This window comes from Nocardia sp. NPDC057272 (assembly GCF_042668615.1).
Lineage (GTDB): Bacteria > Actinomycetota > Actinomycetes > Mycobacteriales > Mycobacteriaceae > Nocardia.
Genome location: NZ_JBHUYK010000039.1, coordinates 1 through 54,125, shown reverse-complemented (window position 1 = coordinate 54,125; position 54,125 = coordinate 1). Strand labels below are relative to the sequence as shown.

Annotated in this window: 61 protein-coding genes; 35 read left to right on the top strand and 26 right to left on the bottom strand. The window is 68.4% G+C overall.

The window, feature by feature from the left end; translation table 11 throughout:
* Positions 1-265: 265 nt before the first annotated feature.
* The 4 genes from ACFULV_RS32455 to ACFULV_RS32440 all read left to right on the top strand — a co-directional run bounded on the left by ACFULV_RS32455 (position 266) and on the right by ACFULV_RS32440 (position 5,394).
* A complete protein-coding gene (locus ACFULV_RS32455) occupies positions 266-877 on the top strand; it encodes an FHA domain-containing protein (RefSeq protein WP_101464728.1) in 612 nt (203 codons plus the stop codon).
* Positions 878-1,001: 124 nt separating this feature from the next.
* Complete coding sequence (locus ACFULV_RS32450; RefSeq protein WP_378631529.1) at positions 1,002-1,559, top strand: DUF1772 domain-containing protein; 558 nt, start codon at positions 1,002-1,004, stop codon at positions 1,557-1,559.
* Positions 1,560-1,622: 63 nt separating this feature from the next.
* Positions 1,623-2,552 (top strand): esterase/lipase family protein, encoded by a 930-nt coding sequence (locus tag ACFULV_RS32445; protein WP_378663404.1) that lies wholly within the window; start codon positions 1,623-1,625, stop codon positions 2,550-2,552.
* A 274-nt stretch (positions 2,553-2,826) separates the two neighbouring features.
* The gene (locus tag ACFULV_RS32440) at positions 2,827-5,394 is read left to right on the top strand and encodes an ATP-dependent Clp protease ATP-binding subunit (protein ID WP_378631531.1); all 2,568 of its coding nucleotides are present in this window, start codon (positions 2,827-2,829) and stop codon (positions 5,392-5,394) included.
* A gap of 67 nt (positions 5,395-5,461) precedes the next feature.
* On the opposite strand, the gene ACFULV_RS32435 is transcribed toward ACFULV_RS32440, so the two are convergent.
* Positions 5,462-6,253: an LLM class flavin-dependent oxidoreductase gene (locus ACFULV_RS32435; protein ID WP_378663401.1), complete on the bottom strand. Its 792-nt coding sequence runs from the start codon at positions 6,251-6,253 to the stop codon at positions 5,462-5,464.
* A gap of 2 nt (positions 6,254-6,255) precedes the next feature.
* Positions 6,256-6,519 (bottom strand): SHOCT domain-containing protein, encoded by a 264-nt coding sequence (locus tag ACFULV_RS32430; protein ID WP_378663398.1) that lies wholly within the window; start codon positions 6,517-6,519, stop codon positions 6,256-6,258.
* A gap of 130 nt (positions 6,520-6,649) precedes the next feature.
* Here ACFULV_RS32430 and ACFULV_RS32425 point away from each other — a divergent pair, with 130 nt between their 5' ends.
* Complete coding sequence (locus ACFULV_RS32425; RefSeq protein ID WP_378631535.1) at positions 6,650-7,498, top strand: helix-turn-helix domain-containing protein; 849 nt, start codon at positions 6,650-6,652, stop codon at positions 7,496-7,498.
* Here the strand turns inward: ACFULV_RS32425 and ACFULV_RS32420 are convergent.
* A complete protein-coding gene (locus ACFULV_RS32420; protein ID WP_378663396.1) occupies positions 7,479-8,669 on the bottom strand; it encodes an MFS transporter in 1,191 nt (396 codons plus the stop codon). The genes ACFULV_RS32425 and ACFULV_RS32420 overlap by 20 nt on opposite strands.
* Positions 8,670-8,948: 279 nt before the next feature.
* On the opposite strand from ACFULV_RS32420, the gene ACFULV_RS32415 reads away from it, so the two are divergent.
* Positions 8,949-9,596: a VWA domain-containing protein gene (locus ACFULV_RS32415; protein WP_378663393.1), complete on the top strand. Its 648-nt coding sequence runs from the start codon at positions 8,949-8,951 to the stop codon at positions 9,594-9,596.
* Between the two features lie 3 nt (positions 9,597-9,599).
* Here the strand turns inward: ACFULV_RS32415 and ACFULV_RS32410 are convergent, their stop codons facing one another.
* The 4 genes from ACFULV_RS32410 to ACFULV_RS32395 are packed head-to-tail and all read right to left on the bottom strand — an operon-like array spanning position 9,600 to position 12,254.
* Positions 9,600-9,911 (bottom strand): helix-turn-helix domain-containing protein, encoded by a 312-nt coding sequence (locus tag ACFULV_RS32410; RefSeq protein WP_378631540.1) that lies wholly within the window; start codon positions 9,909-9,911, stop codon positions 9,600-9,602.
* Positions 9,912-9,917: 6 nt separating this feature from the next.
* Positions 9,918-10,259: a type II toxin-antitoxin system RelE/ParE family toxin gene (locus ACFULV_RS32405; RefSeq protein WP_378663391.1), complete on the bottom strand. Its 342-nt coding sequence runs from the start codon at positions 10,257-10,259 to the stop codon at positions 9,918-9,920.
* A 22-nt stretch (positions 10,260-10,281) separates the two neighbouring features.
* A complete protein-coding gene (locus ACFULV_RS32400; RefSeq protein WP_378631543.1) occupies positions 10,282-10,977 on the bottom strand; it encodes a response regulator in 696 nt (231 codons plus the stop codon).
* Positions 10,974-12,254: a sensor histidine kinase gene (locus tag ACFULV_RS32395; protein ID WP_378631545.1), complete on the bottom strand. Its 1,281-nt coding sequence runs from the start codon at positions 12,252-12,254 to the stop codon at positions 10,974-10,976. Before ACFULV_RS32395 ends, ACFULV_RS32400 begins: the two co-directional genes overlap by 4 nt.
* A gap of 146 nt (positions 12,255-12,400) precedes the next feature.
* Between ACFULV_RS32395 and ACFULV_RS32390 the strand changes: the two genes are divergently transcribed.
* Together ACFULV_RS32390 and ACFULV_RS32385 are read left to right on the top strand one after the other, a co-directional pair.
* Positions 12,401-13,300, top strand: a complete 900-nt coding sequence (locus tag ACFULV_RS32390) for an ABC transporter ATP-binding protein (RefSeq protein ID WP_378663389.1) — start codon at positions 12,401-12,403, stop codon at positions 13,298-13,300.
* Positions 13,297-14,157, top strand: a complete 861-nt coding sequence (locus ACFULV_RS32385) for an ABC transporter permease (RefSeq protein ID WP_378663386.1) — start codon at positions 13,297-13,299, stop codon at positions 14,155-14,157. The genes ACFULV_RS32390 and ACFULV_RS32385 overlap by 4 nt, the downstream gene beginning before the upstream one ends.
* A gap of 73 nt (positions 14,158-14,230) precedes the next feature.
* Here ACFULV_RS32385 and ACFULV_RS32380 read toward each other — a convergent pair whose 3' ends face one another.
* Positions 14,231-14,707: a DUF4240 domain-containing protein gene (locus ACFULV_RS32380; RefSeq protein ID WP_378663383.1), complete on the bottom strand. Its 477-nt coding sequence runs from the start codon at positions 14,705-14,707 to the stop codon at positions 14,231-14,233.
* A gap of 53 nt (positions 14,708-14,760) precedes the next feature.
* Positions 14,761-15,366: a TetR/AcrR family transcriptional regulator gene (locus tag ACFULV_RS32375; RefSeq protein ID WP_378663380.1), complete on the bottom strand. Its 606-nt coding sequence runs from the start codon at positions 15,364-15,366 to the stop codon at positions 14,761-14,763.
* Positions 15,367-15,468: 102 nt separating this feature from the next.
* On the opposite strand from ACFULV_RS32375, the gene ACFULV_RS32370 reads away from it, so the two are divergent.
* The 4 genes from ACFULV_RS32370 to ACFULV_RS32355 are packed head-to-tail and all read left to right on the top strand — an operon-like array spanning position 15,469 to position 17,435.
* On the top strand, positions 15,469-16,122 hold the full coding sequence (locus tag ACFULV_RS32370; protein WP_378663377.1) for an FMN-dependent NADH-azoreductase: 654 nt from the start codon (positions 15,469-15,471) through the stop codon (positions 16,120-16,122).
* Positions 16,119-16,439, top strand: a complete 321-nt coding sequence (locus ACFULV_RS32365; RefSeq protein WP_378631554.1) for a DMT family transporter — start codon at positions 16,119-16,121, stop codon at positions 16,437-16,439. The genes ACFULV_RS32370 and ACFULV_RS32365 overlap by 4 nt, the downstream gene beginning before the upstream one ends.
* Positions 16,440-16,494: 55 nt before the next feature.
* Positions 16,495-16,941, top strand: coding sequence for an SRPBCC domain-containing protein (locus ACFULV_RS32360; protein ID WP_378631556.1), 447 nt, complete (start codon positions 16,495-16,497; stop codon positions 16,939-16,941).
* Between the two features lie 56 nt (positions 16,942-16,997).
* Positions 16,998-17,435 (top strand): OsmC family peroxiredoxin, encoded by a 438-nt coding sequence (locus tag ACFULV_RS32355; protein WP_378631557.1) that lies wholly within the window; start codon positions 16,998-17,000, stop codon positions 17,433-17,435.
* A gap of 13 nt (positions 17,436-17,448) precedes the next feature.
* Here the strand turns inward: ACFULV_RS32355 and ACFULV_RS32350 are convergent, their stop codons facing one another.
* The 4 genes from ACFULV_RS32350 to ACFULV_RS32335 form a co-directional block, all read right to left on the bottom strand.
* Complete coding sequence (locus ACFULV_RS32350; RefSeq protein ID WP_378663375.1) at positions 17,449-17,901, bottom strand: hypothetical protein; 453 nt, start codon at positions 17,899-17,901, stop codon at positions 17,449-17,451.
* Positions 17,902-17,937: 36 nt separating this feature from the next.
* Positions 17,938-18,723 carry a CbtA family protein gene (locus tag ACFULV_RS32345; RefSeq protein ID WP_378663373.1) on the bottom strand — a complete coding sequence of 262 codons (786 nt, stop codon included), beginning with the start codon at positions 18,721-18,723 and terminating at the stop codon, positions 17,938-17,940.
* Positions 18,714-18,914, bottom strand: a complete 201-nt coding sequence (locus ACFULV_RS32340) for a CbtB-domain containing protein (RefSeq protein ID WP_019044677.1) — start codon at positions 18,912-18,914, stop codon at positions 18,714-18,716. Before ACFULV_RS32340 ends, ACFULV_RS32345 begins: the two co-directional genes overlap by 10 nt.
* A gap of 224 nt (positions 18,915-19,138) precedes the next feature.
* Positions 19,139-19,462 (bottom strand): antibiotic biosynthesis monooxygenase family protein, encoded by a 324-nt coding sequence (locus tag ACFULV_RS32335; RefSeq protein ID WP_378631562.1) that lies wholly within the window; start codon positions 19,460-19,462, stop codon positions 19,139-19,141.
* Between the two features lie 91 nt (positions 19,463-19,553).
* On the opposite strand from ACFULV_RS32335, the gene ACFULV_RS32330 reads away from it, so the two are divergent.
* A complete protein-coding gene (locus ACFULV_RS32330; RefSeq protein ID WP_378663371.1) occupies positions 19,554-20,297 on the top strand; it encodes an alpha/beta fold hydrolase in 744 nt (247 codons plus the stop codon).
* Between the two features lie 46 nt (positions 20,298-20,343).
* Here the strand turns inward: ACFULV_RS32330 and ACFULV_RS32325 are convergent, their stop codons facing one another.
* Positions 20,344-21,222, bottom strand: coding sequence for an A/G-specific adenine glycosylase (locus tag ACFULV_RS32325; RefSeq protein ID WP_378631565.1), 879 nt, complete (start codon positions 21,220-21,222; stop codon positions 20,344-20,346).
* A gap of 90 nt (positions 21,223-21,312) precedes the next feature.
* Here ACFULV_RS32325 and ACFULV_RS32320 point away from each other — a divergent pair, with 90 nt between their 5' ends.
* The gene (locus ACFULV_RS32320; protein ID WP_056819369.1) at positions 21,313-21,936 is read left to right on the top strand and encodes a carbonic anhydrase; all 624 of its coding nucleotides are present in this window, start codon (positions 21,313-21,315) and stop codon (positions 21,934-21,936) included.
* A gap of 82 nt (positions 21,937-22,018) precedes the next feature.
* The gene (locus ACFULV_RS32315; RefSeq protein ID WP_378663370.1) at positions 22,019-22,696 is read left to right on the top strand and encodes a hypothetical protein; all 678 of its coding nucleotides are present in this window, start codon (positions 22,019-22,021) and stop codon (positions 22,694-22,696) included.
* Between the two features lie 155 nt (positions 22,697-22,851).
* Here the strand turns inward: ACFULV_RS32315 and radA are convergent, their stop codons facing one another.
* Both radA and ACFULV_RS32305 read right to left on the bottom strand, forming a co-directional pair.
* The gene (radA, locus tag ACFULV_RS32310) at positions 22,852-24,252 is read right to left on the bottom strand and encodes a DNA repair protein RadA (RefSeq protein WP_378631567.1); all 1,401 of its coding nucleotides are present in this window, start codon (positions 24,250-24,252) and stop codon (positions 22,852-22,854) included.
* An 80-nt stretch (positions 24,253-24,332) separates the two neighbouring features.
* Complete coding sequence (locus ACFULV_RS32305; protein ID WP_378663368.1) at positions 24,333-25,034, bottom strand: hypothetical protein; 702 nt, start codon at positions 25,032-25,034, stop codon at positions 24,333-24,335.
* Between the two features lie 351 nt (positions 25,035-25,385).
* On the opposite strand from ACFULV_RS32305, the gene carD reads away from it, so the two are divergent.
* From carD to ACFULV_RS32275, 6 genes are all read left to right on the top strand, one after another.
* A complete protein-coding gene (carD, locus tag ACFULV_RS32300; protein ID WP_019044685.1) occupies positions 25,386-25,874 on the top strand; it encodes an RNA polymerase-binding transcription factor CarD in 489 nt (162 codons plus the stop codon).
* 14 nt (positions 25,875-25,888) lie between these two features.
* On the top strand, positions 25,889-26,635 hold the full coding sequence (gene ispD / locus ACFULV_RS32295) for a 2-C-methyl-D-erythritol 4-phosphate cytidylyltransferase (protein WP_378663365.1): 747 nt from the start codon (positions 25,889-25,891) through the stop codon (positions 26,633-26,635).
* Positions 26,632-27,099, top strand: coding sequence for a 2-C-methyl-D-erythritol 2,4-cyclodiphosphate synthase (ispF, locus tag ACFULV_RS32290; protein WP_378663362.1), 468 nt, complete (start codon positions 26,632-26,634; stop codon positions 27,097-27,099). The genes ispD and ispF overlap by 4 nt, the downstream gene beginning before the upstream one ends.
* Positions 27,100-27,230: 131 nt before the next feature.
* Positions 27,231-28,634, top strand: a complete 1,404-nt coding sequence (gene cysS / locus ACFULV_RS32285) for a cysteine--tRNA ligase (RefSeq protein WP_378663359.1) — start codon at positions 27,231-27,233, stop codon at positions 28,632-28,634.
* The gene (gene rlmB / locus ACFULV_RS32280; RefSeq protein ID WP_378631574.1) at positions 28,634-29,617 is read left to right on the top strand and encodes a 23S rRNA (guanosine(2251)-2'-O)-methyltransferase RlmB; all 984 of its coding nucleotides are present in this window, start codon (positions 28,634-28,636) and stop codon (positions 29,615-29,617) included. The genes cysS and rlmB overlap by 1 nt, the downstream gene beginning before the upstream one ends.
* Positions 29,618-29,667: 50 nt before the next feature.
* Positions 29,668-29,946 carry a DUF4190 domain-containing protein gene (locus ACFULV_RS32275; protein WP_378631576.1) on the top strand — a complete coding sequence of 93 codons (279 nt, stop codon included), beginning with the start codon at positions 29,668-29,670 and terminating at the stop codon, positions 29,944-29,946.
* 3 nt (positions 29,947-29,949) lie between these two features.
* On the opposite strand, the gene ACFULV_RS32270 is transcribed toward ACFULV_RS32275, so the two are convergent.
* The 7 genes from ACFULV_RS32270 to kstR form a co-directional block, all read right to left on the bottom strand.
* Positions 29,950-30,753 (bottom strand): enoyl-CoA hydratase/isomerase family protein, encoded by an 804-nt coding sequence (locus ACFULV_RS32270; RefSeq protein WP_378663356.1) that lies wholly within the window; start codon positions 30,751-30,753, stop codon positions 29,950-29,952.
* A 14-nt stretch (positions 30,754-30,767) separates the two neighbouring features.
* A complete protein-coding gene (locus ACFULV_RS32265) occupies positions 30,768-31,943 on the bottom strand; it encodes an acyl-CoA dehydrogenase family protein (protein ID WP_378663353.1) in 1,176 nt (391 codons plus the stop codon).
* A 59-nt stretch (positions 31,944-32,002) separates the two neighbouring features.
* Positions 32,003-32,869 (bottom strand): metal ABC transporter permease, encoded by an 867-nt coding sequence (locus ACFULV_RS32260; RefSeq protein ID WP_378663351.1) that lies wholly within the window; start codon positions 32,867-32,869, stop codon positions 32,003-32,005.
* Positions 32,869-33,717 carry a metal ABC transporter ATP-binding protein gene (locus ACFULV_RS32255; protein WP_378663348.1) on the bottom strand — a complete coding sequence of 283 codons (849 nt, stop codon included), beginning with the start codon at positions 33,715-33,717 and terminating at the stop codon, positions 32,869-32,871. The genes ACFULV_RS32260 and ACFULV_RS32255 overlap by 1 nt, the downstream gene beginning before the upstream one ends.
* A gap of 8 nt (positions 33,718-33,725) precedes the next feature.
* On the bottom strand, positions 33,726-34,610 hold the full coding sequence (locus tag ACFULV_RS32250; protein WP_378663345.1) for a metal ABC transporter solute-binding protein, Zn/Mn family: 885 nt from the start codon (positions 34,608-34,610) through the stop codon (positions 33,726-33,728).
* 134 nt (positions 34,611-34,744) lie between these two features.
* Positions 34,745-37,315, bottom strand: coding sequence for a trehalose-phosphatase (gene otsB / locus ACFULV_RS32245; protein WP_378631585.1), 2,571 nt, complete (start codon positions 37,313-37,315; stop codon positions 34,745-34,747).
* A gap of 343 nt (positions 37,316-37,658) precedes the next feature.
* Entirely contained in the window at positions 37,659-38,276 is a 618-nt protein-coding gene (gene kstR / locus ACFULV_RS32240; protein ID WP_378631587.1) for a cholesterol catabolism transcriptional regulator KstR, read from the bottom strand.
* 147 nt (positions 38,277-38,423) lie between these two features.
* Here kstR and ACFULV_RS32235 point away from each other — a divergent pair, with 147 nt between their 5' ends.
* From ACFULV_RS32235 to ACFULV_RS32205, 7 genes are read left to right on the top strand one after another with little or no spacing between them, the layout of a single operon-like run.
* Positions 38,424-40,547 carry an acyl-CoA dehydrogenase family protein gene (locus ACFULV_RS32235; RefSeq protein WP_378663343.1) on the top strand — a complete coding sequence of 708 codons (2,124 nt, stop codon included), beginning with the start codon at positions 38,424-38,426 and terminating at the stop codon, positions 40,545-40,547.
* Positions 40,548-40,551: 4 nt separating this feature from the next.
* Positions 40,552-41,631, top strand: coding sequence for an acyl-CoA dehydrogenase family protein (locus tag ACFULV_RS32230; protein WP_378663340.1), 1,080 nt, complete (start codon positions 40,552-40,554; stop codon positions 41,629-41,631).
* Positions 41,616-42,779, top strand: a complete 1,164-nt coding sequence (locus tag ACFULV_RS32225) for an acyl-CoA dehydrogenase family protein (protein WP_378631592.1) — start codon at positions 41,616-41,618, stop codon at positions 42,777-42,779. Before ACFULV_RS32230 ends, ACFULV_RS32225 begins: the two co-directional genes overlap by 16 nt.
* Entirely contained in the window at positions 42,776-43,747 is a 972-nt protein-coding gene (locus tag ACFULV_RS32220; RefSeq protein WP_378663337.1) for a bifunctional MaoC family dehydratase N-terminal/OB-fold nucleic acid binding domain-containing protein, read from the top strand. The genes ACFULV_RS32225 and ACFULV_RS32220 overlap by 4 nt, the downstream gene beginning before the upstream one ends.
* Before the next feature lie 20 nt (positions 43,748-43,767).
* Complete coding sequence (locus tag ACFULV_RS32215; RefSeq protein WP_056819362.1) at positions 43,768-44,190, top strand: MaoC family dehydratase; 423 nt, start codon at positions 43,768-43,770, stop codon at positions 44,188-44,190.
* Positions 44,187-45,377 (top strand): lipid-transfer protein, encoded by a 1,191-nt coding sequence (locus ACFULV_RS32210; RefSeq protein WP_378663334.1) that lies wholly within the window; start codon positions 44,187-44,189, stop codon positions 45,375-45,377. The genes ACFULV_RS32215 and ACFULV_RS32210 overlap by 4 nt, the downstream gene beginning before the upstream one ends.
* An 18-nt stretch (positions 45,378-45,395) precedes the next feature.
* Complete coding sequence (locus tag ACFULV_RS32205) at positions 45,396-45,833, top strand: NUDIX domain-containing protein (RefSeq protein ID WP_378631597.1); 438 nt, start codon at positions 45,396-45,398, stop codon at positions 45,831-45,833.
* On the opposite strand, the gene ACFULV_RS32200 is transcribed toward ACFULV_RS32205, so the two are convergent.
* On the bottom strand, positions 45,806-46,444 hold the full coding sequence (locus ACFULV_RS32200) for a TetR/AcrR family transcriptional regulator (protein WP_378663332.1): 639 nt from the start codon (positions 46,442-46,444) through the stop codon (positions 45,806-45,808). The two genes, ACFULV_RS32205 and ACFULV_RS32200, sit on opposite strands and share 28 nt — an antisense overlap.
* A 65-nt stretch (positions 46,445-46,509) precedes the next feature.
* Between ACFULV_RS32200 and zapE the strand changes: the two genes are divergently transcribed.
* The 6 genes from zapE to ACFULV_RS32170 all read left to right on the top strand — a co-directional run bounded on the left by zapE (position 46,510) and on the right by ACFULV_RS32170 (position 51,961).
* The gene (gene zapE / locus ACFULV_RS32195; protein WP_378663330.1) at positions 46,510-47,562 is read left to right on the top strand and encodes a cell division protein ZapE; all 1,053 of its coding nucleotides are present in this window, start codon (positions 46,510-46,512) and stop codon (positions 47,560-47,562) included.
* A gap of 168 nt (positions 47,563-47,730) precedes the next feature.
* A complete protein-coding gene (locus tag ACFULV_RS32190) occupies positions 47,731-48,630 on the top strand; it encodes a DUF4129 domain-containing protein (protein ID WP_378663327.1) in 900 nt (299 codons plus the stop codon).
* A gap of 139 nt (positions 48,631-48,769) precedes the next feature.
* A complete protein-coding gene (locus ACFULV_RS32185; RefSeq protein WP_101464691.1) occupies positions 48,770-49,264 on the top strand; it encodes a hypothetical protein in 495 nt (164 codons plus the stop codon).
* 17 nt (positions 49,265-49,281) lie between these two features.
* Entirely contained in the window at positions 49,282-50,244 is a 963-nt protein-coding gene (locus tag ACFULV_RS32180) for a MoxR family ATPase (RefSeq protein ID WP_056818940.1), read from the top strand.
* Positions 50,241-51,515, top strand: a complete 1,275-nt coding sequence (locus ACFULV_RS32175; RefSeq protein ID WP_358069548.1) for a DUF58 domain-containing protein — start codon at positions 50,241-50,243, stop codon at positions 51,513-51,515. The genes ACFULV_RS32180 and ACFULV_RS32175 overlap by 4 nt, the downstream gene beginning before the upstream one ends.
* Complete coding sequence (locus tag ACFULV_RS32170) at positions 51,512-51,961, top strand: hypothetical protein (protein ID WP_378631603.1); 450 nt, start codon at positions 51,512-51,514, stop codon at positions 51,959-51,961. Before ACFULV_RS32175 ends, ACFULV_RS32170 begins: the two co-directional genes overlap by 4 nt.
* A gap of 6 nt (positions 51,962-51,967) precedes the next feature.
* Here ACFULV_RS32170 and ACFULV_RS32165 read toward each other — a convergent pair whose 3' ends face one another.
* Positions 51,968-52,798: a GNAT family N-acetyltransferase gene (locus tag ACFULV_RS32165; protein WP_378663407.1), complete on the bottom strand. Its 831-nt coding sequence runs from the start codon at positions 52,796-52,798 to the stop codon at positions 51,968-51,970.
* 69 nt (positions 52,799-52,867) lie between these two features.
* Entirely contained in the window at positions 52,868-53,215 is a 348-nt protein-coding gene (locus ACFULV_RS32160) for a winged helix-turn-helix transcriptional regulator (RefSeq protein ID WP_378631604.1), read from the bottom strand.
* A 70-nt stretch (positions 53,216-53,285) separates the two neighbouring features.
* Between ACFULV_RS32160 and ACFULV_RS32155 the strand changes: the two genes are divergently transcribed.
* On the top strand, positions 53,286-54,047 hold the full coding sequence (locus ACFULV_RS32155; RefSeq protein WP_378663324.1) for an SDR family oxidoreductase: 762 nt from the start codon (positions 53,286-53,288) through the stop codon (positions 54,045-54,047).
* Positions 54,048-54,125 lie beyond the last annotated feature (78 nt).

The window sequence follows — 54,125 nt, the reverse complement described above, 5'->3', positions numbered from 1 at the left end:
GTTGAGGCACCGTTGCTTGCTCCTTCGTCGCCTACGCAACGGCGCCTCAACGACGGGACGGCCGCGAACGGCAGGCTGCGCCTGCCTGCCCCTCCTCGAGGTCGGGGCGTGCGGGGTTGCGTCAGTGGGGAAAACGAGGGAACGAAGGGCCCGGGTTGTGCCGGGTGCGGGGAACAAGGGGCCCGGGTTGTCCCGGGTGTGGGGTCTCGGGACGTAGACTGATGGCCGTGCACAAGGTGTTTCGAGTATCCGGCGGTGTCGCGCAGTGAGTTCCTTCCTGCGGTATACCGACGACACCGGTAAGCAGCATGAATTGGCCCTGGAGGCCGGGCAGCAGCGTGTCACCATCGGGCGCAATGTGCAGGCCGACCTGGTGCTCGCGTGGGATGCCGAGGTTTCCCGGCTGCACGCGGCGGTCGAACATCTCGGTGCGCACTGGACCATCATCGATGACGGGCTGTCGCGCAACGGCACCTTCGTCAATGGCGAGCGGCTGGTCGGGCGGCGTCGGCTGAGTCCCGGCGACCGGATCCGGGTCGGGACCACGCTCGTGCACTTCTTCGATTTCGGCGGTGTGGTGGATGACGCGACGCATACCGCGTCCGGGTCCATCCCCACCATGCGCTCACTGACCGAGACCCAGCGCGCGGTGCTGGTCGCGCTGTGCCGTCCGTACAAACACGGCACCGGATTCGCGACGCCCGCGTCGAACCAGCAGATCGCCGAGGAATTGTTCCTCTCGATCGACGCCATCAAAACCCACCTGCGCGCCTTGTTCGCGAAGTTCGGGGTGGAAAATCTGCCGCAGAACCAGAAGCGCACCCGATTGGCCGCGCTGGCGATGCAGAGCGGCCTGATCTCCGACCACGATTTGTGAGTGGGACGTTCGCGTAGGCCGGTGAGCGTCTGAACTATGTCGCGGATCCGGTCTGGGCGGTTGACTTACTCGTATCACCGGAGCGCGGGATCGAAGCTCCGGACCACGAGTCAGGAGACATCGCATGTTCGCAGTTCGGATGGCCACCATGGTGCTGGCCCTGCTCAGTACCGGACTCATCGCCGGCGTGTTCTACGCCTACGCGATCTCGGTGATGCCCGCGCTGGCCCGCACCGACGACCGCACGCTGATCGACGTGATGCAGAAGATCAACGTCGTGATCATCAACCCCTGGTTCATGTTCGGCTTCATGGGCACGGTCGGTTTCACCGCGCTGGCGGCCGCGCTGCACCTCGGCAAGGAACAGCGCTCGACGCTGATCTGGATCGGAATCGCGTTGGCGCTCAACGTGATCGCGTTCGCGGTCACCGCCGGACTGAACGTGCCGCTCAACGACGCGCTCGCCGCGGCGGGTGATCCGGCGTCGATCGCCGACACCGCCGCTGTCCGTGCGGATTTCGAGGCGACCTGGGTTCGCTGGAATATCGTCCGCGCGGTGCTGCACAGTGCCGCGTTCCTGGTGCTGTGTGGCGCGCTGTTCGCCGCGGGCGTGCAGCAGGGTAAGTCCGGTTCGGCCACCGATGTGGCCGCGGCACCGGTCGCGATGGTTTACGGCCGGTAGTGCCACGCGATCACTAGAACGTGTTCCATGATGAGTGGAACACGTTCTAGTGAGGAGTCGTTCATGCGACGTTGTTCGCTTCTGGCGCTGGCCGCGGCCCTGTTCGCCTGCCTGCCCGCCACCGCGTCGGCCCAGCCCCTCCCGGTCGACTACAACTTCTTCGCGGGCATTCCGCCGGAGCTCACCAACCCGGGCGGCTCGCTACCCGGCGCGAACGATCCGGCCTGCGTCCCCTCGCCCGAGCATCCCGACCCGGTGGTCCTGCTGCACGGCACCGGCGGCGGAGGGCAGACGAACTGGGGTGTGTACGCCCCGCTGCTGGCCAATGAGGGCTATTGCGTCTTCAGCCTCACCTACGGCGCCTACGGCCTCCCGTGGCCGATCTCGGCGATCGGCGGCATGCGTCCCATCGAGCAGAGCGCCGCCGAGGTTTCCGCCTTCGTCGACGGTGTGCTGGCCCGCACCGGTGCCGCGCGGGTAGACCTGGTCGCCCATTCGCAGGGCAATATCGTCGGCAACTACTACATCAAGCGGCTGGGTGGCGGGAACAAGGTCGGCAAGCTCGTCGGGATCGCGCCGCCCTGGCTCGGCACCAATGTGCTCGCGGCGGGCGATATCGCCCACTTCAGCAGGGCACTCGGTGCCGGGCCCGCGTTCGACGCGGTCAGCTCGTCGCTGTGCCAGGCATGTGGGCAGATGCTCACCGGCGCCGCCTTCCTGGCGGCTCTCAACGCCGACGGCGTGTACGACCCGCGCGTCACCTACACCAATATTGTCGCCGGCCTCGACGAGATAGTCGTCCCGCACACATCGGGTCTGGTCCCCGGCCCGAACGCCACCTCGATCGTCGTGCAGGACGGGTGCGCGCAGGACTACTCCGAGCACCTGGCCATCGCGGGCAGTCCGCGCGCGGCAGGCCATGTCCTCAACGCCCTCGATCCCGCCCGGCAGGCCGCGGTTCCGTGCGAATTCGTCCCACCCTTCACCGGTTGAGCCGCGTGGCGCGATTTCGCTGTAGGCAAAACTGAGGTGGAAACGAATGCTGCGACGTGCGCGTTGTCAGTGAGTGACCATGTTGTCGCCGGTCCCCAATAGGGTGGACCGGCGGCGGCGGAATCCCCTGCCAACTAGAGTGGATGGCGGGGGCCGCAACCCCCGGGCTTCATGGCAGGCTGACGGCGAAAGTTGTCGGTCCGACGCCCTAGGTTGTATCGAGCATACTGCGGCGTCTGTTGCCAGAATGTCGGAGCAGGAGAGTGAGGGAGCGATGTTCGAGAGGTTCACCGACCGCGCGAGGCGTGTCGTTGTCCTGGCCCAAGAAGAGGCCCGGATGCTCAACCACAACTACATCGGCACCGAGCACATCCTGCTTGGGTTGATCCACGAGGGCGAGGGCGTGGCGGCGAAGTCGCTGGAGTCCCTTGGCATCTCGCTGGAGGGTGTGCGTAGCCAGGTCGAGGAGATCATCGGGCAGGGCCAGCAGGCGCCGTCCGGTCACATCCCCTTCACCCCGCGTGCCAAGAAGGTGCTGGAGCTGAGCCTGCGCGAAGCGCTGCAGCTCGGCCACAACTACATCGGTACCGAGCACATTCTGCTCGGCCTCATCCGCGAGGGCGAGGGCGTCGCGGCCCAGGTGCTGGTCAAGCTCGGCGCCGACCTCAACCGTGTCCGTCAGCAGGTCATCCAGCTGCTGTCCGGGTACCAGGGCAAGGAGCCCGTCGAGGGCGCCGGTCCGCGCGGCGAGGCGGGCACCCCGTCCACGTCGCTGGTGCTCGACCAGTTCGGTCGCAACCTCACTCAGGCGGCCCTCGAAGGCAAACTCGATCCCGTCATCGGGCGCTCGAAGGAAATCGAGCGCGTGATGCAGGTGCTCTCGCGCCGCACCAAGAACAACCCGGTGCTGATCGGCGAGCCCGGTGTCGGTAAGACCGCGGTCGTCGAGGGTCTCGCACAGGCCATCGTCAACGGCGAGGTCCCCGAGACCCTCAAGGACAAGCAGCTCTACACCCTCGACCTGGGCTCCCTGGTCGCGGGCAGCCGTTACCGCGGTGACTTCGAAGAGCGCCTCAAGAAGGTGCTCAAGGAGATCAACACCCGCGGCGACATCATCCTGTTCATCGACGAGCTGCACACGCTCGTCGGCGCGGGTGCTGCCGAAGGCGCCATCGACGCGGCCTCGATCCTGAAGCCGAAGCTGGCCCGTGGCGAGCTGCAGACCATCGGTGCCACCACCCTCGACGAGTACCGCAAGTACATCGAGAAGGACGCCGCCCTGGAACGCCGTTTCCAGCCGGTGCAGGTGGGCGAGCCGACCGTCGAGCACACCATCAACATCCTCAAGGGTCTGCGCGACCGCTACGAGGCGCACCACCGGGTCTCCATCACCGACAGCGCGCTCGTCGCCGCCGCCACCCTGGCCGACCGCTACATCAACGACCGGTTCCTGCCGGACAAGGCGATCGACCTGATCGACGAAGCGGGCGCGCGCATGCGCATCCGCCGGATGACCGCTCCGCCGGACCTGCGCGACTTCGACGACAAGATCGCCGATGCTCGCCGGGAGAAGGAAAGCGCTATCGACGCGCAGGACTTCGAGAAGGCCGCGCGTCTGCGCGACAAGGAGAAGCAACTCGTCGCCAAGCGTGCCGAGCGCGAAAAGCAGTGGCGTTCCGGTGATCTGGACGTCGTGGCCGAGGTCGACGACGAGCAGATCGCGGAGGTGCTGGCCAACTGGACCGGCATCCCCGTCTTCAAGCTCACCGAGGAGGAGACCACCCGTCTGCTCCGGATGGAAGACGAGCTGCACAAGCGGATCATCGGCCAGGAGGATGCCGTCAAGGCCGTCTCCAAGGCGATCCGCCGCACTCGCGCCGGTCTGAAGGACCCCAAGCGTCCGTCGGGCTCGTTCATCTTCGCCGGCCCCTCGGGTGTCGGTAAGACCGAGCTCGCCAAGTCGCTGGCGAACTTCCTGTTCGGCGACGACGACGCGCTCATCCAGATCGACATGGGCGAGTTCCACGACCGCTTCACCGCTTCTCGTCTGTTCGGTGCCCCTCCCGGGTACGTGGGCTACGAGGAGGGCGGCCAGCTCACCGAGAAGGTGCGCCGCAAGCCGTTCTCGGTGGTGCTGTTCGACGAGATCGAGAAGGCGCACCAGGAGATCTACAACACGCTCCTGCAGGTGCTCGAGGACGGCCGTCTCACCGACGGTCAGGGTCGTACGGTCGACTTCAAGAACACCGTGCTGATCTTCACCTCGAACCTGGGCACCTCCGACATCTCGAAGGCTGTCGGCCTGGGCTTCACCCAGTCGAGCGCCGAGGGCTCGAACTACGAGCGGATGAAGCTCAAGGTCAACGACGAGCTGAAGAAGCACTTCCGCCCCGAGTTCCTCAACCGCATCGACGACGTGATCGTCTTCCACCAGCTCACGAGCGAACAGATCGTGATGATGGTGGACCTGATGATCGCCCGCGTCTCGGTGCAGCTGAAGAACAAGGACATGGCGATGGAGCTGACCGATCAGGCCAAGAGCCTGCTCGCCAAGCGTGGCTTCGATCCGGTTCTCGGTGCTCGTCCGCTGCGTCGCACGATCCAGCGCGAGATCGAGGACCAGCTCTCGGAGAAGATCCTCTTCGGCGAGATCGGCGCGGGCCAGACCATTCTGGTCGACGTCGAAGGCTGGAACGGCGAGGGTCTCGGCGAGGACGCCAAGTTCACCTTCGAAGGCAAGACGAAGCTGACCAAGACGTCCGCGACCGACGACAAGCCCGAGGTGGTTCTCACCGGCGCAGCCGAGGGCACCGCGCCCGAGGCCGCCGCCTCCGGCGAGTAGCAGTAACCAGCTGAACCGAAAGCCCGCCCCCTGTATCAGGGGGCGGGCTTTTCGCGTCGCGGATCGTCTACTGATATGCGCGTTCTAGAACCGGGGCGAAGGCGGTGGCCAGCTCGCCCGGGACGATCAGCTCGTCGATTCCGTAACGCTCGCTGCGGGACTCGAGGATTTCCACAGCGGCCTGTGGATCACTGGGGAGAAGTCCGGCGGCTCCCGCGGCGCGGAGTTTGTCGGGGGTGTGGCCGAGGCGGGTGCTCAGCCAGATGGGGAGCTGGTCGCCGATGCCGACCAGTTGGAGGGTGAATCGGACCTCGCGGTCGGTGTGGGCGGTGACGGTGCCGACCATTTCGGCGAGGTCGTCCTCGGTCGCGTCCGGTGCCGCCGCCAGCAGGATGCGGTCGGCGTATTCCGCCGCGGTGGTGAGCATTCGAGGCCCGCTCGCCGCGATGACCACCGGTGGTGGCGGGTCGACCTGGGCGCGCACCGAGGTGATGGTGTCGATCAGCTGGTGTCGTCGTTCACCCGCCGAACCCCATGGCATGCCGAGCCTTTCGGCCTCCGCTCGTGCGTCCGGTCTGCCGGTGCCGATCCCCAGTTCGAATCGGCCGTCCGAAAGCAGTTGCAGTGCGGCCGTTTCCCGAACAGTCGTAGCGGCGGAGCGGAAGGGTGCGGCCAGGACATTGGGCCGCAATCGCACGGTCTCCGTCACGGCGGCGGCCGCTGCCAGGGCGAGCAGCGGGGACGGCGTGTACAGCGTGTCCGGCAGCATCAGCGTGCCGTATCCCTGCGCCTGCGCCCCGGTCACCGCCTGTGTCCACTCCGCCCCGGACCGGGGCACGAGCACGATTCCGAAACGCATCGCTACTTCCTCCCGCGCGGTTCGCTCAATACCGCGAGCCTGCCGCGATATTCGTCCTCGGTGATCTCGCCGCGAGCGAAACCTTCGCGCAGCGCGCCCACCGCGTCACCGCGTCCCGCGCACCGTCGGCGGGCGAAGAACACCAGTGCGATCACGGTGATCCAGAAGATCACCGGGAAGATCCAGAAGAACGGCCATGGATGCCACCCTCCGTCGTAGTGGTCGGCCAGCAGGGTCAGCGTCGTCGCGCTGTCGACAATGTTCATGTCTCAACCCTGCTCGCCCGAACGACCGACGACATCGGCCGCGAGACCCGATCCGGCGTACGTCACCGCGCGTACGACCCGTCGACCGGTACCGTGCAGGGCATCGGAGTTCCATCAGGAGGGGTGCACAGTGACGCAGACCGATGGTGCGCACAGCCTCGATGATGTGCTGGCCGGTGTGCAGTGGCGCTTCGCCGGGCGCGACGAGTTCGCGCTGGCAGCGGGCCAGTGGGAGTTCATGACCGAGCCGAGCGCGCTGGTGGTGCTGGACGGGCTGGTCCGGGTCGAAGGGCTCAGCAAGACAGAAGATCTGGCGAGTGGGGACTTCCTGTTCGTGCCCGGCACGGACCGATTCGCGATCAACGCGCTGTCGGACGGCCGGGTGCTCCGGGTGCGCCTGGAACCTGTCGGGACCGGCAGTGCCATGACCGCGCTGCCACAACGGCTGCTGCTGACCGGTTTCGTCGACCACACGCCTCTGGCCGCGACCATGTTTCGCCATCTGGTCGAACAGTGCCCTGACCCGTTCGGCGTCCAAGGCGATCGGGTGGCCACCTTGCTCACGTCGATGGCGATCGAGTCCTGGCATGCCCGTGGTTGCGCGCCGCCACGGTGGCTGCTGAAGGTGAACGAGCCCGGGGTGGCGCAGGCCGTGGCCGCGATGCACGCCGACCCGGGGCAGGAGTGGACCGTCGAGGGGCTGGCGAAGATCGCGCTGGCCTCGCGGTCCGGGTTCGCCGCCCGTTTTCAGGCGGCGACCGGCCTCACACCGGGCCGCTACCTGACGAAACTGCGGATCGAGCGGGCACAACTGCTGTTGGTCGACCACGCTGTGCCGGTCGGCACGGTGGCCCGCCGGCTCGGCTACCGCTCGGAGACGGCGTTCGGGCGGGCGTTCCGGCGGCAGACGGGCCGCACGCCGTCGCAGTGGCGGCGGGCGGCCCGGACATCGACTGATGTCAGTGCCCCGCTCGGGTGAGTGAGCGTCGGATCAGTACTCCGCCGAGGACCGCGGCGACGGCACCGAGCGCGTAGGTCGGGGCCAGGCCGATGCTGTCCACCCCGCGGCCGCCGATCGCCGAGCCGAGGATGATCGCCAGCTGGAAACCGGCGACGATCAGTCCGCTGCCCGCTTCCATGCGATCGGGCAGCACCCGTGAGACCCACACCTGAACGAGATTGAGAATGCCGCCGAACGCGGCGCCCCACACCACCACGGCCAGGTAGGCGAGTGGGGCGAACGCCGCGGAGGCGATGATCGCGAGCAGTGACAGGCCGACGGCTGCCGGCACCGCCACCAGCAGGGCGCCGAGGTGGCGGTCGGCGAGGGCGCCGAGGACGAAGTTGCCGAGCAGACCACCGACGCCGAACAGGGCGAGCAGCACCGGGATCACCGCCGGGCCAGCACCGAGCAGTTCGGCCAGGGCCGGGCGGATGTAGGTGTATCCGGCGAAGTGCCCGCCGACGACGGCGACCATGCTGACCAGCCCGAGCGTCACGCCCGGGGACCGCAGGGCATTGCCGAGTGCGGTGAATCCGATGCCCTTGCTCGGCGCGATCGGCGGCAGCATCAGCCGCACGGCGACGGCGGTGGCGGCGGTCAGCGCGGCCGCGATCAGGAAGGTCGTCCGCCACCCGGCGTAGGTGCTCAGCAGCACGCCGAGCGGCACTCCGGCCACCGTCGCGACCGTGGTTCCCGCGTTCACGATCATCATCGCCTTGCCGAGCCGTTCGGCCGGGACGAGCTTCGCCGCGATCACCAGCGCCATCGACCAGTAGCCGCCGACAGCCAGACCGAGCAGCAGTCGCGCGATCAGCAACAACACGATGTTCGGCGCGAGGGCGACCACCACGTTCGACACCGCCGCGCCGACGGTCAGCCAGATCAGCAGGGTGCGCCGATCCAGGCGGGGGAACAGTGCGCCCGATCCGAGCGCGGCCACCAGCGCGGTCAGCGCCGTCGCGCTCACCGAGAGCCCGACCACGCCCTCCGGCACATTCAGATCGGTCGCCAGCGCGGTGAGTACACCGGGCGGCAGGAATTCGGCGGTCACCAGCGTGAAGCTGCCGAGGAACATGGTCAGCAGGGCGGGCCGGATTCGGCGATCGGTGTTCTGCACCGCCGCATCGGCCGTCGAAGTCGTTGTCATGCCAGGTGCAACATCGGCTGTCGGCCTCGCACTCGCCCGAAACGCCACCGCATCCGACTCAAACGCCGCGTTCCCCGACGAAGACTGGGGCACGCCGGTTCCGACCGAGCGCCGGTTCGAAAGTGGGGTCGGCGGAGCGGTGGAATGCGAGCGCCGGCCCCATATCCGGGACCCAGGCTTGGCGATACCTTGGCGTCTTCTTTTCGCCGGTCAGACGGTCCTCTTTCGCGGCGTACGGTGGGAATTGCTGATCCGACCGACACGGGGGTGTTCGTACACATGACTGATTCCGACCGCACGCTGATCGCCGTTCTGCTCGACCGTTCGGGGTCGATGCAGACGATCAAGGCCGATACCGAAGGTGGGTTGGCCGCCTATTTCGAACAGCAGCGCAGTGTGCCGAAGACGGTCGAGGTCACGCTCGCGCAGTTCGACACCACCTATGACGTGGTCTACGCGAATGTGCCGCTGGCTCAGGTGCCTGCGCCGAGTTTGCAGCCACGTGGTGGGACCGCGCTCTACGACGCGCTCGGCAAGCTCGTCACCAGCGTGGGCAGCGAGCTGGCCGGGCGCCCCGAACACGAGCGTCCCGGCACCGTGATCGTCGTGGTTCTCACCGACGGCCACGAGAATTCCAGCCGCGAATGGACCCACGCCGCGGTGAAGTCCCTCATCACCCAGCAGCAAGACGTGTACAACTGGACCTTCGTCTTCCTCGGCGCCAACATGGACGCCGTCGAAGTAGGCTCCAACCTCGGCTTCGACCCCGGCTCGGCCATCACCTACGCCCCGGTCGCGGGCGGCGTCCGAGGCGCCTTCGACGCCCTCTCCGCCTACTCGGCCCGAGCCCAAGCCGCCCCCGCGGGAGCAGCCCGCCGCGCCCGCTTCTCCGCCTCCGAACGCCGGCAAGCCGACCAGGGCAAGTAAGTCCTACGCCGCGTCGACCTTCTCGAACCGAGCGACGAACCGAACCTCGAGCGCATACGCCAAACGTTCGAGCATGCCGATTGTCGGTGTCCCGCCCCCGGATTCGATCCGTGAGACCTCGGGTTGACGCAGCCCAGCCCGTTCGGCCAGCTGTGTCTGTGTCAGCCCGAGTTCCAGCCGCCGTTCGCGAATGGCTTCGGCCAGCTCGATCGCCAGAATCGCCTCGGCCCGCCCGGCCTCGTACTCGCCCGCGTCGAACCCGGGGCTGCTCATCCGTTCACGGCGCAGGTCGTCCATCGATGGGTGCTCAGTCATGATCGGTTACCTCCTGTCGAAATCTGTGTGGGCACAACCATGTTCCGATTCGCATACCTTGCGTAGTGCCTTGGCTCGCGCCACCTCGTCGGTCTCCCGCATGCGAGTCTTGCGGAAAACTGTCAGCAGCACGATGCGACGACCCGGAGCGAGCCAGTAGGTGATTCGCATTTCTCGCGGGTGAAGGTGAAAGCGGAGTTCACGTACCCCATCGCCAAGATTGCGCGACCACGGTTCGCTCAGGGTGGTTGCACGTTCGGCCAGCATGCCCACGTACACGTCTACCTGGCCGTACTCGCGTGTAGTCAGTGAGCGCAGCCATCGGGCTACCTCGGGTTCGAGTTCCACCAGGTATGTAGCAATGGTGGCGCTATTGCCAGCCCGGGCGGACCAGGCCTGATTCGTAGGCGAGGACTACGAGTTGGGTGCGGTCGCGGGCGTCGAGTTTGGTGAGGATTCGGCTGACGTGGGTGCGGGCGGTGGCGGGGGACATGTAGAGGCGGGCGCCGATTTCGGCGTTGGTGAGGCCTTCGGCCACCAGCGTCATCACCTCGCGTTCGCGGTCGGTGAGTTCGGCGAAGGCGGCGGGGGGTGGTTGTTTGGCGTGGGTGGAGAATTCGGCGAGGAGGCGGCGGGTGACGCCGGGGGAGAGGAGGGCGTCGCCCGCGGCCACCACGCGGACGGCGCGGAGCAGGTCGGCGGGTTCGGTGTGTTTGACCAGGAAGCCCGCGGCGCCCGCGCGGATCGCCTCGAAGACGTATTCGTCGAGTTCGAAGGTGGTGAGGACGACGACGCGGACCGGCGCGAGCTGGGGGTCGTCGGCGATCATGCGGGTGGCGGCGAGGCCGTCGAGGATCGGCATGCGGATGTCCATCAGCACCACGTCGGGGACGAGGGCTCGGGTCATCCGGACGGCTTGCTCGCCGTTTTCGGCCTCGCCGATGACTTCGATGTCGTCCTGGGCGTCCAGCAGTGCGACGAAACCACCGCGCACCAGCGCTTGATCGTCGGCGACGAGTAGCCGGATCTTGGCGGGCCCCGACCCGACCGGCGGCAGTTCGGTCATGCGCCCGCCTCCCTGCCCGGTGAATCCGATGATCGCGCGGACGCGGCCGAAGTCGCTGGGCGAGCGGGCAATCGGGCCGCCACCCGGAACCCGCCGGACGGTCGCGGCCCCGCGGTGAGCGCCCCGCCGAGCGCGTGCGCCCGCTCACGCATGCCGATAATCCCGTTGCCGCCGATGCCGGTTCGGACAGCGGTTCCGGTCGGCCGGGTGTTGTCGACGGTGATGTCGACCGATTCCGGGGTGTATCGCAGGGTGATCAGGGCGGTCGCGCCGGGCGCGTGGCGCACCACGTTGGTCAGCGATTCCTGCACGATTCTGGCCGCGGCCACATCGATCACGCTCGGCAGCTTCTTCGGCGTACCGATGATCTTGGTATCGACGTCGAGCCCGGTCGCGCGGGTGCGCTCGAGCAGTGTGTCGAGGTCGTCGAGGGTCGGTGCAGGCGCGCGCGGAGCGGGACGCGGCGGCGGGGGCGAATCATCCACGACGGGAGCGTGTTCCGGGTACTGCGGCACCACCGCCGCGCCACTGCGAATCGCGTGCAGCAGCGTGTGCACCTCGGTCAGCGCCTCTTTCGAGGTTGTCTTGATGGTCGCCAGCGCCGCGGCCGCCTGCTGCGGCTTGCGATCGAACAACTCCAGCGCCACCGACGACTGCACGTTGATCAGCGAAAGACTGTGCGCCAGCACATCGTGCAGTTCCCGAGCGATCGCCAACCGCTCCTCGGAGGCCGCCCTGGCCTGCTGAGCTTGCTCGTCGCGTTGTGCCGCCTCGGCCCGTTGCTCGCGCGCGAGCACCACCGCGCGCCGCTGCCGTACGCCTTCGGCGATCCCGACCAGCACGCCCATCCAGGCCAGCAGGCCGAATATCTGCCACGCGTCGGAGTGCCGCCCGAGCAGGGCGGGTAGTGGCCACACCATCGTCAGATACCCGATCGCGACCACCGGGTAGGTGCGCCATCGCGACCCGGTGACGGCGGCCGAGAGGAAGGCGATCACCAGCGACAGGAAGATCGGCCCATATCCGTAGTCGCGCAGGACATAGGTCACCGTGGCGATCAGCGACACCGCCAGCACCACTTCGGGCGCTACCCGCCGGAAACCGAGCGCCACCGGCCCGGCGAGCAGCAGCAGATACGCGAACGCGTCCAGTGACCGCACGCCGGTTTGATGCGAATTCGCACCGGAACTACCGGCCAGCTGGATCACCGCGACCACCACTGCCAGGCCCCAGTCCTGAACGACTGAGCCACGCTCCCACTTCGCAGACGCTCCCACGTGCCCAACCCTATTGTGTGCGCCCACCCGCCGCGTCGGCCTGCGCACGTATTTCCCGCGAGAAGCCGCGTAGGCCGCGCGGCGTAGCGCGGTGCACGCCGCGGGACGGATGTCCCGGCACCCCTCGAGCGCGGATTCTGATTTGCATGAACGAATCGATCGTGGTCACCAGCGAGTTGACCAAACGCTATGGCGAACACCTCGCGGTGGACGGGGTGAGCATGCGGGTCGCGGCGGGGGAGATCTACGGATTCCTCGGGCCCAACGGCGCGGGCAAAACCACCACGTTGCGCATGCTCGCCGGTCTCATCCGGCCCAGCGCGGGCACCGCGACCGTGCGGGGCCTGTCGCCGGGCGATCCGGAGGTGCTGCGCCGAATCGGTGTACTCATCGAGGGCCCCGGCTTCTACCCGTACCTCTCGGGCCGCGACAACCTGCGGGTATTGGCCCGCTATCGCGGCCATGGCAATGCCGAGGTCGAGAAGGCATTGGAACGCGTCGGCCTGGCCGACCGGGCAGGCGACCGCTTCCGGACCTATTCGCTCGGCATGAAACAGCGTCTCGGCGTCGGCGCGGCCATGCTCGGTGACCCGGACCTGCTCATCCTCGACGAACCGACCAACGGCCTCGACCCGGCGGGCCTGGCCGAAATGCGCACGCTCATCACCGATCTCGCGGCCGACGGACACACTGTGCTGCTGTCGAGCCACCAGCTCGCCGAGGTGCAGGAGATCTGCCACCGGGTCGGTGTGATCTCCGGTGGGCGCCTGCTGGCGGAATCTACGGTGGCCGAGTTGCGCGGCACCGCGACACTGCTGGTGCGCGCCGAGCCCGTGGACGTGGCTCTGGACGCCGTACGCGCCGTCATCGATGCCCCCGCCCGAGCGGGGGCGGACGGCATCAGGGTCGACACGAGCGCCGCGCTGGCCCCTGAGGTCGCGCGAGCCGTCGTGACGGCAGGCGCGGACCTGCTCGAACTGCGGGTGGACGAGAAATCGCTGGAAGAAGTGTTCTTCGAGATGACGGCTGCGGAGGTAGCGAAATGAACGCCATGACAAGGGATCTCACCGCGAGCGTCCGTGCGGAAGCGCTACGCCTGGGCCGCTGGCCCGCCTTCTGGATCGTCCTCGGTACCTGGATCCTGCTCAACCTGACCTTCGCCTACCTCTTCAACTACCTCGCCTACACCTCGGGCGAAAACGGTGCGATGTCGGACGGCCTGCCTCGCGATGTTCTGCTCGGCCAGCTCATGCCCGCCGCTGTCCCCGAGGTGTTCACGCAGGGCATGTCGATGTTCGGCGGCGCGCTGGTGCTGATCCTCGGCGCTCTCGCGGTGGGCAGCGGATATGGCTGGGGCACATGGAAAACCGTGTTCACCCAGGGCCCGAGCCGAGCTGCGGCCGTGGCGGGACTGCTGTTGACGCTGCTGGCAGTGGTCCTCGCGCTTGTCCTGGCGGCCTTCGCCGTCGATGTCGGCATCGCCACCGTGATCGCGGTCGGCGAAGCCCAGCCGGTCACGATGCCCGCACTCGACGACTCACTGATCGGAATCGGCACCGGTACCGCGATTCTCGGCATGTGGACCCTCGCGGGGGCCCTCATCGGCGCCATCGCTCGCGGCCCCGCTCTCGCCGTCGGGCTCGGCCTGGTCTGGGTTTTGGTGGTGGAGAACCTGCTTCGCGGTGTGGCGGGGATCTTCGGCCCGATCGAAGCTGTCACCAACTTGCTCCCCGGTACGGCCGCGGGCTCGCTGGCCGGGGCGATGCGCACCGTGGAGGGACCGGCCAACCCCGGAGTTCTCGACATCCTCACCCGCGGTGAATCTTTCGCTCTGCTGGCCGTGTACGTGGTGGCCTTCGCCGGCGGCACCATCTGGTTGATGACCCGCCGCGATCTCACCTGACGCGCTGCGATCATCGAACCCGGCACCAGGGAGCGGCAGTCCGAAAACGGGCTGCCGCTACCTGCGCGTCAGGTCAGGACCAACCGGCCGGGTTGGACGCCGTTTCACGGGAGATGCCCGAGCCCGTGTCGGGGAAGGCGCCGAAGCGCTCATTGTGCAGGTGGGCGAAGAAATAGCACATCTGCTCGCATTCGGCGTCGGTGGTCGCGGCCTCGGGGTCGGAGCTGACGGCGTCGTAGTAGTCGCGGCCCATGGCCACGATGAATCCCCGGGCGTAGAGGAAGCCGTCGTCGGAGCCGTCGGTGATCGCCTGGAGGTCGGCGCGGTCGATGTCGTAGAGCGCGCGTTCGGCGACGCGGTCGAGCGCGGTCAGTTCCGCGCTGCTGAAATCTGTTGACAGGGCGCTCAACTGGGTGAGGAAGGCGTCGAGTCGGCTGTCGAGGTCGTCTGCTGCCGACCGCAGGGCGGCGGACGGTTCGGTACCGGTGGCCGTCCAGGCCGACGCGATCAGATTCCAGAATCGGGAGATGTCTTCGGGGGTGCTCGTCACCTGCCGGACGGTACTGCTCGGGTCCGACACGGAGTGGGGTCCGAGGTCATCGATCAGGCACGCAGGAGGCGCTGGGCGAGGGTGGACAGACCGGCGGTGATCTGCTCGGGCGACAAGCCGCGTTCGCGTTGCTGGAGGTAGACCTCGGCGGCGAGTGGCGCGAGGACCGGATCGACCAGCGAATCCGGCTGTGACACACCGGCTTCGACCAGCAGCGACCGCACGTGCGCCGACCAGAACCCGTAGGCGCCGGTGGCGAAGCGGGCGCCGCCGGTCTCCGCGCCGAGCACCAGATGAGCGTGGGCGGTGAGCAATTCGATCATCGCCGCGTAGAAGGCGGCCAGGCGATCGGCCGGTTCAGCGCCGGGGCCGAGCGGGGGTGTGCCGCGCAGGAGCTGTTCCTGGAGGGCGCGTTCGTGCTCGTCGAGGAGGGCGACGGCGATCGCGTTGCGGTCGGGGTAGCGGCGGTAGAGGGTGCCGCGGCCCACGCCCGCGGCCTTGGCGATGTCGTCCATGGTGACCGTGCGTGGGTCGCGAGTGGCGAAGAGCTCGGCGGCCGCCGCCAGTACTTTCGCGCGATTGCGGGCCGCGTCGGTGCGCTCGGTGGGTGGCTGCGCGTCCAGCGCCAAGCCGGTGATCAGGTCGGATCGTGGCTCCATGGGTCGACTGTAACCCGGCAACGATTATCTGGACAACATGTCCACTTGTGTTCTATCGTCGAGAGATCAACAAGTGGACATCATGTCCAGTTAGGAACCGTCATGACTCACCTGCTGCACCTCGATGCCAGCGCTCGCACGAACTCCCTCAGCCGCAAGCTGGGCGCCGAATTCGTCCGGGCCTGGCGCGACGCCGAACCCGGCGGCACCTACACCTATCGCGACCTCGCCGCCGAGCCGACGCCGTTCATCGACGAGGGCTGGACCGAACTGTGTGACGCCGTCCTCGCCGCCGGGGCCACCGACCTCGACCGGCTCCCGGAACTCGCCGTCACTCCCGCGGCGAAGGCCGCATGGCGAGTGGCCGAACCGCTGCTGGCGCAGGTGCTGGCCGCCGATGTGATCCTGATCGGCACACCGATGTACAACTACTCCGTCCCCGCCGCTCTCAAGGCATGGCTCGACCAGGTCACCTTTCCCCGAATGTCGCTGGGGGAACGCAGGTTCGTCGTGGTGACCGCCCGCGGCGGTGCGTACTCGCCCGGTGCGCCCAAAGCGGCGTTCGACTACCAGGAGCGCTTTCTGCGCGACTTCTTCGCCGGCCACTTCGCGGTCACCGACACGGTTTTCGTCAACGCCGAACTGGCCAATGCCGTGCAGGATCCGAACCTGGCCCATCTGCGCGACGCTCACGAAGCCTCGCTCGCCGCCGCGCAGGCCGAAGTGCGTTCGCTGGCAAAGGATTACGTGCGATGAGCTGGATAGTGCTCGGCCTGGCCGGGCTCGTCGAAATCGTCTGGTCACAAACCATCAAACCGACCGAGAACTTCACCAGACTCGGCCCGACCCTGCTCTGCGTCGCGCTCGGCTCCCTGGCGGTATATCTGCTCTCGCGCGCCATGCAGACCCTCCCGGTGGGCACCGCCTACGCGGTTTTCACCGGAATCGGCGCGCTCGGCGCGATCGGTCTCGGGGTGCTCGTGCACAAGGATCCGCTGAGCGCGGGCCGCGCGCTGGCGCTGTCGCTGATCCTCGGCGGCATCGTGCTCGCGCGGGTGACGAATCCTGAGTAACTCTGTCGCACACCCGATGCGAGGATCGGCCGGTCATGACCGGTAAGGTCGGCTGATGGACCAGCCAGTTCGCCCCCCGGACCTGTCCACGCGGCCACACGAGCTCACGGTCGAGCGCGTGATGAAAGCCCAGCCCAGCCTGCTCTACGCGGCCTGGACCCAAGGCTTGGATTTATGGCTGGCCGTTCCCGGATCGGTGCTGATGCGCCCCGCCGTCAACGAGCCCCTCTACTTCGACACCGGCTCGCCCGACAAGCGCAACCCCCATTACGGCCGCATTCTGCTGCTCGAGCCGAATCGGCGGATCGAATTCACCTGGGTCACCGCCGCCACCGACGGCGTGGAAACGGTGGTCGCCGCCGAATTCCTCAAACAACCACGCGGTATCCGCCTGCGTCTGCGCCACTCGGGTTTCCCCACCGCGGCGATCCGGGATCTGCACCAGCAGGTCTGGCCGGACAAACTCGAGCGTCTCGACGAAATCACCAGCGCCACCGTCTGAGGACCCGAGTAGGTTCGTCATCGCCACGCAATACAACTCGAACCGAAAGGATCGCGATGCCGACTCGCAGCGCACGCACACTCTGGTCAGGCGGACTGCAGGACGGGTCCGGGCAGGTCGAACTGGCCAGCTCGGGTGTGGGCAAGTTCGATGTGAGCTTCCCACGCCGGGCGGCCGACACGGCCGAGGGCACCAGCCCGGAGGAACTGATCGCGGCGGCGCACTCGTCGTGCTATTCGATGGCGCTGTCGGCGGAGATCGCCAATGCCGGTGGGACGCCGGAAAGCCTCGACGTCAACGCCGATGTCACCCTCGCGCCCGACCCGGCCGGTGGCTTCCAGATCAGCAAGATCAAGCTCACGGTGCGCGGGCGTGCCTCGGGGCTGGATGCCGACGGATTCGCCGCGGCTGCCCTCGCGGCCAAGAACGGTTGCCCGGTGAGCAAGGCTCTCACCGGTGTGGCCGAGATCGAGCTGGACGCGGCACTGGCCTGAGCGGCGCTCGCCGTCACCGCTGGGTGAACCAGCGGTGCGCGGCGGGGGTGTACATGGCCGGGATCGCGAGGACGACGGCCAGGATGTGCACGGTCCGGCAGCCTGCCAGCACGGTCGAGCTGGGGGACATGCCGTCGAACAGGGTCGCGTAATCGTCGGTCGACAGCACCACCGCCAGCGGCTCGATGATCAGCGAGACCAGGCCCACCACGCCGATGCCGACGGTCAGTAGCGCACGCGCCACCCGGCTGCCGTTCAGCATGTACAGGGCGACCCCGGCGACGGCCAGGTAGATGGCGAGCCGGGGCAGCAGACCCGTTGCGGTGGCGCCGAATTCATCGCCGCCACGAACGGCGCGCAACAGTCCCTCGGCGACCCCGGCGGCGAGCGCGGTGACGATCCCGCCGAAGGCGACATTCACGGCGCGGGGGCGAGTGCTGGAAACAAGAAAGGCAGTGCCGGTCATGACACCGACACTGCCGTTCTCAGCTGCTCGCGAGGATCACCCTGCGGTAGGAACCTTGTCCACTACCGGAGTGCTACGCCGCGAGGCGAATTCCGTGAGCGCGGCGAACGCCAGCCCCAAACTCACCCACAGCGTGGTGGTTTCGGCCAGCGAAGCCACCCGGAAGTTCCACAGGAGGGTGGCGGGGAAGTCGTCGGCCACCTCGTTCACGCCGGGCAGCAGCACGTAACCGACCGTGGTGACCACGACGAACGCGCCCACCCCGGCGATGAGTCGCAGCGTGTCCGACGCGGCGAGCGCACGGTAGGCCGCGACGGCGGCCGCGACGGCCAGCAGGCCGAGGACGACGGCCGCGACCCACAGCCAGGTGCGCTCGTTGATGGTGTCCGGATCGCCCACCGCGGGCGGGTTGGCCGGATACTTGAAGAACGGCACCGCGACGATCGCCGCCCACGCGAGAACCGCCGAGGTCAGCGACAATTGGGGGCCCGACAGGTTCGTGAACCGGCGAGCCACGTTCACCGCCGACGCGAACAACGCGCCGAACGCCATGCCCGCCAAGCCCAGCGCGAGGAACTGTCCCGCCTTCTGGCCCGACCGGCTGACCAGCGGTTCTTCCTCGTCGCCGTGGGAGTGGCCCTGCGGCTGCGCGGCTTCGTGGCCGTGCTCGGCCGGAGCGGCCGCGGCCTCTTCGATAGCGATCGCGGCGTCCACCTGGGGCTCGCCGACGAAGTAGCCCACTGTCGCGGCCAGCAGGCCGGCGATCAAGCCGGCCAGCAGGCCGCGCAACAGCAGGGTCTTGAGTGATCCGATCAGTGGCACGGAACACCCAGCAGGTGGCGTCCGTCGTGCATCAGCTCGTGCAGGAACATCCCGCTACGCGAGACGGCCCCCTGGTCGAAACCGACCAGGTACAGGGCGAGCAGTGCAAGCAGGACGACACCGACCGTGACGAGCACGGTTGCGAGGGTGTCGAGACCGGTAGACCGGCTGGGTGAATGCGCGATAGCCATTCGGGTCCTCCTCTAGGGATACGCGTCCCACGGTTGAAGTGTGGTGCGAAGGTGCCGGTGTCTGGCTCTCCGGCACCGGGGACCCGGTACTTGGATACAGTGGCGCGACCGCTCCGGACTCACACCGGAATTACCGCGCACCCTCGCGTGTTCCCTCGAACTGTGACAGCCGCGAGCCGTCCACGTCAATACACGTAACCGCATGTCCAGCGGAAACGCCGCTGTCAGGCCTTCGCGGGCACGTCGAGGACGACCTCGAACTCGAGCAGCGAGGCGCCCGTCGACACCGGCTTGGGACGCTCGCCGTCACCACCGTTTCCGGCGTGCGCCGCACGGGCCGGGCCGTCACGCCACGCGGCGAACGAATCCTCCGAATCCCATTGCGTCACCACGAAATACCGGTTGTCGCCGGCGACGGGGCGCAGCAACTGGAATCCGAGGAAACCGGGGGAGTTCTCCACCGCGCCGGCACGCGCGGCGAACCGCTTCTCCAGCTCGGGGCCCGCGCCCTCGGGAACTTCGATCGCATTGATCTTCACAACAGCCATGCAGACAGTATCTCTGCCGGCCGGCGCCGGGTGTTCGCGGCCCGCGAACTCGCCTTCGGCGACGTGACGTAGCTGGGGCAGTATCGGAGATGTGTTGTACGACGAAGGTGGGTCCGGGGTTCCGATTCTGCTGTTGCACGGGCTGATGGGGAGCGCGCGGACGTGGGCCGATCAGGTGCCGTGGTTGCGGGAGTTCGGGCATGTGTATGCGGTGGACGCCGCCGGGCACGGTCGGCCGGCGCCCGCCGAGCTCACGACGGAGGCGTTCGTGGCCGACCTGGCCGAGCGCACCGCCGCGATCACCGAGCCGATGGTGATCGTCGGGCACTCGATGGGCGCGATCCACGGGTGGGTCTTCGCGGCGACCTGGCCCGAGCGGGTGCGCGCGATCGTCGTCGAGGACATCGCTCCCGATTTCACCGGCCGCACCGCCGCCCACTGGGCCGAGCTGATCCACTCCTGGCCGCAACCGTTCGCCGACGAGCAGGCGGTGCTCGACTTTTTCGGCCCGGTCGCGGGCACGTACTTCCTGCGCGCGTTCACCGCCGCGTCCGACGGCTACCGGCTACACGGCGAGGTGGACACCTTCCGCGCGATCTCCGAGGAGTGGGGCACGCGCGACTTCTGGACCGAATGGAAGTCGCTGCGGGTGCCCACGCTGCTCATCGAGGGTGAGCACACGATCACCCCGCCGGGGCAGATGCGGACGATGGCGCAGGTGCATCCCGACGCGGAGTATGTGCGCATCGCCGAGGCGGGCCACCTCGTGCATGACGAACAACCCGAGGCATACCGCGAACACGTCGGCCAGTTCCTGGAGCGCGTCACGAGGTGAGCCGGCCGGCGGTCGTCCCGCTCTCGGCACGTGCCGCGATCCGACATCACCCGGTGGGGCTTCCTTCGCCCGCGAGTGCGAACAGCCCATCGTCGGTCTGTTCGATCAGCCCGTCGACCAGCAGCGAGTCCAACGCTCGCGCACGCTGACCCGGATCGCGGGTCCATGCCAGGTCGAGGCGAATCCGCTCGACCGGGCCCGACGCGTCGCGCAGCACATCGAGCAGCCGCCCACGGGCCTGACGGTCGGTGCCCTCGTACTTCTGCACCTTGCGCACCACGTCGGCGGCCGGTTTGCCCGCGGTGACCCAGGCGCAGCTCGGCAGCGGGCAGCGGGCGCAGTCGGGGTTGCGGGCCGTGCACACCAGCGCGCCCAGTTCCATCAGGGCGGCCGAGAACCTCGCGGCCCGCGGCACCGGAACAGGGAGCAGCGCTTCGGTTTCGGCGAGATCGCGCGAGGACGGGTTGCCGGGCTCCCGGCCGTGGACCGCCCGAGCCACCACGCGACGAACGTTCGTGTCCACCACGGGAACTCGCTGCCCGTAGGCGAAACAGGCCACCGCGCGAGCGGTGTACGCGCCGATGCCGGGCAGGCTCAGCAGCACGTCGACGTCGGCGGGGACCACGTCACCGTGTTCGGTCGCCAGCACCCGCGCGCACTCGTGCAGCCGCAACGCCCGCCGCGGATATCCCAGCTTGCCCCACGCCCGCAGCACCTCCGCTTGCGAGGACGCCGCCATCGCCGACGGCACCGGCCAGCGCGCCACCCATTCGCGCCAGATCGGCTCCACCCGCACCACCGGCGTCTGCTGGAGCATGATCTCGCTCATCAGGATGTGCCATGCGGTCGCGTCCGGTTCGCGCCACGGCAGCGGGCGCGCCGTGTCGTCGAACCAGTCGAGCAGGGCCTGCGCGTCGATGCTCACTGTTCCCGTTTCCTCTGAGCCAGTCTCTCTTTGCCGACGCGTAACGTGGCGGACTCGCTGGTAACCAAGGGTCTGTGCACAATGGTCGGTATGCCTGGTTCCAATCCGATAAGCGCCTGGAAGTCGTTGCGCGAAGGCAATGAGCGCTTCGTCAACGACACCCTGCAGCATCCTAGCCAGGGTGCCGCGGACCGAGCCAAACTCGTCAAGGGCCAAAACCCCCACGCGATCCTGTTCGGCTGCGGTGATTCCCGCGTCGCCGCCGAGCTGATCTTCGACCAGGGGCTCGGCGACATGTTCGTGGTGCGCACAGCGGGCCACGTCGTGGACAGTTCGGTGCTCGGCTCGATCGAATACGGCGTCGAGGTGCTCAACGTGCCGCTGATCGTCGTCCTAGGGCACGACAGCTGCGGCGCCGTGAAGGCCACCATCGACGCACTCGACGGCGGCGAGGTGCCCGGCGGGTTCATTCGCAGCGTGGTCGAGCGGGTGACCCCGTCGATCCTGGTCGGGCGACGCGAAGGGCTCACCTCGCTCGACGATCTCGAAGCGCGTCACGTGGTGGAGACCAGCAAGCTGCTCATGCAGCGCTCGATGATCATCTCCCAGCGCGTTGCCACTGGTCAGTGCGCTATCGCGAGCGTCACCTACAAGCTCGAAGACGGTCGCGTGCACCTGCGGCGCACTGTCGGCAATATCGGCGAGGTGGTCTGAACCGCCCGCTTCTCCCCGGTTCGGCCCCCGACACGCCGAGGTCATCGAGCGCGCCCCTGCGCGCTGCGCTTACCGTTGAGGCGTGCTGGAACCGAATGGACCGCTGTCACCGGAGATCTACTGGCGCCGCCGTGCACTCGCGATCGGCGTCATCGTCGTCGCGCTCGCGATCGTGATCTGGCTCGTCACCATGGTCGCGCGCGGTGGGGACTCGTCCGGCGCCGACAAGGCGGCCGCGAGCACGACCACGTCGGCGGAGTCGAGCGCGTCCGAGACGAGCTCGGCGTCGAGTAGCGCGTCGACCACGCCCAGCAGTGGGTCGGTCACGCCCAGCGCGACGACGGCCGCCGCCGACCAGCCCGCGGCACAGCCGTGCTCGGACCAGTCGCTGGCGCTGAAGGTGACGGTCGGCCAGCCGACCTATCGGGTCGGCGACCAGCCCGCGTTCGGCACCGTGATCACCAACATCTCGTCCGCGGCCTGCTCGCGCGATCTCGGCGCGGGCCCACAGTTCCTCGTCTACACCCTTGACGGCCAGCGCAGGCTGTGGGCGAGCAACGACTGCAACCAGGACGATCCGCCGGAGATGAAGACGCTCAAGGCCGGTGAACAACTTTCCTACAAGGGCACCTGGTTCGGCACCACCTCGCAGCCGCAGTGCGCGGGTGACCGCCTCCAGGTGCCCGCGGGTGCGTACATGGTCGTGGCCCAGCTCGGTGCCGTTCGCAGCGCCGCGGAGCCGTTCAACCTCGCCTCTTGACGCCGCGCTCCCGCAGGCCGGGGGCATTGTGCGGGTGCGCCATAGGTCACATGTTCAAGATGGGTTGATTTGCAGCGTTCGCAAGATCGGCGGTGCCGTCAATGGACATTGGCGGAGCAATGGCGAACCGGCGCTGAATCAGCCGGTTGCCGGAGTTATTCCACCGCCACCACTTCGCGGGGTGCGCGGGATTTGCGGAGTTCGGCCAATCGCAGTGCCGATCGCAGATCCCCGACCTCGTGGATACGCATCGTGCCGGTCTTGGTTTTCTCCGAACCGGGCGGAACGAGCGCGGTGGTGAACCCCAGCCGTTCGGCTTCGGCCAGGCGTCTGCCGAGCCCGGTGACCTTGCGAACCTCACCCGCCAGCCCGACCTCGCCGAGGATCACCCACCCCGCCGGCAGGGCGATGTCGGCCTCGGCGGAGGCGATGGCCAAGGCGATGGCCAGGTCGGCGGTCGGCTCGAGCAGGCGCATCCCGCCGACGGTCGCCGCGTACACATCGTGCTTGCCGAGGAAGACCCGGCCCCGGCTCTGCAACACCGCCAGCACCATGGCGACGCGGTTGTAGTCCAGCCCGCTCACCGCCCGGCGTGGCTGGGGGATCTCGGTCTTGACGGTCAGCCCCTGCACCTCGGCCACCAGCGGCCGTTTGCCGTCCATCGCGACGGTCACCGCCGTGCCCGGCACGGTGTCGGTGCGATGGTGCAGGAACAACCCGGACGGATCGTCGACGCAGGCGATGCCGTCGTCGTGCAGTTCGAAGCAGCCCACCTCGTCGGCGCTGCCGAACCGGTTCTTGATGCCGCGAACCATGCGCAGCGACGAATTCTTGTCGCCCTCGAACTGCAGCACCACGTCCACCAGGTGTTCGAGCGTGCGCGGGCCTGCCACGTTCCCGTCCTTGGTGACGTGCCCGACCAGCAGCACCGCGATCCCGGTCGCCTTGGCCAGCGAGGTCAGCGCCGCGGTGACCGCGCGCACCTGGGTGACACCGCCGATCACCCCGTCCACCTCCGGTGCCAGCATGGTCTGCACGGAGTCGACGACCAGCAGCGTCGGCCGCACCTGCTCCACATGCCCGAGCACGATCGACAGATCCGATTCGGCCGCCAGGTACACGCGGTCGTGCACCGCACCCGTGCGATCGGCCCGCAGCCGCACCTGCCCGGCGGACTCCTCGGCGGTCACATACAGCGCGGTCTCCTCGCGCGCCGCTGCCCACCGGAACGCGACCTCGAGCAGCAGCGTCGACTTGCCGACTCCCGGCTCGCCGGACAGCAGCACCACCGACCCGGGCACCACACCGCCCCCGAGTACCCGATCGAGCTCGCTCACCCCCGTCGACCGCGCCTGCGTGACCTTGGCGTCGATCTGCGACAACGGCGCCGCCGCGGTACTCGGCAGCATCGCCCGCCGCCCCGGGGCCGCGCTGGAGGCCGAAACGGCCACCTCGTTCACCGTTCCCCAGGCACCGCAATCAGGGCACTTACCCACCCACTTGGACACCTCGTGCGTGCACGCGGAGCACCGGAAGACTGCTTTGGTCTTGGCCACACGCGCACCCTACGGACCCGGACCGACACAAAAGGAAGAGCCGCCGCGAAGTTCGCGACGGCTCTTCCCTACGGCTGGTGTCAGTGACCGCCCGCGCCCTCGGGCGCCGGGCCGGACTTCTCGTTCTCGATGCGCGGGACGGCCGCGGCATCGACCGGGACCGACACCTGCACGGTGCCCGCGTCCTTGAAGTTGAAGGTGACGTTGTAGGTCAGGCCGGGAACGATGTCCTTGGACAGGCCCGTGATCTCGATCGTGGCCGGGGTCTTCACCGGATCGTTCGAGGGGATGTCGATGCCCGCGGCGGCGCTGGTCGGCGCGGCCGCGGTGGTGGTCGGTGCCGCCGCGGTGGCGCCGTGGTGATCGTCGGCCGCGGCGGGCTTGGTCTCGCCCGGTCCCACGACCACGGTCTGCTGCGGCTTCAGCACGAACTTGGGGTCGCCCGCGGGCCCGGTGATCTTGACCTGGCCCAGGTCGGTGCTCACGCTGGTCAGCTCGTCGGTGACGGTCTCGCTGTTGTTGATGATCGACATCGCGATCACCGCCTTGCCGCCCTTGTCGTGCTCGGCGGCGGCCTCGGGGTACACGATGTGCACGTTGCGCAGGGCGATGGCGCCGACGTTGGCGTGGTTGCCGTTGATCGCGGCGGCCTGCGTCGAGGTCTGGGTGTGCTGGCCGGCACTGCAGCCGGTCAGGGCGATGCCCGCGGCAGCGGCGAGCGCGGCAACCGTCACCATGCGACGTCGCGCCGAGTGGGCGGTCACAGCTTTCAGGGCAGTCACGGTTTGTCCTCCATGTCGACCGGGCTCACTCCGTCCACACGGGGATCGGAGGGTAGTAACTAGGCAGCGTAGTAGTTCACTTCGCGCGGGTGACGTTCGGGCTCGCGACGCGCGGGTGCGGAAGTAACAGTTCGGTGTCTCGAGGGGGTTTGCCGGATCGATGCCGGGATCGCCCTGTGCGATAACCTGTCGCTGTGCTGGTGGTTAACCCGTTCTGGCACAACACAATGCACAACAATTCTGGATTGTCAACCCCTGCGATGGCCTCGTTGTGGCCCTGACCTGCACAGTTGATCGCGCCGTTATCGAGTCGCATGTTAAACTGTGAACATCGAAAGGGGCACGGGACACATGATTTTTAAGGTCGGAGACACCGTCGTTTACCCCCACCACGGAGCGGCGCTGATCGAAGCAATCGAGACCCGCACCATCAAGGGTGTGCAGAAAGAGTATCTGGTCCTGAAGGTTGCGCAAGGCGACCTGACCGTTCGGGTTCCCGCAGAGAACGCTGAATACGTCGGCGTCCGTGACGTCGTCGGCCAAGAAGGTCTCGACCGCGTCTTCCAGGTGCTGCGCGCGCCACACACGGAGGAGCCGACCAACTGGTCCCGCCGTTACAAGGCCAACCTCGAGAAACTCGCCTCCGGCGATGTGAACAAGGTGGCCGAAGTGGTGCGTGACCTGTGGCGTCGTGAGCAGGACCGCGGCCTGTCCGCCGGTGAGAAGCGAATGCTCGCCAAGGCTCGTCAGATCCTCGTCGGTGAGCTCGCGCTCGCCGAGGGCACCGACGACGGCAAGGCCGAATCGCTGCTCGACGAGGTTCTCGCCGCGGCTTCCTAGAAACAAACAAACAAGTGCGACCTGTCGTAGCACTGGTCCCTGCCGCCGGTCGTGGCGTGCGCCTGGGTGAACCCACCCCGAAGGCGTTCGTCGCGGTCGGCGGCACACCTATGGTCCGGTTGGCCGTCGACGGTCTGATCGCGTCCGGTGCGGTGCACCGGGTTGTCGTGGTCGTACCCGCCGAACTGGTCGAGGCCGCATCCGCGCTGCTGTCCACCACCACCTCGCTGACCGGCGGTTCGATGCCCCCTGTGCCGGTGCAGGTGGTGGTGGGCGGCGCCGAGCGCACCGATTCGGTGCGTGCGGGCATCGCCGCCGCGCCCGATGCCGCGTTCTATCTCGTGCACGATGCCGCACGAGCGCTCACACCACCGGAACTCATCGCACGGGTGGCTGCCGAACTTAAGGCTGGCAGCCAGGCCGTGGTTCCCGCGTTGCCCGTCGTGGACACCGTGAAATCGGTCGACGACGCGGGCGTCGTCACCGGGACCCCCGATCGCGCCCACCTGCGCGCCATCCAAACCCCCCAGGGCTTCGCCGCCGACCTGCTCCGCCGCGCCTACGCCACCGACGTCGGCGCCACCGACGACGCCGGTCTGGTCGAACGCCTCGGTGTCGCCGTGCACACGGTCCCCGGTGACCCACTGGCATTCAAGATCACCACCCCCCTCGACCTGCGCCTGGCCGAGGCGCTGCTGGCCGACGGCGGTCGGTCGCCTGCCGTCGGGCGTCCCGGCGTCGAGCAGGCGGTTGCCCGATGAGAGTCGGTATCGGCAGCGACGTACACCCCATCGAGCCGGGACGGCCCTGCTGGATGGCCGGTCTGCTGTTCCCGGACGCCGACGGCTGCGCGGGCCACTCCGACGGTGACGTCGCCGCCCACGCCCTCTGCGACGCCCTGCTCTCCGCCGCCGGCCTCGGCGACGTGGGCGCTGTCTTCGGCGTCGGCCGCCCCGAATGGGCCGGTGTCACCGGGGCCGCCATGCTCATCGAGGTCCGCAGGCTGCTGGCCGACGAAGGCTTCGAAGTCGTGAACGCCGCGGTGCAGGTCATCGGTAATCGCCCGAAGATCGGCCCCCGCCGCGCCGAAGCGCAAAAAGTGCTCGGCGAACTCCTCGACGCCCCCGTTTCGGTGTCGGGCACCACGACGGACGGTCTCGGTCTGACCGGTCGCGGCGAGGGTATCGCCGCCATCGCCACCTGTCTGATCGCAGCATGTTCGTAGCCCCGACGGGCCACTGAACCTTTCCTTCCGCGTATTGCTTTTCGCCGATTCGATCAGCCGTTCCGTTCACCACGGCGCCACGAACCGGCCGGTCAACCCCACCCCAATCCCACCGACTAGGATCGAATGCCGTGACCTTGCGCCTTTTTGACACCGACACGCGGACCATGCGGGAATTCACCCCGCTGGTCCCCGGCCGTGCCTCGGTGTATCTGTGTGGGGCCACCGTGCAGGGGCAACCCCATATCGGTCATGTGCGCAGTGGCGTCGCCTTCGACGTGCTGCGTCGCTGGTTGCTCGCGCACGACTACGACGTGCAGTTCATCCGCAATGTCACCGATATCGACGACAAGATCCTGAACAAGGCCGCCGAAGCGGGCAGGCCGTGGTGGGAATGGGCAGCGACCCACGAGCGCGCGTTCGACAAGGCCTACGAGACGCTCGGCGTGCTGCCACCCTCGGCCGAACCGCGCGCCACCGGTCACATCACCCAGATGGTCGAGCTGATGCAGCGCCTGATCGAGCGCGGCCACGCCTATGCCGCCGACGGCGATGTCTATTTCGATGTGGTGAGTTGGCCTGATTACGGTGAGCTGTCGGGCCACAAACTCGACGACGTGCACCAGGGCGAGACCCCGACCCGCGGCAAACGCGACCCCCGCGACTTCACGCTGTGGAAGGCCGCCAAGCCCGGCGAGCCGAGCTGGCCGTCGCCATGGGGTCCCGGCCGTCCCGGCTGGCACCTGGAATGCTCCGCGATGGCCGAGTTCTATCTGGGGCCGGAATTCGATATCCACTGCGGTGGAATGGATTTGATTTTCCCGCACCACGAGAACGAGATCGCCCAGTCCAAAGCCGCGGGCGACGGTTTCGCGCGTTACTGGCTGCACAACGGCTGGGTGACGATGGGCGGGGAGAAAATGTCGAAGTCACTCGGCAACGTGCTCTCGGTGCCGAATGTCCTCACCCGGGTGCGCCCGGTAGAATTGCGTTTCTACTTGGGCAGCGCGCATTACCGCTCGATGCTCGAATACTCCGACAAGGCACTCGACGACGCGGTCGCCTCGTATCAGCGCATCGAAGCCTTCGTGCAGCGAGTGCTGGACCGGGCGGGCGAGGTGCCGATCGGTAAATGGACCGACGGATTCGCCGCCGCGATCGATGACGATCTGGCAGTCCCGAAGGCGCTCGCCGAAATTCACCACGTGGTGCACGAGGGCAATCGCGCGCTGGAAGCGGGTGCGGTGGAGACCGCGGTCGAACTGGCCGGTCAGGTGCGGGCGATGCTGGGAATTCTCGGCGTCGACCCGCTCGACGAACAGTGGTACACCCCCGCCGACAATTCGGCGGCGATCGACGCGCTCGACGTGCTCGTCCGCACGGAGCTGGATCGCCGCGCGAACGCGCGGGCCGACAAGAACTGGGCAGAAGCCGATGCCGCACGGGATCGGCTCATCGCCGCGGGTATCGAGGTAACCGATACCCCGCAGGGGCCGGAATGGTCGCTGGGCGCATCGAGCGGAAAGGCGAACTGATGGCAGGCAATTCACAGCGACGCGGAGCAGTCAGGAAGAGCGGCACCAAGAAGGGTGCCGTCGCCGGTTCCGGCGGGAAGCATCGCCGCGGTCTCGAGGGCAGGGGCGCGACTCCGCCCGCGTCCGAGCGCACCAAGCACCCCGCCGCCAAGCGGGCCAGAGCCGCGGCCAAAGCCAATGCGGCACAGGGTCGGCCGACCGGAAAGTCCGGCGTTCCGCGTGCGGGACGCAAGTCCGACGAGGGTCCCGAGTTGGTGCTCGGCCGCAACCCCGTCCTCGAGTGTCTGCGCGCCGACGTGCCCGCGACCGCCCTGTACGTGGCGGTCGGCACCGAGAACGACGACCGGCTCTCGGAGAGCGTGCAGCGCGCCGCCGACATGGGCATCTCCATCCTCGAGGTGCCCCGCACCGATCTGGACCGGCTGAGCGCCAACGGAATGCACCAGGGCGTGGCCCTGCAGGTGCCGCCGTACCGCTACGCACACCCCGACGACTTGATGGACCGGGTGAAGGCCACCGCCGAACCCGCGCTGCTGGTCGCGCTCGACAACATCACCGACCCCCGCAACCTCGGTGCCGTCATCCGCTCGGTGTCCGCGTTCGGCGGACAGGGTGTGGTGATCCCGCAGCGTCGTAGCGCCAGCGTCACCGCCGTGGCATGGCGTACCAGCGCCGGTGCCGCCGCCCGGCTGCCCGTCGCACGGGCGACCAATCTGACTCGCACGCTGAAGGATTGGGCCTCGAACGGCATCCAGATCGTGGGCCTGGACGCCGACGGCGACACCACCCTCGACGACTTCGACGGCAGCGTCCCGACGGTCGTCGTGGTCGGTTCCGAGGGCAAGGGCCTGTCGCGGCTCGTTCGCGAGAACTGCGACTCGATCCTGAGCATCCCGATGGCGGGCCCGGTCGAGTCGCTCAACGCCTCGGTCGCCGCGGGCGTCGTCCTCGCCGACATCGCCAGGCAGCGCCGTCTGGGCTGAGTCCGCGCGGTTGACGGGCAAAACTGCTCTGTCACCGTACAATTCGTGCTGTGGCGATCCCTAATCAGCCGATCGGCGAAACGGTCGAGCACCCGCAGGCCAACCTGATCCTTGTGCTCGGGCTGCTCAGCCCGTTCTGCTGTGGGCTCTTCGGGCCGGTCGCGTGGGTGCTCGGCAAGCGGGCACTCAACGACATCGACGCGTCCTACGGTGCGCTCAGCGGCCGGTCTCAGGTGATGATCGGCTATATCGCGGGCATCTTCGGCACCATCTGCATGCTGCTGTTCGCGATGCTGTACCTGGCCGGGTCCTGCAACGGGAACTTCTGAGGCTCAGTCCAGGCTCGGGCGCACGCCGGGCGCGTCCCAGGCGGGCCATTCGCCGCTGACGCTGCCGGTCCAGTTCGGCGGGCGACGCTCCTTGAACGCCACCATCGCCTCGCCACCGTCGACACTCTTGGCAACCTGCGCGTTGAGCTCGGATTCGAGCTGCCCGACCACCGCGGGCGTCATGCCGAGGCTCTCCCAGATCAGCCGCTTGGTGAGCGCGACCGGCAGGGGTGCGGTCCCGGTGGCGATGTCGCGGGCCACCGCCATCGCGGTCATGAGCACCTCGTCGGCGGGCAGTGCGGCATTGGCCAGCCCGAGTGACTTGGCTTCGTCACCGTCGAAGGTGCGCCCGGTGAGCATGATGTCGGCAGCGTTGGCCAGGCCGGCCAGGCGCGGCACCGTCCAGTGCGCGAACCCGTCGGCGAGCACCCCGCGACGCACCTGATTCAGCCCGTACACCGCATCGCGAGCGAAATAGCGCAGGTCGCACTGGAGAGCCAGCGCCAGCCCGATACCGACCGCGTGCCCGTTCACCGCGGCGATCACCGGTTTACGGACCTGCCAGGGGGGCGGATCGAGGGTGGCGCTCACGTCGCCACCGCGCGCGGCCAGGTCGGCGCCCGCGCAGAAGGCAGGCGGCGTGCCGGTGATCACGACGGCGCGGATCGCGTCCTCGGTATCGCACCGGCGAAGGGCGGCGCTCAGCTCGGCCGCCATCGTCGGGGTGACGGCGTTCTGCTTGGCTGGTCGGTTGAGCGTCAGTAGCGCGACGCCGCCTTCGACATCGACGAGCAATTCCGAACTCATGGGATGGAATCGTACTAGCGACCGGCCAGCAAGTGTCTGCCGATCGCGTACTTGTGCACTTCCGTCGGCCCATCGTAAAGACGGAACGCGCGCATGTCCCGGAACAACATCTCCACCACCGTCTCGTCGCTGATCCCGATCCCGCCGAGCACCTGCACACAGCGATCGGTGACCTTGAACAGTTCCTCGGACACATACGACTTGGCCATCGACGATTCGTGCCTGGCCTGCTGCCCCTGATCCATCAGCCAGCAGGCGTGCCAGATCGTCAGTCTGCACTGGTGCAGCGCCACCTCGTTGTCGGCGAGCATGAACGACACGCCCTCGTGTTCGCCGATCGGCTTGCCGAACGCGGTGCGGGTGCGCGCGTAGTCCAGCGCGATGGACTGGGCGCGGGCCGCCGCGCCGAGCCAGCGCATGCAGTGTGTGAGCCGGGCGGGGGCGAGCCGTAATTGCGCGTACCGCAGGGCTTGTCCGGTGCGCCCGAGTACGGCCGTCGGCGGCAGCGTGAGATTGTCGAACCGGACGACCGCGTGCCCGCCGACGTAGTTGCGGTCCATCGTGTTCATGATCCGCTCGATCACGATGCCCGGCGCGTCACCGTCGGCGAGGAACAGGGTCGGCCCGGCGGGCAGGTGGGGGTTCTCGGCGAGCAGGGCCATGATGATCCAGGTCTTGGCGCCGTCGGCGCCGGTGATCAACCACTTGAGGCCGTTGATCACGAAGTTCTCGCCGTCGAACACCGCCTCGGTGCTGAGCTGTCCGGGATCCGAACCGGCCCCACCGGGCTCGGTCATCGCGAATACCGAGCGCTGTTCACCGCGGATCACCGGCATCAGATACCGGTCGACCTGCTCCGGGTCGGCGACCTTGCCGAGCAGAAACATGTTCCCCTCGTCGGGCGCGGCGCAGTTCATGGCGACCGGTCCGAGCGTGGACCACCCCGCCGCCTCGTACACCAGCGCCTGCTCGACGTGGCTGAGTCCGAGCCCGCCGTATTCCACCGGCGCCTGCACGGTCAGCAGCTTCTCGGCGCGGGCCAGTTCGACGAGTTCGGCCCGCAGGTCGTCGTTCGGGCCGTGTGCGGTGAGCCGGGGATCGCGCTCGAACGGCACGATCTGCTCGACGACGAAGGCGCGAACCCGATCTCGCAGTGCGGCCAGATCATCCGGAACGGTGAAGTCGATCATGCTGGCCATTCTGCGCGCCGACCTACGTGGTTCGCGGCCGTTCGGGCATCGGAGCGGGTTCAGCGCGCGTGCACGAGTTGCCGATTGCGATGTCCGACGACCCGGCACACCAGGTAGATGCTGAACGAGATCGCGGTGACGAAGGTCGACACCGGAACACCGGGCGCCAGCGACAGCAGCAGCCCGCCGACCGCGGCGACCTCGGCGAAGATCACCGACAGCACGGTCGCCCGCATCGGGCTCGAGGTCACCTGCGCGGCCGCGGCGGCAGGGGTGATCAGCAGGGCGAGCACCAGCAGCGCGCCGACGATCTGCACGCCGAACGCGGCGGTGATGCCGAGCAGTACCGCGAACACCACCGACAGCGCCCGCACGGGCACCCCGCGCGCGATCGCGACCTCGGGATCGGAGCTGGCGAACAACAGCGGCCGATACACCACGGCCAGCACGGCGAGCACGCCCGCGGTGCAGGTGACCAGCAGCGCGAGCCCGTCGTAGCCGACCCCGGCGACCTGCCCGGTGAGCAGCGAGAACTTCGACCCGGCCCGTTCCGGCGCGAGCCACAGGAACAGCACCGACAACCCGAGCCCGAACGACAGCACCACCGCGATCACCGAATCGCGTTCGCGCGCGCGAGAACCCAGCCACCCGAACAGCACGGCCGCGACCACCGAACCGGCGATCGCCCCGAAGCCGACCCCGACCCCGACGAGCAGCGCCGCCGACGCGCCGGTGAGCGAGAGCTCGCTGGTGCCGTGCACGGCGAACGACATCTGCCTGGCGACGATCAGCGGTCCGATCAAGCCTGCCAACAACCCGAGCAGGGCACTGGCCAACAGCGCCTGCTGCACGAAGTCGTAGCCGAGCAGGTTCGCGGTGGTGGCGAAGTCGAACATCTGCTGGAACACCTTGGTGAGCTTTTCCATCAGGCGGTACCGCCCAGGGCGTCCATATCGTCGCCGGTGCCGACGACCACCAGGCGGCCGCGTACCCGCAGTACCTCGACCTCGGTGCCGTAGAGCTCCGACAGCGTCTGCGAGGTCATCACCTCATCGGGCGTACCGATCCGGAAGCCACCGTCCACCAGGTAGAGCACCCGGTCCACCAGCGGCAGGATCGGGTTGATCTCGTGGGTCACGAACAGCACCGCGGTGTCGTGTTCGCGGCGGCGCTTGTCGACCAGTTCGGCGACCAGCCGCTGGTTCGCCATGTCCAGGCTCAGCAGCGGTTCGTCGCACAGCAGTACCGACGGGTCGCCGACCAGGGCCTGCGCGACCCGCAACCGCTGCTGCTCACCACCGGACATCGTCTCCAGCGACGCGTGCGCGAACGACCCGGCGCCCACCGCGGCGATTGCCCGCTCGACCTTCTCGGCCCGGCTGCGACGCCCGCGCCACCCGAGCCCCCACCGATGCCCGTCCACGCCGAGGCCGACCAGGTCGACGCCGCGCAGTTGCACGCCGGCGTCGATGGTCTTCTGCTGCGGGATGTAGCCGATGCCCGGATTGCCGACCCCGGCTCGCCTGCCCGCGATCTCCGCGCTGCCCGAGCTCAGTTCGAGGGTGCCGAGCAGAGCGCGCAGCAGTGAGGTCTTGCCCGAGCCGTTGGGTCCGAGGACGGCGATGAACTCACCCGGCCGCACGTCGAGGTCGAGGTCGCGCCAGAGGGTGCGGTCGCCGAAGGCCATCCTCGCCCCGCGCAGCCGGATCGCCGCGTCGGCGGTCTCGATGTCCGGTGCGGCGGTGGTGTCCGACAGTGCGGTTGCCTCGGTCATGGGGGTCCTCAGCGCAGGGCCGCGGCGAGCGCCTTGGCGTTGGCGGTCTGCCACTGGATGTAATCCATTCCGGCGGGCAGGGTTTCGGTGACCTCGACAACGGCGATGCCCGCGGACTGCGCGGTGGCCCGCAGGTCCTGGGTGATCTTGTCCTCGGTCTGGGTGTTGTAGATCAGTGCCTTGACCTGCTTGGCGGTGATCAGGTCGCGGGTGGCGGCGACGGCGGCCGGGGCCGGGTCGGTCTCCTGCTCGATCGCTTCCTGGAACTCGTGCGGGGTCTTGTCCTGCGCGGTCGCGGCCGTGAGCAGGTAGTGCGCGAGCGGTTCGGACTGGGCGACCGGCGCGTTCGGTGTCTGGGTGGCGATGGTGCCGGTGATGGTGCTGACGCCGATCAGCTGATTCTTGAAGGCGACCGCGCGCTCGGTGTAGGCGTCGGCGTGCGCGGCGTCGACCTGGCCGAGCTGGGCCGCGATCTGATCGGCGACGGCGGCGACGGTGCTCACGTCGTACCAGACGTGCTCGTTGTCGTCGTTCTTGTCCGCGCGCTGCTCGAACGCCTCGACGGTCCGCTTGTCCTTGCCCGAGATGGCCTTCTCGATGAACTCGTCGTAGTGCCCACCGTTGAACACGACGAGATCCGCGTCACTGATCTTGGCGGTGTCGGTGGCCGAGGTCTCGAACGAATGCGGATCGGCGGCGGGATCGCTGATGATCGAGGTCACCTGGGCATCCGGCCCGGCGACGGCGGACGCCACCGAACCCCACACATTGGTGGAGGCGACGATCTGGGGGGTATCGGAATCGCTGGAGCTGGTACCGCAGGCACTGAGGACGACCACGGCCGCCACCCCCGCCGTGAGACCGGCAAACAAGCGGGCGAATCGAGGGTTCACGCGGCACTCCTGGCGAGCAAGCTCTAGATCGTAATGGAAATCGTTACCGTTTTAGATTAGCAGCTACGAATACCCAGTACGAACCGCATCGAAAAGCCGGGCTCGAAATTCGAACCCGGCTTTGTCGAGCGTTGTCAGACCAGGGCGTTGACCGGCTGGCTGAGCAGTTGGGCGCAGCGCAGCAAACCCAGGTGGCTGTACGCCTGGGGGTGGTTACCGAGGGAACGTTCGGCGACCGGGTCGTATTCCTCGCTGAGCAGGCCGGTGGGGCCGGCGGCGGCCACCAGCTGGGCGAACAGCGCCTCGGCGTCGGAGCGCCTGCCGATCAGCAGGTACGCCTCCACCAGCCAGGCGGCACACAGGTGGAAACCACCCTCGCCGCCGGGCAGCCCGTCGTCGTGGTGGTAGCGGTACACCGTGGCGCCGCTGCGCAGTTCGGCCTCGGTGGCCACCACCGTCGCGGCGAAGCGCGGGTCGGCGGGATCGATCAGGCCGCTCAGGCCGATGTGCAGGGTGGCCGCGTCCAGGTCGGTGCCGTCGTAGGCGGCGGTGTAGGACTGGACCTCGTCGTTCCAGCCCTTCGCCTTCACCTCGTCGGCGATCGTGTCGCGCAGGCTCACCCAGTCGGGATCGGGGGTGCGATCGAAACGGTCGGCCAGGGTCAGGGCACGGTCGATGGTGAGCCAGCCCATCACCTTCGAGTACACGTGGTGGCGCGGATTCCCGCGGATCTCCCAGATGCCGTGGTCGGGTTCGGTCCAGCGGCGCTGCACCGCCGACACCATCGCGTGCACCAGTTCCCAGTCGGCATCCGGCAGTGCCTTGGCCGGGGCGGTGATGCCCTGACGCTCGCGCTCGTGCGCCATCGAGGTGATCAGGTCGACGATCGGCCCGAACACGTCGAGCTGCACCTGCATATTGGCCGCGTTGCCCACGCGCACCGGCCGCGACCCGGCGTAACCGGGCAGCAGGTCGATCACGGCCTCGGGCGGCAGCGTCTCGCCGTAGATCGTGTACAGCGGGTGCAGGCGCTCCGGCCCCGGCAGGGTGTCGAGCACCTTGTGCACCCAGCCGAGGAACTCCTCGGCCTCGGTCAGCGAGCCCAGGGTCACCAGTGCCTGCGCGGTCAGCGACGCGTCACGCAGCCAGCAGTAGCGGTAGTCCCAGTTGCGCACGCCGCCGATGTCCTCGGGCAGCGAGGTGGTGGCCGCGGCCAAAATCGATCCCGACGGGCGATGGACCAGCCCGCGCAGGGTGAGCGCCGAACGCTTCATCAGATCCGGCTTGAGCGGCGGCAGCAGCAACTCCGAGGCCCACTGCGACCAGTACTGCTCGGCGAGCTGGCGGCGCTGCGGCTCCGGGGTCATCGAGGGCGCGAGATCCGCTGTTCCGCACCGCAATTCGAGCACGACCGGCCCGAGCGACGGGTCGACCACCGCGCGCGCCTGCTCGTTGGTGCCGTCGGACAGGATCTCCCACTCCACACCGGGGGAGCGAAGCACCATCGGATCATTGGTGCCGCTGACCTGAATTCCGCTGCGTACGGCCTGCATTCGCACCGGCACCTGCCCGAACTCCGGCTGCGGCGCGAAGATGACCACGGCCTTCGCGGCGCCGGTGATCACCCTGGTCAGATCGGTGCGATCGGGAGCGACGTCGTGCGGCAGGTAGTCGGCCACTTGCAAACTGGCCCACCGTGTCTCGACCGTCATCGTGCCGTCCACATACCGCTGCGACAGCGGCAGGCTCGGCCGCTCCGGCGCCACCGTGAAGTGTCCGGCCGCCGCGCCGCCGAGCAGATGCGCGAACACCGCCGCCGAATCCGGTTCGGGGTGGCAGAGCCAGGTGACCGTCGCGTCGGGGGTGAGCAGCGCGACCGAGCGCGGGCTGGCCAGCATGCTCAGCCGCTCGATCCGGGGGGCGCTCGCCCCGGCCAGCCAGGTGCGCCGCTCCTCGACGAGGAACGCCAGCGCGCGCGCCACGTCCTCGGTGGAGTTCACATGCAGCTTGGCGATGCTCTCGCCCTCGCCGACCTTGATGCCGACATCCGGTCCCGAGAGCACCCGGAACGCCTTCTCGTCGGTCACGTCGTCGCCGAAGAACACTGCGGCGGAAGCGCTTTCCTGATGGCGGATGGTGTCGAGCGCGGTGCCCTTGTCGGTGGGGATCACCGCGAGCTCGATCACCGCCTTGCCTTCGGTCACCTGCACGCCCACCCAGCAGGCCGGGCCTTGTCGCACGGAAGTCAGTGCGCGCCTGCCGATTTCGGGGCTGGCGTTGCGCACGTGCAGCGCGGCGCTGGCCGGCTTCATCTCGACGGTCACGCCCGGGTTCTCGGCGGCGATCTTCGAGAACGCGGAATTGATCTCTGTCAGTAGCTGTTTGGCGTCGTTGTCGATCGCGTGCACGAAGCCGACGTCGAACTCCGAGCCGTGACTACCGATCAGCTGCACCTCGACCGGCAGGCGCGACAGCGCCGCCAGGTCTCGGAGCGCTCTACCGGAAATCACCGCCGCAGTAGTGTTCGCCAACCCCGCCAGCGCGCGTAGCGCGCTCACCGATTCCCGCTGGGGAAACGCTTTCGACGGGTCGGACACGATCGGGGCGATGGTCCCGTCGTAGTCCGAGGCAACCAAGAGCCGTGGCACGCGCGCAACCGACGCCAGTGCACGGCGGACATCCAAGGGCAGTTCCTGTGCGCTCACGCATCCAACCTAGTGATGGGAGGAGTTGATCAGGGGGCGCGAAAAACAATACTGCGTCAATTTTGCCGCGCGAGCGGCGCGGCGCGTTGTGCGCACTATCCCCGGTCGTTTGCTCGCGACCTTACGGCAAATTCCGTACCGGCGGCCCACCGCCCTCGGCCGGATTCGTCGAGCTCACCGGGCATACGAGGGCGCGGCGAGGCACGCGCGCCCGGTAGATGCGATGTTTCGCATATGCGACGTCGGCTATGCATCTTCCTACTGGAAGGCGCACAGCCGACGGGTGTCAACAGCGATGGGCGATTTGTGATGTTGCGGTAGTGAGCTTTGCCGGGTTGCTGGGTTATCCGCGATCGCCCAGCAACAGGTCGACGGTGAGCTCGAGTCGTTCCGTGACATCGGTCGCGGACGCGCGCCGGGTGAGCCAGGCCACCAGGTTCGACAGCCACACATCGGAGATGACGCGGGCGATGGCGAGTTGACGGTCGTCGGGTTCGCCGTCGCTCATCGCGCGGGCGAAGACCCGGTCCATCACCTTGCCCACCCGATCCACTTCCGCGGCGGCCGAGGCGTCGGCGAACATGAACGCGCGCGTCATCGCCTCGGTGAGCAGGGGGTCGCGCTGCATCATCCGGGTGATCTGGGTGAGCAGGGTGTGCATGCGCTCGGACGGGCCGTCGCCGTCGGGTAGTGGCTTGCGCTTGCCCTCGAACATCTCGAATTCCCTGGCCAGCGCCGAAACGAGCAGGTGAACCTTGGACGGGAAGTAGCGGTACAGCGTGCCGACGGCCACGTCGGCGCGCTCGGCGACCGCACGCATCTGCACGGCGTCGTAGCCGCCCTTGGAGGCGAGCGCGAGGGTCGCGTCGAGGATGCGCTTGCGCCGGTCGCGCTGTGCGCTGGAGCTGAGCTCGTCCTCGGACAGCGTCGTCACGGTGGGCGTTGGTGCGGGACTGTCCATCGTGGAAACCCTTTCGCTTCAGTGGCAATTCATCGGCCGAGCCGTGCCCGGAGCTTAGTGCGAGTGTAGGTCTCTTGACTTATACCCGGCTTAGATATTAGAACATGTTCTAGAAGTGCGAACCACGCCGGAAGGGCGGATCTTCTTGTGACCATCGCCACCACTGACGAGCACAAAGCCGTCGCGGCATCGCTGCGAGGCTGGGCGAGCACGGTCGCGCCGATTGAAACAATGCGGGCCGGCGGCTCGACCGCTTGGCGCGGGTACTGGACCGGGCTGAGTGAGTTCGGGCTGTTCGAGGTCGCGCTGCCCGAGGACAATGGCGGTCTCGGCGGCACCGTGGCCGACCTCGCGGTGATGCTCGAGCAGACCGGCGACGACCTGGTCGGCGGTCCGGTGCTGGCCACCGCGCTGGCCGGGCTGATCACCGAGGGCGTGTTCGCCGACGGCACGCCGTGCGCGGTCGCGGTGCCCGGCGACGAGCAGCCCGCGAAGGCGGTCGCCACCGATACGGGCTGGACTGTCTCCGGCACTTGGGATTTCGTCTACGGCGCCGATGAGCTGACCCGAGTTCTCGTGCCCGCCAACACCATCGACGGCACCCGTTGGCTGCTGCTGCCCGCCGAAGCGGTGACGGTGACGTCGCTGGCACACGGCGACCACACCGTGCCGCTGGCGCGGGTCAGCGCCGCCGAGGTGGCCGTACCGGCCGATCACGGCTTCGCGCCGACGCCTGATGTCACCGATCTCTTCGTAGCGCTCGCGGTAGCGGAACTGGCGGGTGTCGCCGGCTGGACCCTGCGTACCGCGGTCGAATATGCCCGTGTCCGTGAACAATTCGGCAAGCCGATCGGCAGCTTCCAGGCGATCAAGCACCTGTGCGCCTGGATGCTGTGCCGCACCGAGCTGATCCGCGCGGTCGCCGCCGACGCCGCCGCCGCGATCGACGAGGGCGGCGACGAGCTTCCGATCGCCGCGGCTGTGGCCGCCTCGGTGGCCCTCGACGCCGCCGTCGACAACGCCAAGGACGCCATCCAGGTACTCGGCGGCATCGGCTTCACCTGGGAACACGACGCGCACTTCTACCTGCGCCGGGCGAGCTCGCTGCGCCAGCTCCTCGGTGGTTCGCCGCGCTGGCGCGCCCGTGTGGCCGAGCTCACCAGGGCAGGCCGGCGCCGCACCACCGGCGCCGAACGGGTGCTCGGCGACGCCGCCGTCGACACCGCGCTGGCGGACGAGGTCGCCGCGATCGCCGCCCTCGAGCCCGCCGACCAGGTTCGCGCGCTGGTGGAAGCGGGCATGGTGATGCCGCACTGGCCGCGGCCCTACGGCCGTGCCGCCGATCCGATGACCTGCCTGCAGATCGCCGAACAGCTCCGTCGCGCCGAGCTGACGACCCCCGACCTCGCCGTCGCGGGCTGGGCTGTGCCGACGCTGTTGCGCTTCGGCACCGAGGAGCAAATCGAACGCTACGTCTGGCCGACCCTGTACGGCGAGGTCATCTGGTGTCAGCTGTTCAGCGAGCCGGGCGCGGGTTCCGATCTCGCCGCTCTGCGCACCACCGCCGAGAAGGTCGACGGCGGCTGGGTGCTGCGCGGCCAGAAGGTGTGGACCTCGCTCGGCTCCACCGCGAACTGGGGCATCTGCCTGGCCCGTACCGATCCGGCCGCGGCCAAGCATCGCGGCATCAGCTACTTCCTCGTCGATATGCGCGCCGCGGGCGTGCAGGTGCGGCCGCTGGTGCAGATCACCGGCGAGGAGAAGTTCAGCGAGGTCTTCCTCGATGACGTGTTCGTGCCCGACGATTGCCTGGTCGGCGCACTGAACAACGGCTGGAAGATCGCGCGCACCACGCTGTCGGCGGAGCGGGTCGCGATGGGCGGCGGCGGTATCGGTGGCGCGCTCGAAGCCCTGCTCGACCGTTTTCCGGTCGGTGGATGGGGAACAGAACTGCGTGAGGACCGTTTCGGCGCGCTGATCACGTCCTCGGTTGCTGGATCATTGCTGGAACAGCGGATCGCGGTGGCGACGATGGCGGGCGTCGACGCGGGCGCCCAAGCCGGTGTCCGCAAACTGGTCGGTGTCCGGCATCGGCAGGAGCTGGCGGAATACGCGCTGGAACTGGTCGGCCAAGAAGGTTCCCTGGACAGTGATGCTCTGAAAGAATTCCTGCTTACGCGGTGTCTCTCGATTGCGGGCGGTACCGAGCAGATCCTGTTGACCGTGGCCGCCGAACGAATTCTCGGCCTGCCGCGCGATGCGGACAGTTAGCTCGATGAGGGAGGACGCCGTGGATTTCACCCGCGACGAAAGCGCCGACGCCGTAGCCGAGGTAGTGGTAAGCCTGCTCGAACGTGAGCCGGCCAGGGATATGGCCCTGTGGCCGAGCCTGGTCGACTCCGGTCTGCTCGCCGTGCCGGTGCCGGAACGGTTCGGCGGCGACGGTATGGGACTGCTCGAGGTATCGGCCCTGCTCATGGAGCTGGCCACCGATGCCGCGGCGGTCCCGGCGCTGCCGACCTTCGGGTTCGGTGTGCTGCCGCTGCTCGGTGTGCTGTCGGACGAACTGGCCGAACGGGTGCTCGCCGAGGTCGGCAAGGGCACCGTGCTCACGGCCGCGCTCAACGAACCGGGCGCGCCGTTCACCACCGCGCCCACCACCGAGGCCGTGCGCGCGGGCGACACGGTGCGGATCACCGGGCGCAAGTCCGGCGTGATCTACGCCGAGCAGGCACGGTGGATTCTGGTGCCCACCGATGCCGGTGTGGCACTGGTCGATTCCGTCGCGCCGGGGCTCGAGATCATCCCGGTGGCGGGCTCGGCGGGCATCCCGGAGGCGACGCTGGTCCTCGACGACGTCGAGATCCCGGCCGACCAGCTGCTGCCCGACGCGCTGCCCGTCCTGCACCGCCACGCGCTGGCCTGTATCGGCGCGGTCGCCGACGGCCTGTTGAAGGGCGCGCTCACGCTCACCGCCGAGCACGTGCGCACCAGGGAACAGTTCGGCAGGCCGCTGGCCGAATTCCAGGCCGTGGCTCAGCAGATCGCGGACCTGTACGTGGTCTCGCGCACGCTGCACGTGGCCGCGGAGTCGGCGTGCTGGGCGTTGGCGCAGCCGGACCTCTCGCCCCAGCACCAGTACCGCATCGACGAGGACCTCGACGTGCTCGCCTACTGGGCCGCGGCCGAAGTTCCGCGCGCCATGCAGAAATGTCACCACCTGCACGGTGGACTGGGTGTGGATATCACCCACCCGATGCACCGCTACTACTCGCAGGCCAAAGACCTCGCCCGGCTCCTCGGCGGTGCGGGTCTGCGGCTCGACCTTCTGGGAGCAAGATGTTCATCGATCTGACCGCCGAACAGCGGCGGTTGCGCGAAGAATTGCGTTCCTATTTCGCCGATCTCATCAGCCCGGCCGAGGCCGCGGCGATGGCGGTGGACCGGCACGGCGACACCTACCGCGAGGTGGTGCGCCGGATGGGCCGCGACGGCTGGCTCGGAGTCGGCTGGCCCAAGGAGTTCGGCGGCCAGGGGTTCGGCCCGATGGAACAGCAGATCTTCTTCAACGAGGCCGTCCGCGCCGATGTCCCGCTGCCGCTGGTCACCTTGCTGACCGTGGGGCCCACCTTGCAGAAGTACGGCACCGACGCGCAGAAGAAGAAATTCCTGCCCGGAATCCTGTCCGGTGACATCCATTTCGCCATCGGCTACTCCGAACCGTCGGCGGGCACCGACCTCGCCGCGCTGCGCACCACCGCGGTACGCGACGACGACGGTGACTGGATCGTCAACGGGCAGAAGATCTTCACCACCGGCGCCCACGAGGCCGACTACGTCTGGACGGCGTGCCGCACCGGCACGGTCGAGTCCCGCCACCGCGGCATCACGATCCTCATCGTCGATACCAAGGACCCCGGCTACTCCTGGACTCCGATCATCACCTGCGACGGCGCCCACCACACCAACGCCACCTACTTCGACGACGTGCGGGTGCCCGCGGACATGCTGGTCGGCGAGGAGAACCGCGGCTGGCGGCTGATCACCACCCAGCTCAACCACGAGCGGGTCAGCCTCGGCCCGTCGGGCAAGATCGAACAGCTCTACGACCGCCTGCGCGACTGGTCTGCCCAGCACGGCCTGCTCGGCGAGCCCGAGGTTCGGCGCGCGCTCGGCCGGGTGCGGACCATGGTGCGGCTCAACGAATTGCTGAACTGGCAGGTCGCGGCGGCCGACACCTCGGCGGCGCAGAACGCGGTGATCGCCGACGCCTCGGCCACCAAGATCTTCTCCACCGAGTCGCTGCAGGAAGCGGGCCGGGTGGTCGAGGAGATCATCGGCCGCTACGGCGACCCGGCCGAGCCCGGCACCGCCGAATTGCTCGGCTGGCTGGATCGGCGCACCAAGCAGAACCTCGTCGTCACCTTCGGCGGCGGCGTGAACGAGATCATGCGCGAACTGGTGGCCTCGGCCGGCCTCGAACTGCCGCGCGTACCCCGATGAACAAGGAGCGGCGCGTGCCGGAATCCCTCACCGCAGCAGAACTCGCAGAGGGCGCGGCGAAGATCGTCGCGGCGGGGGAGTCGGCGCCGCGCGCCGGTCGTGATCCGGTGAACCAGCCGATGATCCACAACTGGGTCGAGGCCCTCGGCGACGCCAACCCGATCTACGTCGACGACGAAGCCGCCAGGGCAGCGGGCCATCCCGGCATCGTCGCGCCGCCCGCGATGGCTCAGGTGTGGACCATGCAGGGTCTGCACGGTGTCCGTGCCGCCGACGACCCGATGAATCTCGCCAACGAGCTGTTCGACGCGGCGGGCTACACCTCGGTCGTCGCCACCAACTGCGAGCAGACCTACCACCGTTACGTGCGGCCCGGCGAACAGGTGCAGGTCACCAGCAAGCTGGCCGAAGTCAAGGGCCCCAAGCGAACCGGGCTGGGCGACGGCTGGTTCCTCACCTACGCCACCACCTGGTCGGTCGGCGACGAGGTGGTCACCGAAATGCTGTTCCGGCTGCTGAAGTTCGCACCCGGCACGGCCGCCGCGCAGCCCGTGGCGGACGGTATCGAGACAGCGCCCGAGGGGCGGGTCGGCCCGGTGATCTCGCGCGACACCGAATTCTTCTGGGCCGGTACCGAAATCGGCGAGCTGCGGATCCAGCGGCTGCCCGACGGTTCGCTGCGGCACCCGCCGATTCCGGCCCTCTGGCAGGACAAGGCGGAGCCCACCGACTACGTCGTGGCGGCGGGCACCGGCACGGTGTTCAGCTTCGTGGTGCACCATGCGCCGAAGGTGCCCGGTCGCGACCTGCCCTTCGTCGTAGCCCTGGTGGAACTCGACGAAGGCGTGCGCGTGCTCGGCGAACTGCGGGGCATCGACCCGGCGGACGTCGCCATCGACGTGCCCGTCCGCGTCGCCTTCGAAAAGCTCGCCGACGGAACCGTGCTGCCGTACTGGCAGGCCGTGTGATGACCGCAAAGGACGCCTCGATGACCCCCACGGTCGAACTCGCCACCCTCGCGGTGGGAACTGTGCTGCCGGAGTTGGCGATTCACGCCGATCCCACCTTCGTGATCAGCACCGCCCTGGCCACCAGGGACTTCCAGGATGTGCACCACGACCGCGACAAGGCGGTCGAGCGCGGGTCGAGCGACATCTTCGTCAACATCCTCACCGACACCGGTCTGGTGCAGCGCTTCGTCACCGACTGGGCCGGTCCGCGTGCGCTGGTCAAGCGCATCGCTCTTCGTCTCGGCGTGCCGCTGTACGCCGGTGACACCCTGACCCTTTCCGGCACGGTCACCGAGATCGACGGCACCCAGGTCACCATCGACGTGCACGGCAAAGACAGCCTCGGCGAGCACATCACCGCCACGGCCGTCATCGCCCTTCCCGATCTGGAGCCGAAATGAGCACCACCTCCGCCGAATCCGCCGGCCTTTCCGGTCGCGCCGCCATCGTCGGCATCGGTGCCACCGACTTCTCGAAGGACTCCGGTCGCAGCGAATTGCGGTTGGCCGCGGAGGCTGTCAGCGCGGCGCTGGCCGACGCGGGTCTCACGCCCGCCGATGTGGACGGCCTCACCACGTTCACCATGGACACCAACACCCAGGCCGCGGTGGCCAGGGCGGTCGGCATTCCGAGCCTGAAGTTCTTCAGCCACATCGGATACGGCGGCGGCGCGGCCTGCGCGACTGTGCAGCAGGCCGCGATGGCCGTGGCCACCGGGGTGGCCGATGTCGTGGTGGCCTATCGCGCGTTCAACGAACGATCCGGCGCCCGGTTCGGTCAGTTCTCGCCCGCGCTGGCCGCCGCGCCCACGTCGTCGGGGATCGACGCGGGCTGGGCCTACCCGCAGGGGCTCGGCACGCCCGCCGCGCAGGTCGCGATGGTCGCCCGCCGGTACATGCACGTCACCGGCGCGACCAGTGCCGATTTCGGGGCGGTGGCGGTCGCCGACCGCAAGCACGCCGCGGTGAACCCCAACGCCTTCTTCTACGGCAAGCCGATCACCCTGGAACAGCATCAGGATTCGCGCTGGATCGCCGAACCGCTGCACCTGCTCGACTGCTGCCAGGAGTCCGACGGCGGCGTCGCCATCGTGGTCACCAGCGTCGAACGCGCCCGCGACCTGCCGCAGCGCCCCGCGATCATCGCGGCCGCCGCACAGGGCAGCGGCGCCGACCAGTACGTGATGACCAGCTACTACCGCGACGCCATGACCGGCCTGCCGGAAATGGGTCTCGTCGGCGACCAGCTGTGGGCGCAGAGCGGCCTGACCGCCGCCGACATGCAGGCCGCGATCCTCTACGACCACTTCACCCCGTTCGTCCTCATGCAGCTCGAGGAACTGGGCTTCTGCCCCCGTGGCGAAGCCAGGAACTTCATCGCCGACGGCGCCATCGAGCTCGGCGGCCGCCTTCCGCTCAACACCCATGGCGGCCAGCTCGGTGAGGCCTATATCCACGGCATGAACGGCATCGCCGAAGCGGTCCGCCAGATCCGCGGCACCTCGGTCAACCAGGTCGAGGCCCTGGAACGCATCCTGGTCACCGCGGGCACCGGCGTTCCCACCTCCGGACTCGTCCTGACGTCGTAGCCTCGTACGCTCGACCGGGTGACTCCCCGCCACCTGGTCGACGTGCACGTCCTGCTGATCCGCGGTGACGAGGTTCTGCTGAGCCTGCGCCGCAGCGGCGACGAGTTCGATCACCGCTGGCACCTGCCGTCGGGAAAGGTCGAAGCCGGCGAGTCGGTGGCGGCGGCAGCGGTCCGTGAAGCCGCGGAGGAGGTCGGGGTCGACATCGATCCCACCGCCCTGCGGCTGTTCCACGTCGCCCACGTCACCGCCCCCGGGCGCGACTCCCGCCTCGGTCTGTTCTTCCGCGTCGAGGTTTGGCGCGGTGAGCCTTTCAATCGGGAACCCGATAAATGCTATGCATTGCAATGGTTTCCGCTGACCGAGTTGCCCGCCGACCTGATCGAGTATTCCGCGCTCGGATTAGCCGCGCTGAATTCGACCGCCACCTATTCCGAATTCGGCTGGCGGGACTGACCGCTCTTCAGGAAATCGGCCAGTGGCCGGGCGAGCTGGTCGACGGTGCCCGCTGATCCCGCGCGCAGTCCCGCGAACCGATCGAAGACGAGTCCTTCCAGCAGTGCGAGGAAGTCGTGGGCCCACTCGCGTGGTTCGGCGGCGCCGAGGGCGCTGAACAGGTCTGTCGCGCGGTCCAGGGAGAACAGGCTGCCTGCCAGGCGAGCGTGCAGTTCTGGGTCGGACAGGACCTCGATGATCAGGGCGTGCCGGGCGATCAGCTCGTTGCGGCGATGGAGGAGCAGCTGATCGAGCCAGGTCGCGATGTCGTGCGCGACCTGCACGGGATCCATCGGCGGACTTGCTGATTCTTCGCGCGCGTCCTGCGTCAGATCTTCCGGGTGGGTCGTTGATTCGTACTGCGCGGCAACGAAATCCGCGCGTGAGCGAGTGGTGATCCCGTCGGCCACCGCCTCGATCAGGGCTCGTCGGGTGCGGAAGTAGTACGAGGTCGAACCCGCCGGCAGGGCCAGCTGGTTGTCCAGCGCGCGGTGGGTGAGCGCGCGGATTCCCCGGGTCGCGATGAGTTCGATGGCGCCCGCCACGATCTGTGCCCGCCGGTCTGTGGACATCGTCACCTCTCCTGGCCGTCGGCGACAGCCATCCTCTACAAATGTAGAGGAACGAGGAGGCTCGCATGAAACCCGACACCGTGGTGCTCGACCCCGCACAGCAAGCGGCCCTGCACGCGCTCGAATCACTGCTCGACCCGGTCGACGGGCACCTCGCACACCGTGGGCACCCCGCTCGACGCACCGGCCCGTTCGGCATCCCGCTCCCGCGCCTCGCTGACAGCGGCGGTCGGCGGGCCGGTCGCGGCGGCATCTACCTGCACGGCCGACCGGGCCGCGGCAAGACCATGGTGATGGACCGGTTCTTCGGCGCGGTCGAGACACGGCTCAAGCGCCGCTTCCACTTCCACAGCTTCTTCGCCGCCCTCCATACCGCCACGCACACCCTGGGTTCGATCGAACGTGCCATCGACGAACTCCTCGGCGACGCCGACCTGGTCTGTTTCGACGAATTCCACGTCACCGATATCGGCGATGCCATGCTCGTCGCCCGCATGCTCGAAGCCCTCTTCGCCGGCCACCGCACCCTCGTGGTCACCTCGAACTACCGGCCCCAGGAGCTCCTGCCCAACCCGCTGTTCCACGACGCGTTCCTGCCCACCATCGAGTTGATCCTCGCCCACCTCGACACGGTCGCTCTCGATGGACCACTCGACTACCGCACCCGCACGCCCCACCGCGACACCGGCTTCCTCGCGGGCCGCTATGTGCTCACGGTGGGTACCGGACCCCTGAAGGGTGTCGGCCCCGTCGACGTGCCCCTCGGCAACGGCCGGACCATCCGCGCCCACGCCGCCACCGATGCCATCACCCTCGACTTCCACGACATCTGCGCCGCCCCCACCAGCGCCGCCGACTACCTCCGCCTCACCGAGCGCTACCGCCACTGGACCCTGCGCGAGGTCCCGCCACTGCGCGCGGTCCCGCCGGACTGGTCGATGCGCCTGGTGAATCTCGTCGATGTCCTCTACGACGCCGATCTCCCGTTCACCGTCCATGCCCCGGAGCGCCCGTACGACCTGACCGCCGGGGTCCCCGCGATTCCCGATCTGGCTCGCACCGCCAGCCGTCTCGGTGAGTTGCCATTAACTGGCGTGTCAGACGTTCGCACTGCGTAGCAAGCCCTTGATCGCGGGGGGACAATAAGAGGGGAGGGGTCCAAAAGCATCGATTTCCTCTCGAGCGGACCACTCGGCATGTAACTATGTGGCTGTTTTGTGCAGTCTCTGGGGTTTGGTGGTACAGCTGTGATCGGGGTGAATCAGCCCATTACGCGGGCGATTGTCGTGATCGCACTGGTCGTCGCTTCGACGATCGCGTTGCAGGGCACGCTGCCCGGCTCCGGCGCGACCTCGACCGGAGCCCCTTCTCCGCTGCTCATCGCCGTGATGCCGGTGTTGCTGCTGGTCTCGATCGTCATCCTGGTCGCGGGCGTGATCGCCAGCCAGCATCGCCTGCCGCTGGCGATGCCGGAAGCCGAACGCGACGCCATGCCGCGCATCCAGTGGCGTCGGATGGCGCTGCTGGTCCCGGTCGCCGTCGCCGCGGTGGCACTGATCTTCGCAGGCGGGGTCACCGCACTGTTCCTGCTGCCCGGCGCCCGCCCGATGCGCCCGGCCTCCGAGACGCTCACCGAGGGCTCCGGCCCCGTCCCCACGACCGACACCCATGCCGCGGACCCCACCACCGGACCCACCGAACTCACCGGCACCGCCCTGGTGATCGCGGCGATCCTGGCCATCGTGCTGATCGTGGTCGCGCTGGTCGGCCTGGTCGTCGTGGCTGTCGCCGCGCGTCGTGAACCGGCCCCCGTCGCGCCCGTCGAGGACGAACCGTCCGCCAGCGAAGTCGACTCCCTCACGCGCGCCGCCGAAATGGGCCTCGCGGCGATGAACGCCCCGGGCCAGGATCCGCGCACCGCCATCATCGCCTGCTATGTGGCGATGGAGCGCGGTCTGTCCAGCGACCGCGCCGCCCGCCCGCTGGCCTCGGACACCCCGATGGAGGTGCTGGCCAGGGCCTTCGAAAGCGGTGTGCTGCACGATGCCTCGGCCCGCGAGCTGGTCGCGCTGTTCGAGGAGGCGCGGTTCAGCCCGCACTCGATGCTCGAATGGCAGCGCATGCGCGCCGAACAACTGCTGCGCATCGTCCTCACGGACCTGCAGCGCAGGCTGGTGACGGCATGAGCGGTCAGCGCCCGGAGGCGGTAGCGAAGTGTGACCACGCAGGGCGCCCGAGCATGCCGAATGGATACCGCATGAGCGGACCGGAGTCGGTAGCTCGCGTCACCACGCAGGTCGCCCGAGCATGCCAGGAGGGCTCAGCGTGAACCGGACTTCGGTGATTGTGACGGCCGTGCTCGCGGTCGCGGTGATCGAAGTGACGTTGGTGCGTCTTGATCGTGACTCGGTGCTGCTCGCGGTCGCCGTGCCGGTGGCCGCCGCGCTCGCGATGCTGGTCTGGTCGTTGCGGCACCGCGTGATCCGCGAGGAACCGCTCACCGAGTACATCGACAACGGTCCGGCCGAGATGCTCGGTCGCTGGCACGCGCGCGCCGAGATGCTCACCGCCCGCGCCGACGGCACCCGCGCCGACTGGGACCGCCACCTGCGGCCACTGCTCGCCAAGGAATTCGAGCTGTCCACCGGGCTCAGAGTTTCCAAGAATCGCCGGGCCACCGAGGCCGCCGGTCAGCTGCAGTTCGGACCTGAACTGTGGCGCTGGGTGGATCCGGCGAACTCCGCGTTGCGCGATCACACCGGTCGCGCACCGGGTAGAGAGGCGCTGGACGAGATCCTGCGCCGTTTGCAGACGATGTGAGGGGTTAGAGGCCACCGATGACAATGCCGTTGAACGTGACCGTCCAGCGCTCCGATGCCGTACTGCGTGAGCTGGGCCGTGTCGTGGTCGGCAAGCGAGATGAGATGCAGCTCATCATGATTGCCGTGCTGGCCGGAGGCCACGTACTCATCGAGGACCTGCCGGGCCTCGGAAAGACCCTGATCGCGCGCTCTTTCGCGGCCGCGCTCGGCCTGGACTTCACCCGCGTGCAGTTCACGCCCGATCTACTGCCCGCCGACCTGCTCGGTTCGACGATCTATGACATGGCGTCGGGCCGGTTCAACTTCCGTCGCGGTCCGGTGTTCACCAATGTGCTGCTCGCCGACGAGATCAACCGCACTCCGCCCAAGACCCAGGCTGCGCTGCTGGAAGCGATGGCCGAGGGTCAGGTGAGCATCGACGGCGAAACCTTCCTGCTCCCACAGCCGTTCGTGGTGCTGGCCACCGACAACCCGATCGAGTACGAGGGCACCTACCCGCTGCCCGAGGCCCAGCTCGACCGCTTCGCCATCCAGCTGCGTCTCGGCTACCTCTCCGAGGCCGACGAGACGCAGATGATCCGGCGCAGGCTCGAACGCGGTTCCACCGCACCGCAAGTGGGCCAGGTGGTCGACGCGCAGGGGCTGATGGAGATGCGTCAGTCGGTCGAGTTCGTCACCGTGCACCCCGACGTGGTGAGCTACGTCGTCGCGCTGGCCTCGGCCACCCGCAGCCACCCGCAGGTGGAAGTCGGCGCCAGCCCGCGCGCCGAACTCGACCTGGTGCAGATGTCGCGGGCGAGGGCGTTGCTCCTCGGGCGCGACTACGTGATTCCCGAAGACGTGAAAGCCCTCGCGGTGGCGGCGATGTCGCATCGCATCACGTTGCGCCCCGAAATGTGGGTGCGTCGTATCCGCGGCGAGGACGTCATCACCGAGCTACTCCGCCGGCTACCGGTGCCCCGCGCCACGAGCACATGAAGCACCGCGACGAATCCAGAACGGTCGAGGTCGACCTCCGGTGGCGGCCCGCGCCGCTGGTGTTCATCCTGGCCGGTTGCGCGGCAGCGGCACTGGTCGTCGCGGTGCTGCTGGGGCAGTGGCAGCTGGTCGTCTTCGCGGCGCCGATGCTCGGCGTGCTCGCCACCGCGCCGTGGCAGCAGGCGCCGACCAGGGTCCAGGTCGACGGCAGCGGCACCGTGCGCTGTTTCGAGAACGAGGTGATCGGTTGCAGCGCGGTCGCGTTCGTCGAGAGCGGGCACGCGCTGCTGCGGATGACCGCCCTGCCGATGCCCGGCCTGGAACTCGAGGTCGAGGAAGCCCACGATTCCGGCGGTGCGCCCGCGGGCATGCGGCTCGGGCTCTCGGCCACCCGCTGGGGCCGGTATCCGGTGCAGGTGAAGGTTTCCGCGCTGAGCCCGGCCGGTCTCGCGGTCGCGACCACCGAGCTGCCCGCGGCCAAGCTCTACGTGTATCCCATCGCCGATCCGCAGCGAATGCGCATGCCGCGCACCGAACTGCCCGACCGCATCGGTACCCACCTGACCCGTCGGCACGGCCCCGGCGTCGAATACGCCGACATCCGCGCCTACACGCCGGGCGATCAATTGCGCGCCGTCAACTGGCCGGTGAGCGCGCGGCGCGGCAGGCTCTACGTCACCCAGCGGTTCACCAACCGCTCCGCCGATGTGGTGGTCATGGTCGACACGTCCTTGCAGGCGCCCGGGCCCGCCAGCGCTTCGCTGGAACTGTCGGTGCGCGGCGCGGCCCAGGTGGTGCAGTCGACCCTGCAATCCGGCGACCGCACCGCCGTGGTCTGCCTCGGTGAATCGCCGCGCTGGCTGCGCCCCGACATCGGCCGCAGACAGTTCTATCGCATCGTCGACACGGTCCTGGGCGTCGGCGACGAACACGTCGAGACCACCGGCACTCTCGCACCGCACGCCGCCGTGCCGATCGGCGCGATCGTGGTGGCCTTCTCCACCCTGCTCGACACCCAGTTCGCGCTGGCCCTGATCGACCTGCGCAAACGCGGCCACGTGGTGGTCGCGGTCGACGTCCTGCGCGGTACACCCTTCGAGGACGGCCTCGACCCGACCATGGCCAAGATGTGGCAGCTCGAGCGCGCCTCGATGTATCGGGACATGGGCACCGTCGGCGTCGACATCATCGCCTGGCCCGAAGGCACCCGCCTGGACCAGGCCATGCGCCTGCTCCCCGAACACCGCCGAGCAGTACGGGTACGCCGATGACGAGATTTCTTGCCCTGCTGGCCGGTCTGCTCCTGGTCGCCGCGGTCGCGCTGATCAATCCCCTCGCCGGGGTGCCCGCGCTGGCGCTGGTGATCGCGAGCTGGTGGTGGCGCCCGGCCTCGGTCGGCGCGGTGCTGATCACCATCGCCGCTCTCGCCTTCGCCGACGTCGGCGTCATAGCCGCAGCCGCAACAGGACTTGTCGCAACCACCTACCTGCTGAACGCTGCCGTGCTGCACGCCCCCGAGGGCGTGGTCCCCACCACCATCCCCTCGGTGGGCGGCGCGGTCCTGTTCACCATCGCCGCCGCCACCGCGGCCTGGGTACCCGTCCAGCTGATCTGGGCGCCCCTGGCCGCGCCCGTCCTCATCGTCGCGATCTATGCCCTGCTGGTGAGCGGCCTCTCGGCCAAGGGCCCCACCGTCGAAGAGATCCGCATCGAGTAGGACGGATCAGGCGGGATCTTTGACCAGCACCGCTCGGGTGTAGAGCAGAGCGAAGCCTTGGGACTGGGAGTTCTGCTGGGATTTCGATCCGGGCTGGGTGGTGACGACCGCGAGGTCGCAGTCGGCCGCGGCCGCCGCGTTGAGCCGGGTGGAGAGCAGCGCTGTCTGGACGCCCTGTCGACGGTGCTCGGGGAGCGTCGCAGCCCCGGCGAGAGCGGCGATGCCGCCGTTCGTGCGAAGGCTGGCGCCGCCCGCGGGTTTGCCCGCGCGGTAGGCCAGATAGCGGTGGGTGTTGTTGGTGGCAGCCAGATCTCGGACGGCGGTGGCGAGGATGTCGCGAGGGAAGTCCTCGGTGGCGGGTAGGCCGTCGTCGTCGGGGTGGGCGAAGCCGTCGACGACGATATCGAGCCAGGTATCCAAGTCGTTGTCGTCACGGCGCACCTCGACCGACTGCGGAACCGGCCACGCACGGCCGCGCAGACGCAGGCCGAGCACGTTTTCGAAGGATGTCAGCCGATACCCGCGCGCGGTCAGTTCGGCGCCGATCCGCGGGTCGGCGAGATGAGCCAGCTCGACCTGGACCGGCGCCCCGACCTCGGCATAAGCCTGTTCGACCGCCTCCCACTGCGCCGTCGAGGGCACCCCGGCGAAGCCGACACCGACCACCTTGTTCAACGGCGAGTTCGGCCCGGCGAAACACGCTGCGCCACCGGCGATCTCCTGTGTGAACCCGCCCGCGGCCGGGGTGGCCCGGTGTAGTCCGGCGCGCACTCCACCGGCAATGGCCTCGGTCTCCATCCGTTCGATCCGACCGGCCATACCGGTATCGCAGAACAACGCCGCCGCATCCTCGCTCATCAGCCAGTTATATCGCCCCTGTCCAGCGAGTTTTCGAGGGTCGGCGGACTAGCGGTCGGGCCGCCAGGGGATTCGCCCGTTGCCGTCGCCGGTGGGGGTCCGGTTCTCGGACCAGTCCCACAGGGGCTGGAGGGATTCGGCGAGGAGGGCGCCCTCGGTGGTGAGCTCGTAGGCGCCGCGCTGGCCGTTCTTGCGGATCAGCGCCGCGGACTGGAGTTGCTGGAGCCGGTCCGAGAGCATGCTCGACGAGCAGTTGCCCATCCGCCGGCGGAGGTCGAGGAAGCCGAGGGGGCCGGGCTCCAGTTCCCAGATCACGCGCAGCATCCAGCGCTGGCCGAGTAGGTCGATCGCGGCCAGGATCGCTGGCGAGGGCTCGTCGCCGGTTGCGCTTCTCATTCAGAAGCACGATAGTTGCTTCTGAATCAGAAGCACGATGGCCGGTCGGGGATGGACGAGGAGATCGACGATGGATTCGACAGTGCGGCAAGATCAGCGGATCGTGCTGGTCACCGGGGCCTCGCGGGGGATCGGAGCGGAGGCGGCGGCGCAGTTCGGCGCGGCCGGGGCACATGTCGTCGTGAATTTCCGGGAGAAGCGCAAGCGGGCCCAGGATGTCGTGGACGGGATCGTGACGGCGGGTGGGAGCGCCTCGGTGCTCGGCGCCGATGTCTCCGATCCCGCGGCTGTCGAGACGATGGTCGAGGAGATCGGCCGGACGTTCGGGCGGCTGGATACCCTGGTGCTCAACGCATCCGGCGGGCTCGAGCGAGATGCCGATCCGGGGTACGCGCTGCGGCTCAACCGGGACGCCCAGGTGAACCTGGCCACGGCGATGCTGCCGCTGATGTCCGAGGGCGGCCGGATCGTGTTCGTCACCAGCCATCAGGCGCACTTCATCCACGAGAACGCCGATGTGCCACAGGGCTACACGCCGATCGCGCGGAGCAAGCGGGCCGGCGAAGACGCGCTCCGGGCGCTGATTCCTGAATTCCGGGAGCGGGGAGTCGGTTTCACGGTGGTGTCCGGCGACATGATCGACGGGACGATCATCGTCCGGCTGCTGGAACGGCGCGACCCGGGCAGTGTCGAGTCCCGCCGCGCGGCAGGCCCGTTGCCCACGGTCGAGGACTTCGCGCGCGTGATCGTTCAGGCCGGCACCGACGCGGTCGTGGACGGCCACACGTTCTACGTCGGCGGTCACGACTACCAGGCTGCATCACGGCGGTGACGGACTCGATCCGATTGGATCGAGTCGAACCCAGAGGCTGTGCACAAAGAAACAGCACCGGGCCGGCAGGATGTCTGC

Coding starts and splice junctions, on each gene's coding strand:
- ACFULV_RS32200 (WP_378663332.1), bottom strand. CDS start 46,444: ATGTCCACAGACCGGCGGGCACAGATCGTGGCGGGCGCCATCGAACTC.
- ACFULV_RS32255 (WP_378663348.1), bottom strand. CDS start 33,717: ATGACCGAGGCAACCGCACTGTCGGACACCACCGCCGCACCGGACATC.
- ACFULV_RS32160 (WP_378631604.1), bottom strand. CDS start 53,215: ATGAGAAGCGCAACCGGCGACGAGCCCTCGCCAGCGATCCTGGCCGCG.
- ACFULV_RS32170 (WP_378631603.1), top strand. CDS start 51,512: ATGACGAGATTTCTTGCCCTGCTGGCCGGTCTGCTCCTGGTCGCCGCG.
- ACFULV_RS32230 (WP_378663340.1), top strand. CDS start 40,552: ATGAGGGAGGACGCCGTGGATTTCACCCGCGACGAAAGCGCCGACGCC.
- ACFULV_RS32390 (WP_378663389.1), top strand. CDS start 12,401: ATGAACGAATCGATCGTGGTCACCAGCGAGTTGACCAAACGCTATGGC.
- ACFULV_RS32270 (WP_378663356.1), bottom strand. CDS start 30,753: ATGAGTTCGGAATTGCTCGTCGATGTCGAAGGCGGCGTCGCGCTACTG.
- ACFULV_RS32365 (WP_378631554.1), top strand. CDS start 16,119: ATGAGCTGGATAGTGCTCGGCCTGGCCGGGCTCGTCGAAATCGTCTGG.
- ACFULV_RS32355 (WP_378631557.1), top strand. CDS start 16,998: ATGCCGACTCGCAGCGCACGCACACTCTGGTCAGGCGGACTGCAGGAC.
- ACFULV_RS32385 (WP_378663386.1), top strand. CDS start 13,297: ATGAACGCCATGACAAGGGATCTCACCGCGAGCGTCCGTGCGGAAGCG.
- ACFULV_RS32400 (WP_378631543.1), bottom strand. CDS start 10,977: ATGACCGAACTGCCGCCGGTCGGGTCGGGGCCCGCCAAGATCCGGCTA.
- ACFULV_RS32180 (WP_056818940.1), top strand. CDS start 49,282: ATGACAATGCCGTTGAACGTGACCGTCCAGCGCTCCGATGCCGTACTG.
- ACFULV_RS32215 (WP_056819362.1), top strand. CDS start 43,768: ATGACCCCCACGGTCGAACTCGCCACCCTCGCGGTGGGAACTGTGCTG.
- ACFULV_RS32435 (WP_378663401.1), bottom strand. CDS start 6,253: ATGCGTTTCGGAATCGTGCTCGTGCCCCGGTCCGGGGCGGAGTGGACA.
- rlmB (WP_378631574.1), top strand. CDS start 28,634: ATGGCAGGCAATTCACAGCGACGCGGAGCAGTCAGGAAGAGCGGCACC.
- ACFULV_RS32350 (WP_378663375.1), bottom strand. CDS start 17,901: ATGACCGGCACTGCCTTTCTTGTTTCCAGCACTCGCCCCCGCGCCGTG.
- ACFULV_RS32370 (WP_378663377.1), top strand. CDS start 15,469: ATGACTCACCTGCTGCACCTCGATGCCAGCGCTCGCACGAACTCCCTC.
- ACFULV_RS32260 (WP_378663351.1), bottom strand. CDS start 32,869: ATGGAAAAGCTCACCAAGGTGTTCCAGCAGATGTTCGACTTCGCCACC.
- ACFULV_RS32360 (WP_378631556.1), top strand. CDS start 16,495: ATGGACCAGCCAGTTCGCCCCCCGGACCTGTCCACGCGGCCACACGAG.
- ACFULV_RS32430 (WP_378663398.1), bottom strand. CDS start 6,519: ATGAACATTGTCGACAGCGCGACGACGCTGACCCTGCTGGCCGACCAC.
- ispF (WP_378663362.1), top strand. CDS start 26,632: ATGAGAGTCGGTATCGGCAGCGACGTACACCCCATCGAGCCGGGACGG.
- ACFULV_RS32420 (WP_378663396.1), bottom strand. CDS start 8,669: ATGACAACGACTTCGACGGCCGATGCGGCGGTGCAGAACACCGATCGC.
- kstR (WP_378631587.1), bottom strand. CDS start 38,276: ATGGACAGTCCCGCACCAACGCCCACCGTGACGACGCTGTCCGAGGAC.
- ACFULV_RS32320 (WP_056819369.1), top strand. CDS start 21,313: ATGCCTGGTTCCAATCCGATAAGCGCCTGGAAGTCGTTGCGCGAAGGC.
- ACFULV_RS32375 (WP_378663380.1), bottom strand. CDS start 15,366: ATGGAGCCACGATCCGACCTGATCACCGGCTTGGCGCTGGACGCGCAG.
- ACFULV_RS32450 (WP_378631529.1), top strand. CDS start 1,002: ATGTTCGCAGTTCGGATGGCCACCATGGTGCTGGCCCTGCTCAGTACC.
- ACFULV_RS32410 (WP_378631540.1), bottom strand. CDS start 9,911: ATGACTGAGCACCCATCGATGGACGACCTGCGCCGTGAACGGATGAGC.
- ACFULV_RS32440 (WP_378631531.1), top strand. CDS start 2,827: ATGTTCGAGAGGTTCACCGACCGCGCGAGGCGTGTCGTTGTCCTGGCC.
- ACFULV_RS32175 (WP_358069548.1), top strand. CDS start 50,241: ATGAAGCACCGCGACGAATCCAGAACGGTCGAGGTCGACCTCCGGTGG.
- ACFULV_RS32335 (WP_378631562.1), bottom strand. CDS start 19,462: ATGGCTGTTGTGAAGATCAATGCGATCGAAGTTCCCGAGGGCGCGGGC.
- ACFULV_RS32155 (WP_378663324.1), top strand. CDS start 53,286: ATGGATTCGACAGTGCGGCAAGATCAGCGGATCGTGCTGGTCACCGGG.
- ACFULV_RS32340 (WP_019044677.1), bottom strand. CDS start 18,914: ATGGCTATCGCGCATTCACCCAGCCGGTCTACCGGTCTCGACACCCTC.
- carD (WP_019044685.1), top strand. CDS start 25,386: ATGATTTTTAAGGTCGGAGACACCGTCGTTTACCCCCACCACGGAGCG.
- zapE (WP_378663330.1), top strand. CDS start 46,510: ATGAAACCCGACACCGTGGTGCTCGACCCCGCACAGCAAGCGGCCCTG.
- ACFULV_RS32225 (WP_378631592.1), top strand. CDS start 41,616: ATGTTCATCGATCTGACCGCCGAACAGCGGCGGTTGCGCGAAGAATTG.
- ACFULV_RS32265 (WP_378663353.1), bottom strand. CDS start 31,943: ATGATCGACTTCACCGTTCCGGATGATCTGGCCGCACTGCGAGATCGG.
- ACFULV_RS32415 (WP_378663393.1), top strand. CDS start 8,949: ATGACTGATTCCGACCGCACGCTGATCGCCGTTCTGCTCGACCGTTCG.
- ACFULV_RS32445 (WP_378663404.1), top strand. CDS start 1,623: ATGCGACGTTGTTCGCTTCTGGCGCTGGCCGCGGCCCTGTTCGCCTGC.
- ACFULV_RS32220 (WP_378663337.1), top strand. CDS start 42,776: ATGAACAAGGAGCGGCGCGTGCCGGAATCCCTCACCGCAGCAGAACTC.
- ACFULV_RS32210 (WP_378663334.1), top strand. CDS start 44,187: ATGAGCACCACCTCCGCCGAATCCGCCGGCCTTTCCGGTCGCGCCGCC.